General features: G+C 48.1%; 48 protein-coding genes, 4 pseudogenes and 1 riboswitch (1 of these 53 running past the window's edge). Of the genes and pseudogenes, 39 read left to right on the forward strand and 13 right to left on the reverse strand.

Going from position 1 to position 57,671, the window contains the following annotated elements; translation table 11 throughout:
* The first annotated feature begins 361 nt into the window (after positions 1-361).
* The 3 genes from J7E85_RS30140 (at position 362) to J7E85_RS30150 (ending at position 3,632) form a co-directional block, all read left to right on the forward strand.
* Entirely contained in the window at positions 362-934 is a 573-nt protein-coding gene (locus J7E85_RS30140) for an RNA polymerase sigma factor (protein WP_353049583.1), read from the forward strand.
* Positions 935-1,134: 200 nt separating this feature from the next.
* On the forward strand, positions 1,135-2,010 hold the full coding sequence (locus tag J7E85_RS30145; RefSeq protein ID WP_215163697.1) for a radical SAM/SPASM domain-containing protein: 876 nt from the start codon (positions 1,135-1,137) through the stop codon (positions 2,008-2,010).
* A gap of 155 nt (positions 2,011-2,165) precedes the next feature.
* Complete coding sequence (locus tag J7E85_RS30150; protein ID WP_215163699.1) at positions 2,166-3,632, forward strand: DEAD/DEAH box helicase; 1,467 nt, start codon at positions 2,166-2,168, stop codon at positions 3,630-3,632.
* Between the two features lie 140 nt (positions 3,633-3,772).
* Here the strand turns inward: J7E85_RS30150 and J7E85_RS30155 are convergent, their stop codons facing one another.
* Together J7E85_RS30155 and J7E85_RS30160 are read right to left on the reverse strand one after the other, a co-directional pair.
* Positions 3,773-4,504, reverse strand: a complete 732-nt coding sequence (locus tag J7E85_RS30155) for a class I SAM-dependent DNA methyltransferase (protein ID WP_215163701.1) — start codon at positions 4,502-4,504, stop codon at positions 3,773-3,775.
* Positions 4,505-4,663: 159 nt separating this feature from the next.
* Positions 4,664-5,134, reverse strand: coding sequence for a DUF4267 domain-containing protein (locus J7E85_RS30160; RefSeq protein ID WP_215163702.1), 471 nt, complete (start codon positions 5,132-5,134; stop codon positions 4,664-4,666).
* Positions 5,135-5,300: 166 nt separating this feature from the next.
* Between J7E85_RS30160 and J7E85_RS30165 the strand changes: the two genes are divergently transcribed.
* Together J7E85_RS30165 and J7E85_RS30170 are read left to right on the forward strand one after the other, a co-directional pair.
* A complete protein-coding gene (locus J7E85_RS30165) occupies positions 5,301-5,645 on the forward strand; it encodes a winged helix-turn-helix transcriptional regulator (protein WP_215163704.1) in 345 nt (114 codons plus the stop codon).
* Positions 5,646-5,746: 101 nt separating this feature from the next.
* A complete protein-coding gene (locus tag J7E85_RS30170; protein ID WP_098742178.1) occupies positions 5,747-5,992 on the forward strand; it encodes a PepSY domain-containing protein in 246 nt (81 codons plus the stop codon).
* A gap of 84 nt (positions 5,993-6,076) precedes the next feature.
* Here J7E85_RS30170 and J7E85_RS30175 read toward each other — a convergent pair whose 3' ends face one another.
* Positions 6,077-7,318 carry an MFS transporter gene (locus J7E85_RS30175; RefSeq protein ID WP_215163706.1) on the reverse strand — a complete coding sequence of 414 codons (1,242 nt, stop codon included), beginning with the start codon at positions 7,316-7,318 and terminating at the stop codon, positions 6,077-6,079.
* A gap of 128 nt (positions 7,319-7,446) precedes the next feature.
* On the opposite strand from J7E85_RS30175, the gene J7E85_RS30180 reads away from it, so the two are divergent.
* The 8 genes from J7E85_RS30180 (at position 7,447) to J7E85_RS30210 (ending at position 14,352) form a co-directional block, all read left to right on the forward strand.
* A complete protein-coding gene (locus J7E85_RS30180) occupies positions 7,447-7,878 on the forward strand; it encodes an NUDIX hydrolase (RefSeq protein ID WP_215163708.1) in 432 nt (143 codons plus the stop codon).
* 206 nt (positions 7,879-8,084) lie between these two features.
* Complete coding sequence (locus J7E85_RS34380) at positions 8,085-8,273, forward strand: hypothetical protein (protein ID WP_251036156.1); 189 nt, start codon at positions 8,085-8,087, stop codon at positions 8,271-8,273.
* 355 nt (positions 8,274-8,628) lie between these two features.
* Complete coding sequence (locus J7E85_RS30185) at positions 8,629-9,237, forward strand: DUF2087 domain-containing protein (protein WP_215163709.1); 609 nt, start codon at positions 8,629-8,631, stop codon at positions 9,235-9,237.
* A gap of 317 nt (positions 9,238-9,554) precedes the next feature.
* Positions 9,555-9,818 (forward strand): B-box zinc finger protein, encoded by a 264-nt coding sequence (locus J7E85_RS30190; protein WP_215163711.1) that lies wholly within the window; start codon positions 9,555-9,557, stop codon positions 9,816-9,818.
* Positions 9,819-9,886: 68 nt separating this feature from the next.
* Complete coding sequence (locus J7E85_RS30195) at positions 9,887-10,675, forward strand: prolipoprotein diacylglyceryl transferase family protein (RefSeq protein WP_215163712.1); 789 nt, start codon at positions 9,887-9,889, stop codon at positions 10,673-10,675.
* 17 nt (positions 10,676-10,692) lie between these two features.
* Positions 10,693-12,108: a radical SAM protein gene (locus J7E85_RS30200; RefSeq protein WP_215163713.1), complete on the forward strand. Its 1,416-nt coding sequence runs from the start codon at positions 10,693-10,695 to the stop codon at positions 12,106-12,108.
* Positions 12,109-12,237: 129 nt separating this feature from the next.
* Complete coding sequence (locus tag J7E85_RS30205) at positions 12,238-13,380, forward strand: SGNH/GDSL hydrolase family protein (protein ID WP_353049584.1); 1,143 nt, start codon at positions 12,238-12,240, stop codon at positions 13,378-13,380.
* Between the two features lie 393 nt (positions 13,381-13,773).
* Positions 13,774-14,352 carry a YecA family protein gene (locus J7E85_RS30210; RefSeq protein WP_215163715.1) on the forward strand — a complete coding sequence of 193 codons (579 nt, stop codon included), beginning with the start codon at positions 13,774-13,776 and terminating at the stop codon, positions 14,350-14,352.
* Between the two features lie 464 nt (positions 14,353-14,816).
* Here the strand turns inward: J7E85_RS30210 and J7E85_RS30215 are convergent, their stop codons facing one another.
* Positions 14,817-15,248 (reverse strand): hypothetical protein, encoded by a 432-nt coding sequence (locus J7E85_RS30215; protein WP_215163716.1) that lies wholly within the window; start codon positions 15,246-15,248, stop codon positions 14,817-14,819.
* Positions 15,249-15,657: 409 nt separating this feature from the next.
* Between J7E85_RS30215 and J7E85_RS30220 the strand changes: the two genes are divergently transcribed.
* Positions 15,658-15,840, forward strand: coding sequence for a hypothetical protein (locus J7E85_RS30220; protein WP_215163717.1), 183 nt, complete (start codon positions 15,658-15,660; stop codon positions 15,838-15,840).
* A gap of 331 nt (positions 15,841-16,171) precedes the next feature.
* Here the strand turns inward: J7E85_RS30220 and J7E85_RS30225 are convergent, their stop codons facing one another.
* Genes J7E85_RS30225 through J7E85_RS30235 form a run of 3 tightly spaced genes read right to left on the reverse strand, consistent with a single transcriptional unit; the run spans position 16,172 to position 19,088 of the window.
* Positions 16,172-17,041, reverse strand: coding sequence for an ABC transporter ATP-binding protein (locus J7E85_RS30225; protein WP_215163718.1), 870 nt, complete (start codon positions 17,039-17,041; stop codon positions 16,172-16,174).
* Positions 17,042-17,061: 20 nt separating this feature from the next.
* On the reverse strand, positions 17,062-18,108 hold the full coding sequence (locus J7E85_RS30230; RefSeq protein ID WP_215163720.1) for a FecCD family ABC transporter permease: 1,047 nt from the start codon (positions 18,106-18,108) through the stop codon (positions 17,062-17,064).
* Complete coding sequence (locus tag J7E85_RS30235) at positions 18,105-19,088, reverse strand: FecCD family ABC transporter permease (RefSeq protein ID WP_215163721.1); 984 nt, start codon at positions 19,086-19,088, stop codon at positions 18,105-18,107. The genes J7E85_RS30230 and J7E85_RS30235 overlap by 4 nt, the downstream gene beginning before the upstream one ends.
* 197 nt (positions 19,089-19,285) lie before the next feature.
* Between J7E85_RS30235 and J7E85_RS30240 the strand changes: the two genes are divergently transcribed.
* Entirely contained in the window at positions 19,286-20,308 is a 1,023-nt protein-coding gene (locus tag J7E85_RS30240) for an ABC transporter substrate-binding protein (protein WP_215163722.1), read from the forward strand.
* Positions 20,309-21,401: 1,093 nt separating this feature from the next.
* Here the strand turns inward: J7E85_RS30240 and J7E85_RS30245 are convergent.
* Positions 21,402-21,911, reverse strand: a complete 510-nt coding sequence (locus tag J7E85_RS30245) for a VOC family protein (RefSeq protein ID WP_251036157.1) — start codon at positions 21,909-21,911, stop codon at positions 21,402-21,404.
* Between the two features lie 262 nt (positions 21,912-22,173).
* A riboswitch (TPP riboswitch) is annotated at positions 22,174-22,277 on the forward strand.
* Between the two features lie 140 nt (positions 22,278-22,417).
* On the opposite strand from J7E85_RS30245, the gene tenA reads away from it, so the two are divergent.
* From tenA to J7E85_RS30300, 11 genes and pseudogenes are all read left to right on the forward strand, one after another.
* Positions 22,418-23,104: a thiaminase II gene (tenA, locus tag J7E85_RS30250; protein WP_215163726.1), complete on the forward strand. Its 687-nt coding sequence runs from the start codon at positions 22,418-22,420 to the stop codon at positions 23,102-23,104.
* 52 nt (positions 23,105-23,156) lie between these two features.
* Positions 23,157-23,999 carry a hydroxyethylthiazole kinase gene (gene thiM / locus J7E85_RS30255; protein WP_215163728.1) on the forward strand — a complete coding sequence of 281 codons (843 nt, stop codon included), beginning with the start codon at positions 23,157-23,159 and terminating at the stop codon, positions 23,997-23,999.
* Complete coding sequence (gene thiD / locus J7E85_RS30260; RefSeq protein ID WP_215163730.1) at positions 23,996-25,003, forward strand: bifunctional hydroxymethylpyrimidine kinase/phosphomethylpyrimidine kinase; 1,008 nt, start codon at positions 23,996-23,998, stop codon at positions 25,001-25,003. Before thiM ends, thiD begins: the two co-directional genes overlap by 4 nt.
* Positions 25,000-25,674, forward strand: coding sequence for a thiamine phosphate synthase (thiE, locus tag J7E85_RS30265; protein ID WP_215163731.1), 675 nt, complete (start codon positions 25,000-25,002; stop codon positions 25,672-25,674). Before thiD ends, thiE begins: the two co-directional genes overlap by 4 nt.
* Positions 25,675-25,928: 254 nt before the next feature.
* Positions 25,929-27,881: a BglG family transcription antiterminator gene (locus J7E85_RS30270; protein WP_215163733.1), complete on the forward strand. Its 1,953-nt coding sequence runs from the start codon at positions 25,929-25,931 to the stop codon at positions 27,879-27,881.
* 245 nt (positions 27,882-28,126) lie between these two features.
* Positions 28,127-30,136, forward strand: a complete 2,010-nt coding sequence (locus tag J7E85_RS30275) for a fructose-specific PTS transporter subunit EIIC (protein WP_215163734.1) — start codon at positions 28,127-28,129, stop codon at positions 30,134-30,136.
* 417 nt (positions 30,137-30,553) lie between these two features.
* The gene (locus tag J7E85_RS30280) at positions 30,554-31,720 is read left to right on the forward strand and encodes a dicarboxylate/amino acid:cation symporter (protein ID WP_215163882.1); all 1,167 of its coding nucleotides are present in this window, start codon (positions 30,554-30,556) and stop codon (positions 31,718-31,720) included.
* A 284-nt stretch (positions 31,721-32,004) separates the two neighbouring features.
* Positions 32,005-33,159: a WXG100 family type VII secretion target gene (locus tag J7E85_RS30285; RefSeq protein ID WP_215163735.1), complete on the forward strand. Its 1,155-nt coding sequence runs from the start codon at positions 32,005-32,007 to the stop codon at positions 33,157-33,159.
* A 14-nt stretch (positions 33,160-33,173) separates the two neighbouring features.
* The gene (locus tag J7E85_RS30290; protein ID WP_215163736.1) at positions 33,174-33,578 is read left to right on the forward strand and encodes an Imm7 family immunity protein; all 405 of its coding nucleotides are present in this window, start codon (positions 33,174-33,176) and stop codon (positions 33,576-33,578) included.
* A 153-nt stretch (positions 33,579-33,731) separates the two neighbouring features.
* Positions 33,732-33,914, forward strand: a pseudogene (locus tag J7E85_RS34985) (pentapeptide repeat-containing protein); the annotation flags it as partial.
* A 314-nt stretch (positions 33,915-34,228) separates the two neighbouring features.
* Complete coding sequence (locus J7E85_RS30300; protein WP_215163737.1) at positions 34,229-35,485, forward strand: DUF4073 domain-containing protein; 1,257 nt, start codon at positions 34,229-34,231, stop codon at positions 35,483-35,485.
* A 154-nt stretch (positions 35,486-35,639) separates the two neighbouring features.
* Here J7E85_RS30300 and J7E85_RS35205 read toward each other — a convergent pair.
* Together J7E85_RS35205 and J7E85_RS30310 are read right to left on the reverse strand one after the other, a co-directional pair.
* A pseudogene (locus J7E85_RS35205) lies at positions 35,640-37,050 on the reverse strand (MFS transporter).
* Positions 37,051-37,377: 327 nt separating this feature from the next.
* The gene (locus tag J7E85_RS30310) at positions 37,378-37,911 is read right to left on the reverse strand and encodes a YbhB/YbcL family Raf kinase inhibitor-like protein (protein WP_215163738.1); all 534 of its coding nucleotides are present in this window, start codon (positions 37,909-37,911) and stop codon (positions 37,378-37,380) included.
* 175 nt (positions 37,912-38,086) lie between these two features.
* Between J7E85_RS30310 and J7E85_RS30315 the strand changes: the two genes are divergently transcribed.
* Positions 38,087-38,752: a GntR family transcriptional regulator gene (locus J7E85_RS30315; protein ID WP_215163739.1), complete on the forward strand. Its 666-nt coding sequence runs from the start codon at positions 38,087-38,089 to the stop codon at positions 38,750-38,752.
* 310 nt (positions 38,753-39,062) lie between these two features.
* On the opposite strand, the pseudogene J7E85_RS30320 reads toward J7E85_RS30315, so the two are convergent.
* Positions 39,063-40,527, reverse strand: a pseudogene (locus J7E85_RS30320) (Msr family ABC-F type ribosomal protection protein).
* A gap of 571 nt (positions 40,528-41,098) precedes the next feature.
* Positions 41,099-41,506 (reverse strand): winged helix-turn-helix transcriptional regulator, encoded by a 408-nt coding sequence (locus J7E85_RS30325; protein ID WP_076322785.1) that lies wholly within the window; start codon positions 41,504-41,506, stop codon positions 41,099-41,101.
* A gap of 162 nt (positions 41,507-41,668) precedes the next feature.
* Between J7E85_RS30325 and J7E85_RS30330 the strand changes: the two genes are divergently transcribed.
* Positions 41,669-42,574: a DMT family transporter gene (locus J7E85_RS30330; RefSeq protein WP_215163740.1), complete on the forward strand. Its 906-nt coding sequence runs from the start codon at positions 41,669-41,671 to the stop codon at positions 42,572-42,574.
* A 201-nt stretch (positions 42,575-42,775) separates the two neighbouring features.
* Here the strand turns inward: J7E85_RS30330 and J7E85_RS30335 are convergent, their stop codons facing one another.
* Entirely contained in the window at positions 42,776-43,096 is a 321-nt protein-coding gene (locus J7E85_RS30335) for a helix-turn-helix domain-containing protein (RefSeq protein WP_215163741.1), read from the reverse strand.
* Positions 43,097-43,386: 290 nt separating this feature from the next.
* On the opposite strand from J7E85_RS30335, the gene J7E85_RS30340 reads away from it, so the two are divergent.
* From J7E85_RS30340 to J7E85_RS30385, 11 genes and pseudogenes are all read left to right on the forward strand, one after another.
* Positions 43,387-44,703, forward strand: coding sequence for a helix-turn-helix domain-containing protein (locus J7E85_RS30340; RefSeq protein WP_215163742.1), 1,317 nt, complete (start codon positions 43,387-43,389; stop codon positions 44,701-44,703).
* Between the two features lie 282 nt (positions 44,704-44,985).
* Positions 44,986-45,177: pseudogene (locus J7E85_RS30345) on the forward strand (C-terminal helicase domain-containing protein); the annotation flags it as partial.
* A gap of 202 nt (positions 45,178-45,379) precedes the next feature.
* Positions 45,380-46,690 (forward strand): DUF2399 domain-containing protein, encoded by a 1,311-nt coding sequence (locus J7E85_RS30350; protein ID WP_215163743.1) that lies wholly within the window; start codon positions 45,380-45,382, stop codon positions 46,688-46,690.
* A complete protein-coding gene (locus J7E85_RS30355; protein ID WP_215163744.1) occupies positions 46,666-48,135 on the forward strand; it encodes a hypothetical protein in 1,470 nt (489 codons plus the stop codon). Before J7E85_RS30350 ends, J7E85_RS30355 begins: the two co-directional genes overlap by 25 nt.
* Complete coding sequence (locus J7E85_RS30360) at positions 48,113-48,811, forward strand: hypothetical protein (RefSeq protein ID WP_215163745.1); 699 nt, start codon at positions 48,113-48,115, stop codon at positions 48,809-48,811. Before J7E85_RS30355 ends, J7E85_RS30360 begins: the two co-directional genes overlap by 23 nt.
* Complete coding sequence (locus tag J7E85_RS30365) at positions 48,808-52,053, forward strand: AAA family ATPase (RefSeq protein WP_215163746.1); 3,246 nt, start codon at positions 48,808-48,810, stop codon at positions 52,051-52,053. The genes J7E85_RS30360 and J7E85_RS30365 overlap by 4 nt, the downstream gene beginning before the upstream one ends.
* Before the next feature lie 62 nt (positions 52,054-52,115).
* A complete protein-coding gene (locus tag J7E85_RS30370; RefSeq protein ID WP_215163747.1) occupies positions 52,116-53,492 on the forward strand; it encodes an SEC-C domain-containing protein in 1,377 nt (458 codons plus the stop codon).
* Between the two features lie 537 nt (positions 53,493-54,029).
* Positions 54,030-55,244 carry an alpha-L-fucosidase gene (locus J7E85_RS30375; RefSeq protein WP_251036158.1) on the forward strand — a complete coding sequence of 405 codons (1,215 nt, stop codon included), beginning with the start codon at positions 54,030-54,032 and terminating at the stop codon, positions 55,242-55,244.
* A complete protein-coding gene (locus tag J7E85_RS34385) occupies positions 55,195-55,842 on the forward strand; it encodes a hypothetical protein (RefSeq protein ID WP_251036159.1) in 648 nt (215 codons plus the stop codon). Before J7E85_RS30375 ends, J7E85_RS34385 begins: the two co-directional genes overlap by 50 nt.
* Positions 55,843-55,849: 7 nt before the next feature.
* Positions 55,850-56,884 (forward strand): glycoside hydrolase family protein, encoded by a 1,035-nt coding sequence (locus J7E85_RS30380; RefSeq protein WP_215163748.1) that lies wholly within the window; start codon positions 55,850-55,852, stop codon positions 56,882-56,884.
* A 351-nt stretch (positions 56,885-57,235) separates the two neighbouring features.
* Positions 57,236-57,671 carry the start of an ABC transporter permease gene (locus J7E85_RS30385; protein WP_215163749.1) on the forward strand. The gene runs 515 nt beyond the window's last position, so the window shows 436 of its 951 coding nt (coding positions 1-436); its start codon is at positions 57,236-57,238; its stop codon lies off the right edge, out of view.

Below are 57,671 nucleotides of genomic sequence, written 5' to 3' on the forward strand. Positions count from 1 at the left end.
TTAAGTTCAGCCTATATAGATTAGCTATTCAAACAACCATATAAAAGAACTCACCTCCGCTTCCTCTATATGAGCTACCCCTCTTTTCTATGGCAAGTATCTAGTAGGTTCAAAGCTTCTTGTTCGTTACCTTGCTTGAGATAAGTAAGGTAGCTTGAACGATGTATGTATCCAATTGAGCTACTCTACTACTAAAACGATTTATCCTAGCAACATATGACGCTTTTTTAAAAAATAATTTTTCCAGCGATTGAAGGAAAATTGTGTAAATATATGTTAATATTTTACTGTAATGGAAAACTGCTTGATTTAAAATTACGTCAAGCAGCTAATGAATAAAATAAAACGGAGGAGGGTACACGTGGAGCAAGAACAATGGTTATATTTCTTACGCACTAATTTCTATGATTTAGACCACGACACCCAAAAATTAGCCTATGAAGCTTATCGGAATTTGGTCTATCGGGACATTTATTTTCTGACACGAAGTCATGAACTGGCCGAAGATGTTGTACAGGAGACGTTCTATAAAGTGGTGGCTAAAGTCCCTCAACTGCAAGACACTAAGCATTTGAAAGCCTGGATGATTAAAATAGCTAGGAATTATGCCTATGATTTGTTAAAAAAAAATAAAAAATATCATCATCTTAGGGATCCTCAAGTCGTTATTGATATGAAGGCCCCTTTTTTACGCCCTACGGTAGCCGAGCAAGTGGAAGATCAGATTCGGAAAGAGATACTACTTGAAGCTCTAAATGAGCTAAGCCCCGAGTATCGTCAAGCTTTGTTTCTATATTACATCGAAGAAAAACCATATAAGGAAATTGCACAGGAGCTAGAAACAACGGAACAAGCTTTAGCTCAAACGATGGTCAGAGCAAGAAAAAAATTGCACCTCTACTTTTCAAAAAGATGGGTTGATGCAGATGAGTGACGAATTTAAACATAAACGACGAACGTTAATTAGAGCAAAGAAGGTGATCTCTCTCGTTTCGCTTAATACAGAATGGCATCAGATAGCATCTGTAGTTGTAGCTGTAAAGGGCACGCCTATGGTACGATATGAAGGATTGGCAAGCGACTTAGCTAGCAAATCGCCATGCCATCATAGACATCTGGATTGGGGATAACATCTTGAAGACATTTAAGAAAGTTTACATAGAAATTACGAGTATTTGTAATCTGGCCTGCACGTTCTGCCCGCCGACAGAGCGTAAGGCCAACTTCATTAAAGTGGAAGATTTCGCGAGAAGATTGGATGAGATCAAGCCGCATACGAGTTATATTTATCTGCATGTGAAGGGGGAGCCGCTGCTCCATCCGAAGATCGATGAGCTGCTGGATATTAGCCATGAGAAGGGGTTCAAGGTCAACATCACGACCAACGGCACGTTGATCGCGAAGAACCGGCATAAGCTGCTGGGCAAGCCGGCCTTGAGACAAATGAACTTCTCGCTCCACAGCTTCGACGGACATGTTGGTTCAACAAATCGCGAGGGATATTTGCGGGAGATACTCTCCTTTGTTCGTGCCGCGGAGGAGCATAAAGTCATCTTTTCGTTCCGTTTGTGGAATTTGACGCAGGATAACCAAACGAACCTGGAGAAGAGCCGGAACCGCCAGACGCTCGAAATTCTGGAGCAGGAATTTAATCTGGACTACCGAATCGAGGAAAAGGTTGAACCTGGCGGTGGCGTGAAGGTTGCCGACCATGTCTATCTGAACCAGGACTATGAGTTCCAGTGGCCAAGTCTAACAGCGCCGGAGGATGAAGGCAAAGGCTTCTGCCATGCGCTTCGCAGCCAGGCGGCCATTCTCGTAGACGGGACGGTTGTACCGTGCTGTCTGGACGGGGAAGGGGTCATCAATTTGGGCAATATTCATCAGAAGTCCTTCTCGGACATCGTCGATGGGGAGCGAGCGAACAATCTTGTGGATGGATTTTCACGCCGGGAAGCTGTTGAGGAATTATGCAGAAAATGCGGGTATCGGCAGCGGTTTGGGGCTTAAACAAGAGGCGGAGAAAAATTCCGCTTCTTTTTTTATACCGATGTATGGTATCGTTATGTGTTATGACGTAAAGGAACGGCTTGTGGAAACTCGATCAAGAGATGCCCCATGTTACGTGATGAGACAATATAGGTATTCACCTTAAAGGAGACCCCATGACATTTCAAGATTTAAATATATCCCCCGTGATTCTCAAAGCTTTAGCGAAGGAGAATTACAAGACGCCAACGCCTATTCAGGCTCAGGCGATCCCGGCTGTGTTGGCCGGCAGAGATTTGCTGGGCTGCGCGCAGACCGGAACAGGGAAGACCGCCGCTTTTTCGGTACCAATGATCCAGTTGTTGAACGAACAACCCCTTAAACCGGGCATGTCGCGCCGTATTCGCGCGTTGGTGTTGTCGCCGACCCGGGAACTTGCCCTGCAAATTTCAGATAACGTGAAAGCCTACAGTCAGTTCACGAAGTTGCGGTCGACGGCCATTGTTGGCGGCGTTTCGCAAAAAACGCAGGAGCGGGCGCTACAGCAAGGAGCGGACATCCTCATTGCTACCCCAGGCAGACTCCTGGATCTTATGAATCAGAAGCGTGTCGATCTGCAGCATGTGGAGATCCTGGTGCTGGATGAGGCTGACCGGATGCTCGATATGGGCTTTATCCATGACGTAAAACGAATTATCGCCAAAATGCCGAGCAAAAGACAAACACTGTTCTTCTCGGCTACCATGCCTGCGGAGATCACCCAACTTGTCAAAACATTATTGCAAAACCCTGTAAAAGTGGAAATCACGCCGGTTTCTTCTACGGCCGAACGGATCAAGCAATCGGTGTATCTGCTGGAAACCGGAAATAAACAGAAGCAATTGAATGAGCTGATGAAGGACCCATCCATCGTGTCGGCTTTGGTCTTTACCCGTACAAAGCGCGGGGCTGATCGGGTTGTGCGCGATCTGACGAAGGTGAACATCTCGGCTCAAGCCATTCACGGGAATAAATCGCAGGTCAGCCGTCAGACGGCACTCAAAAATTTCAAAAGCGGGGAGACCCGGGTACTGGTGGCTACGGATATTGCCGCCCGAGGCATCGATATCGACGAGCTGTCGCATGTTATTAACTTTAATCTTCCGAACATTCCGGAAACGTACGTTCACCGGATTGGCCGGACGGGTCGTGCGGGACTGAGCGGAACGGCGATATCGTTCTGCGAAGTGGACGAGGTGCCTTTTCTCCGAGATATTGAGAAGTTAATCGGAAAGTCCATACCCGAAGTGAAGGACCATGCTTTCCCGATGTCGGGATCATTAAGAGCAGCCAAGGTAGACCGATCGCCGAAATCGGGCTCGGGCAAGTCCAGCAAATCAGCAGCAGTTAGACCTGCTAAACCGAAGGCCGATACCACCCGCAAGCCAAAGACCGACACGGCTCGTAAACCGAAGTCAGACGCAGCTCGCTCTTCGAGCACGAATTCGGCACGTAAGCCGAAGGCGGAGGCCGTCAGTAATCCGTATTCAGAGATGGCACGTAAGTTCAAATCGGAAGCTGCTCAGAAACCCAAGGATGGCCAAGCACGTAAGCGCAAATCCGAGGGATTCAATAAGGGAAGCAAGACCGGTAGATCCTCGTAAGCAGAAATAACGATGGTGGGATGATTTCACATGCAGGCGTTCCCGCCCGGCATTTATGACAATCATCCCAAACGTAGAAAGCACCCTCTCCCACTTGTGAAGTGGAAGAAAGGGTGCTTTTTTTCGAAATGGAATGAGAGTTACGTGCTCTTTCTCCCCGCTAGAAACAGGAACAGTGGAATTCTGCGCCTGCGCTCATAGGTTTCCTCGTTCAAGAAATGTTCTCGCACGGGTCTGGATTCCCTAAGCTGCTCCACGATAAAGCCCGCTTCCTTCATCGCCCTGAAGTAATCCTCGACGGTTCGATGGTACTTCTGAACGGTGCCTCCGAGCCATTGCTGTTCCCGGTAGCCTTCGCTGAAGTAATTGTCCACGATCCAGTTCGTTCTTGTGCCGGACGGCTGAAGTGTAGAGGTAATGACGGGATGCTCGACGGAGAAGACAAACCTGCCGTTCGGCTTCAAGCTCTGATGAATGCATTGAAAGACGCGCTCAATATCCTGCAGATAATGAATGGCGAGCCTGGAGAGCACTAAATCATAAGAATCGCGGGGATATGTAAATTCCTCGATCCTCGTGTGCACAACGGTTCCGTTGTTGTAATCGGCCAGATTGCTTGAGGCGGCTTCCACCATATTACGAGAGCCTTCAATCCCCACATACGCAGCACAACCTTTGTTGAGCAATTCCACGCCAAAGCCAGCATCGCCGCACCCTAGGTCCAATACATGCCGATCCGAGATATTCCCCAGCAACTGCCAGATGACGGGTTTCTCCAATGTATCGTTGGCGTTCTCCTGCCCTTGCCGCCGCTCCATGTACTTCTCGAAGTTCGTGTCGTTGTCATAAAAATCGGATCCGTGATAGCTCATAAGCACCTCCTTCTAGGAATCATCCTACACTCGATATTTCAGGAGATCAGCTAGCCGTGCTAATCCACCTAAAACAACCGTCTGCAAAATCCGGGGCGGTCCCGCGAGGTGCCCATGATGAACAAGGGTCTTTCCTGTCACATAACTCACCTCGATCCGTTATTTTGGAAAAGACTGGGGATGTTTTGTCTTATGATCCATTATAACGGATCGTTCCTCCCGGAATAATACCCAGGCCACGATTAAGATATAAATAACCGTGCCGATATGAATCCACGCGCTGGCAGGAGTTGCTCCGTCACTACGGAGTACTAACACGGCATCCACGATGGGCATTTCAATGCTGAGAATGAGTAGGATAAGGGATGCTTTACGCAGGCGGAAGAGCAATAAAGCGGCGATCACCAGCCCGATGTATAAATCGCGATTGGCCTTGATGTAGATGATGGCTGCATCCGAAGAATGAAAAAGAGTTAAACCAAAGCCTTGAATGGCGGCCTCCGGCTGAATAAACGTGTTCACACCGAGGTACAGCAGAAACAGCGAGAGTGAGGCGACTAGCCAGTAAGAATAAGCACGCGGCCCCCAATCCTTGGATTGCCATGATGTGCTGGAACCATATGGATTCATACAATAATCCTCCTTAAATATTTCGAAAGCATCTAGGCTGCTGAATAACGTTCCCAGTCATGCTCCGGTTGAATTGACTCTAGACTAACATGCAACATAGAATCGTGATAAGAACCCACTTTCGAGTAAGGAGCTTACTTTAAAGTAAGCTATAGAGGAGGGCTATATGAGAACATCTGCTAAAGCTGTCATTAGTCAATGCCCCATTGAAACGGTCATGCATGTCATAGGGGGGAAGTGGAAGCCCTTGATCTTATGGAATCTAATGGAATCCACCAAGCGCTTCAGTGATTTGGAGAAGGACATACCCGAGGTTACGCAGAAGATGCTGACCCAGCATCTGCGGGAATTGGAAAGTGACGGGCTTGTTGTTCGGACCATCCATCCTTCGGTTCCGCCAAAGGTGGAATATGCTCTGAGCGAATATGGTATCACGCTGCTGCCTGTGCTCGATGCGATGTGTAATTGGGGAACGATTCATAATCGAATAGCGGTAGAACGTCCTTTATGATACGAAAAATGTGAATGTTAAACGGCGTCAATAGGCACCAAGGAGTAGCCCCTCTCATAAGGTACATGAGCGGACATTTTTATTGAGGGGGTTACTTCCGAATGTACGGAAATTACTATCATGTACCTGGGCCGATGACCAGGCAGAGAATCTCTATGCAGCAAGCTCAAGAAATTGCACTTGCCCGTGTTCCGGGCCAAATTGTTCATGTCGATATGGATCTGGAGCATGGCGTGTTGGTCTATGAAATATTTATTCTGACGTCCGACAATAGATTGTTTGAAGTCGAAATTCTTGCAAAATCGGGAAGAATCTTAAAGGTTGAGGAAGAAGACGACGCGGATTAAGGTGTATTAGGCTGGAAAAAGCAAATAACCGAGTGAGACGTGGAGAAGCCTTCGTTTCGCTCGGTTTTTTATCTGTGGGGGATGTTAAGTTTCGGTTGCTTCACCACCTCCTGACATCATGTGATTCCCATGACGAAGAAGTGGAAGAATCATCAAGAATCCGGCGAGAAAACATGCGCCAGCTAAAGCATAAACGTAAGTTAGTGACATGGCCTGCTTCAATAAGCCGGAGCATCCCATTGTGATCAGCATGGCTCCGGTCATGAGCGGCGTACGTACTCCGGTGACCCGACCGATGTAGGCTTGTTCAGTTTGCTGCATGACCAAGGTATGGTTCCCGATAAAAATAGCCGGTTGCAGCAGCGCAATCAGGAATTGCGAGAGCATGGTCAGCCAGAGGAGCGTCGACAGACCCAGCATGAGAATGCCTGCGCCGTTCACGATTAATCCCATCATCAGTAACCGTCCGGGAGCGATTCGGGATGCGAGCATAAACGTTATGATTCCACCCAGGATTTCGCCTACACCGTAAGGGATGGTAATCCACTGCAAGTCCTGAGCGGACAAGCCTAAGCGTTCGGTCACCAGAAATACGCTGAGCGGGGAGATCAATCCCACCCCAAGACCCACAACCATGAAGCAGAGGCTTAGCCGCAGCAGGTCTCTTTTGAATACAACATAACGAATACCGTCGGCCATATCGTGAAGAATGGAGGGAGCTGCTGTTGCGGTGTTCATAGATGTCTCTTGGTCTTTAGGCACAAACAGCATGGCTAGGGCAGATAACATGAATAATCCGCTCGTTAACACGAGGGCAGCCGATATGCCCCATTGCTGAAATACCCATGTGCCCAGAACCGGTCCGATAATCATGAAGAGAGAGAACAGCGTTTGCAGCAGTGACATTCCAATGGAAGCATCCTCGTCCCGCACATAGATTTTGAACAGCTTCATGCCGGAGGGCTGAGCGAACTGCGACAGGGTGGAAGAGCATAAGGTCGCGAAGAATACAGCGCCCCACGAGCCGGATTCCAGCATCAGAAACACGATGAAGACGAAGCAGGCACTGAGTATCTCGCACCAGACGATGGTTGCTTTGGGACGCCAACGGTCGGCGAATACACCCCCAATGAACGAAAACAGAAAGATCGGTCCATATTCCGCGACGGAAATCATGGAGATGGCAAAAGCATTCCCGCCTGTCATGTCCATGACATACAGCAGAACCGCAAAATTTCGGATCCATATTCCGAGTTGAGAGCATACATTGGAAATCAGGATCGCTCGGACGAAGCCGTTGTGGAGCAAACGGATAGAGCTTGGCATGGTGATATTCCTCCTTACTGAATCAATGCTGGAACCTATTTTGCGGTCTCCTGTAAGGTGAGAGTCAATGGTCAACCGACACCAGGATCGTGTAAAGTAAGAAAATAGGCTGTTAGAGGAGGGATTTCATGTTTATCGTCAACGTAGAAGGGGCCGTCTGCAAGGACGGGCAGTGGCTGATGATTACGCGCAGCATGAAGGAAGAGCATGCGGGCGGAACACTCTCGTTAGCGGGAGGCAAAGTAGACAGGGAGGGGCACACGCTGGATATTCTGGAGCGCACGGTGAAGCGGGAGCTTTACGAAGAAGTTGGCGTCGAGGTGAAGGAGAACGTCACGTACGTCTACAGCTCTTCTTTTGTAACGGACGATGACCGTCCTGTCATCAACATGGTGTTTTTGTGCGAGTATGATAAGGGGACACCTTACAGCAAGAGCCCGGACGAGGTCGAGTCGGTACAGTGGATGACGCTGTCCGAGATCATGAATCACCCGAAGGCACCGCCGTGGACGAAGGAGAGTGTGCAAAGAGCGGAGGAGGTACTGCGTAAGCTAACCTAAATGTGACGTACCGTATGTAAAAAAGAGTTCATAAGCGTTTATTCCCTATATTTGACGGCAGGCCGTCCCCTATAATGGAGTTGCACAGATATTCAGGCTGTATTTCCTACGATTCGTATAACAAAGAGAAATCGAATCTTGTACAAGCTGTGTGCAGGGGTTCGCAACAACATTAAAGAGATTATGAAATAAAGGGGATATGAAACATGGCCAAAACAAAACGGGGCCGCGCACTATGGAGTATGCCATCACGTGGCCGCGGCACATGCCCGGTATGCAGCACTTCTCGCATCAAGCTTCTCTACGTCGCTAACAAGTCGGACGGCACGGCGCTAAAGGTATGCAAGAGATGCCAGAATGCCGATCCGTCCAGAGTTGACGCAGCTGTCGTGTAAGATGAGGTTCGTAGGTTAACTGGATGTGAATACGAAACTTGAGAAACGATAGTCATGCAGCAGCCCGCTCTTTTACAACAATGGAGCGGGCTATTTCATGTCCTGTGCATGAAGTTCAGGCGTTACTTGCCGCCTTTTATGGACATGGCTGTCATATTCGTCGTAATCCACGCTGACATCCCTATAATGGATTCGGAAAATGGTATGGGGACTTTCCTCCGACTTGGCCTCCGCCACCTACTCGCTGAATTTAAAGTACTAATGAGGTTTACTTTAAATTTCGGATGGGATAATATCTGATTTAATAAATCGTAAATTAGATGTTCGCCAAATTGTGTAGGGAGTGAACATATCCATGCAATTGGATAAGGTGGTTAGTTATCATAAGGCGCTTGCGGATCCGACGCGAATCAAAATGCTGATCCTGCTAGCCGAAGGTGAATTGAACGGACAGGTTCTGGCCGAGAAGATCGGCGTCACGCCGGCAACGATCACGCACCATGCAGCGAAGCTGCGGGAAGCGAGCCTGATTAAAGAGCGCAGGGATAAGAACACGATCTATTTCTCGTTAAACCATTATTTCATCAAAAATAGTGCAACTGCTACGGAAAATCTAATCTACCAAAGAGTAAGGTCCGAGGGCGTCCCCGAGCGCTTGGAGGAAGAAGATCAGCGGACGAGGGACGCTGTTCTGAACAATTTTTTCACATCCAACGGGAAGCTGAAGAGCATCCCTGCCCAGTTGAAGAAGAAACTCATCGTGCTTACGCATATGGTATCCCGGCTTGAGAAGGGACGTAAGTACACAGAGAAGGAAATCAACGAGTTTATTCAGGGTTACCATGAGGACTTTGCAACTCTTCGCCGGGAGTTCATCATGCATCATTTCATGTTTAGGGACAACGGGGTGTATGAGCTCAATCCGCAAGAGATGTGGGAGCGGTGGGAGGACCTATCCTCATGAAAGAAGATTTGCCGCTATCCCATAGTACTCACGTTCGAAGTAACAGACGTTGAGGAGTTAGGGCAGTAAGCTGCATCAAGAGGGGATTGAAACGAACCGATCAAAAGTGATAGGCAAGTGCTGACTTTCATTAGGCAGAGGGCTTGCCTTTTTTTATTGTTAACGCGCCTGACGCATCTTCGCAGCTGGGTGTGCACTGCCTAATGTTACTCATAATCACTGGACAAGCGTTGTAATGTTAATGTAGGTGGTAGTCTAATTCTGCGGCAACGTTTACAATGGGAATATAGGGATTTAATGCTAAGTGAGGTGATTGGATGGAAGTCTACCGCTGCATGAATCATCCTGAAAGGTCGGCCGTCGCTCAGTGTACGCGCTGCGGGAAGCCGGTGTGTGAGGAATGCCATAATCCGGAAACAGGTCGCTGCCGCTACCGCTGTGGTGAAATGAATACCGGTCCCGGCGCGCCGAGACAGCCTAGGAACGTATGGGTGACCGTGATCGTCTCTATACTGGCAATCTTGGGCGGTCTTGCGCTGCTGCTGCTGACGATTTGCGGGGCAATCTTGTTTTCTTATTAAAATAACGCGTTCCTATTTCCGGCTAAATCGCATTTCCAATTCAAGTTTTGATATCAAGGAGTGGACAGATGGAGTTTCCTGTTTATGTGTACCTGGGGTCCTGGCGGATTCATCCGCACGTGCTGTTTGAATCGCTGGCCTACTTTATCGGCTTCCGCGTGTATTTATGGACCCGCAGGCCGAGCGGCATGACAAAGCTGATGAGCCTGCAGATTCTGGCTGGCATCATCGCCGGCGCGGCCATTGGTTCCAAGCTGCTATTCTGGCTGGAGGATCCGGCTGTTACCTGGGAACAGCTGCGCCAATTCCATCTGCTATGGGGAGGCAAAACGATTGTCGGCGGTCTTCTGGGCGGATTGATCGGCGTGGAGCTGACAAAGCGCTGGGTGGGATGGAAGCATTCAACGGGCGATGATTTTGTTTACCCGCTGATGCTGGGCCTGGGACTCGGACGAATTGGCTGCTTTCTGACCGGTCTTGATGACCATACCTATGGTACGCCGACGACCTGGTTCACGGGCGTGGATTTCGGCGACGGAATTTATCGCCATCCGACTCAGCTGTATGAAATCCTGTTCCTGATCGTGCTGGCCTTGCTGCTGATTCCGCTGTACCGCCAAAGCCGCGGCAGATCCACTCGCGCGGGCTACGTGTCCGGGCGGATGTTTCAATGGTTCATGGCCGGGTATCTGCTCTTCCGCCTGGTGATCGACTGGATCAAACCGACGCCGCATCCTTACCTGGGATTGAACAATATCCAATTAGCCTGCATCGCAGGCCTCATCTATTATGCGTGGCTGATCGGCGGCAGAAACCGGCTTCGCCGATCGATGCCGGGTTCCCATTTTCCAAGCTGACCAAAGGAGTCTTGATTATGCCAAAAAACCGCCCTTATCTGTATCATGAACTGACGAATAGCATATGCACGACCTGTTACCGCAAAGTGGAAGCCAAGATCATCGAGGAGAACGGCATGATATATATGCTCAAAAGATGCCTCGTTCACGGTCCGGAAAAAGTGCTGATCGCAACCGAGGCCGATTATTACCATCAGACGCGGAAGTTTATCAAGCCTTCCGAAATGCCGCTTGTCTGGAATACGCCGATCCGTTACGGCTGTCCTTATGACTGCGGGCTCTGTCCGGACCATGAGCAGCACAGCTGCCTCACGCTGCTGGAGATCACGGACCACTGCAATCTGCAGTGCCCGATCTGCTTCGCGGAATCGTCGCCGCATCGTACTTCCTACAGGTCGCTTGCGCAGATCGAATTCATGCTCGACCGGATCGTCGAGAACGAGGGGGAGCCTGACATCGTTCAGATCAGCGGCGGCGAGCCGACGACGCATCCGGATTTTTTTGACATCCTGGACATGTGCAAGAGCCGTCCCATCAAGCATATTATGGTGAACACGAACGGCATCCGCATTGCCCAGGACCGCGATTTTGCGCGGAGGCTGGCCGAATACATGCCTGGATTCGAAATTTACCTGCAATTCGACAGCTTTGAGGCGCATGTGCTGAAGGAGCTGAGAGGGGCCGATCTGCGGCGCATCCGCCAGCAAGCCATCGACCATCTGAATGAATTCAACATATCCACGACGCTGGTCGTCACGCTGAAGAAAGGCCTCAATGACGGCGAGATCGGAGATATCATTCAGTATGGACTTCAGCAAAAAGCGGTGCGCGGCGTCACCATTCAGCCGATTCAGGCTGCGGGCCGGCTGGAGGGGTATGATCCGGCAACCGACCGGCTGACCGTGAGCGAAGTGCGGCGGATGATCATCGACCAGTCCGAGGTATTTACGGATGCGGACATTCTGCCGGTGCCGTGCCACCCGGATTGCCTGGCCATGGGCTACGCTTTGAAGCTGGGCGGGGAAGTGATGCCGTTGACGCGGATGATCGACCCGGAAATCCTGCTGGAGGGCGACAGCAACACAATTGTGTTTGAGCAGGATCCGGTGATCCGCGGCAAAATGTTCGAGCTGTTGTCGACGGGCCATTCGCCGCAATCCTCGGCGCTTTCCCTGAAGAGCCTGCTCTGCTGTCTGCCGCTAGCCGCCGTACCGGAGCAGATAACCTATGACAACGTCTTCCGGGTCATTATCATGCAGTTCCTGGACGCCCATAACTTCGACGTCCGCTCCGTCAAGAAATCCTGCGTCCACATCATGCATCCCGATGGACGGATGATCCCGTTCGACACTTATAACATGTTCTACCGGGATGACAAGGAAGAGCTGCTGAAGGAGCTGAAGGAAGAGGTTGTCACGGCTTGGGACCGGTAAGAAGGCTCTGAAGTTATGGCTCGATGGCTTTGAAACCGGACGGATGAGGCTATATCTATATAGCACTTGAGATGGAGATAAGCGATTTCGATTCCTATTCATTCCTAACTACATAGGGAGGCGAGAATTGTGCAGAACAATCCCCCTGAAACGGAGAAGGTATCCCCTTATCAGTTGGACCAGAACATGAAGATCGAGAACGATGGAGCGGGTGAACGATTATGGTATTCCCCCCAAGAAGAGCCTTTCCAAGTATCGGGCTTCGCTTGGCTCAACGTTGAACATAAATATCGCAGGCTGCCTGCGGTACCTGATGTTCCCATCCGACCGGAGGTGGATGCGTTAGCGAACTGTACATCGGGCGGTCAAATCCGCTTCCGCACGAATTCGCGGAGCGTGTCTGTCCGCGTGCGTTTGACCGCAGGATCCGGCATGTACCACATGCCGCCAACGGGGGAGTGCGGCGTCGATGCGTATATCGGCGGCCCTGGTCAGTGGCTGCATGCGGGAACGGCTCGTTTTCAGGCCGGCCAGGTGGAGTATGAGAGCAGCATCTTTGATTCCGGGACAAGCGAGGCACGATCATTTCTTCTGAATATGCCCTTATACCAGGGCGTCGAGGAGATATGGATTGGACTTGAACCAGGAGCGGAGGTTTGGGCACCGGAAGCCTATGATTCTTCCAAAAAAGTGATTGTATACGGAACTTCCATTACGCAAGGCGGATGTGCGTCACGGCCCGGCATGTCGTATACGAACATCTTAAGCCGCAGGCTCCATCTGGAGTTTATCAATTTAGGATTCTCGGGCAACGGAAAGGGGGAGTCGGAGCTTGCTGTACTGGCAGCCCAAATTTCGGAACCCGCATGTCTCGTCATTGATTACGAGGGGAATTCCGGGGGCACCGAGTCTTATCGGCAGACCTTGCCGCGGTATATCGAGACCTACCGCAAGGTTCATCCGGAGGTTCCTATCATTTTGATATCCCGCATCCGCCATGGGGCCGAGTCGTTTAAGCCGGAGATTCTCGAAGGGCGGCTCGCGCGGAAGAAGTTCCAGATGGATCTCATCCGGGAGCTGACCGAGGCCGGAGATCAGAACCTAACGTTTGTGGATGGATCGGATTGGTTAGGTGATGATCCTGGGGAAGCCACCGTAGATGGGGTTCATCCGACGGACCTCGGCTTCAAGCTGATGGCGGATGGGCTTGAGCCTGTGCTAAGGCAAGTGATTGACGATAGAGCCGCTGCAGCAGGGCGATCCAAAAGTTAACAGGTTCCAATGTTGGCGTATGGGTGTAGTACGGTTACGGAATGAAGTCGCTATCTGTGACGTTTGGGCCAGGCCAATGAGCCTTATGGCGCGGATCTATGGAATCTTTACCAAAAATGGTACAAGTCTATTATAGGTTCTAACAAATTTGTTACATCCTACTTGCGTTATGACGATAATATAGAATAATATGAAGGGGCGCGGCTTTCATAGAGGGGACCCGCGCTTTTTTGCTATCTAACTTGCCTGGACACCTTCTTATCGGAAGCCCCCCCTGTAAGAGAGTGTTATGACGCGGAAGGCCGGCATGCCTTAAGGGTTTACAGGCTTGAGATGCGCATTTTCATATTTTCCATGTATAATAGAAGAAATCATTCAAATAGGAGCTAGGAAATGAAAAAGCTAGGAAGAAACGATCTATGTCACTGCGGAAGCGGGAAAAAGTACAAAAGATGTTGTCTTGAAAAAGATGAACGCACGGTATACGGTAAAGTCATCCAGTTCCCTGGTGCGAGAGCAGAAGAGCCTAAGCTACAGGTCGATCAATTGCGTCAGATGATTAACGACAAGCTGGGATGGATGGACTGGAATGCTGATGAGCATCGCGAGCTTGCCGAGTCTGTGTTTCCTCAGATCTGCCGGGATTATGAGCTGCAGGATGATCAGCAGCTGTTTCAAGTGTTCAGCCTCCTGATGGTCTGGAACAGCTTCTCCAGAGAAGCCAATCCGAAGTACCGTAAACAGGGCGGATATGCAAGTGCGTTGGAATATATAGTAACTTCATCGCTGAACATTTCAACAACGAAGTCCGACATCGCGAAGAAGCATGAGGTTTCCGTTGCTACGTTGACCCGCAACAGCGGTCAGATTCAAGACTTCATGGATGGCGTAGCGGCATCCGGTGACGACGCGAACGTCGAGGAAGAGGAAACCGATAGCGAAGTGGACAAGGACTTGTCCCTGGGACGCTAGCATTGCCAAAGTGAAGGATCCATAGAATGAGTGCGGCATTTGCGCATTCGGTTTCATAGCGTGACCGCTCCTACTCATGTGGGGCGGTCATTTTGCGTTGAATACCCAATCGAATTCCAAAGATGTTTATACAAGTTCAATCCTTTATGGTGGATTAATCAGTTTGTGATATGATTTAAAAGAGAAACAGTATTCAACCGCCATTAGACTTATGAAGGAAGCAAAAGCAAATGGCTTCCAGGTTACCATGCTTTATGTAGGCCTTGGTGATCCAAATCTAAATGTCGAACGAGTAGCCGGCAGAGTTCGCAATGGGGGTCATCACATCCCTGCAAAAGATATGCATCGTCACCATTCTTCTATGTAAAATCTTCTCCAATACCTGGGCCTGGTTGATCATCTACTTGTCATAGATAATAGCGCACTGAGTGGCGAATTTGTGCTGGAAGCAGAATTCGGGATAATTAAGCACCTGTCAGCAGCCAGCCTAATGCAATGCCGTATAGCAGATGACCTGCCAGCCAGAATAGAAGGGCAGCGAAGTCGGACAGCTCCGGTGTGTGAACGGACAAGACCGTAGTCGGGTACAGGACAAGTCCTACGGCCAAACAGACCAGGGAGACCCAGGACAAGCTTCGTCCGCGGGACCAATTCTTCTGCTTCAGAAAGACGGCCAGAGCGATGCTCAGCAGGACGGAGATGACGAGATGCAGCGCAAACTCGATAGGTTCGGAGAGCTTCATCTCCTTCAGGACGGGTACGTAATCAACGTTCAGCAGCAGTGTATAGACCTCTAACGAGGTGATGTGCTCGATCACTTTAAGGAACAGCCCGAGGAGAATGCCCGAGGCGATGCCTGCCCAGACCGGCCCGTTCAGCTTCCATTTACTCCACATGAGCGATATCCTCCTTTGTTGTTCATTGTATGATACTTGTCAATCAGTGGGAAACGAAATTCTCGCTTTTACAACCATGGAACGAATCGACTACGATGGGGGCAGGGAATAAATGTACATATAATAAATATGCGTGGCGATGCCGCGTCCCCGGGACCCCTGAAATACGCTATAAGACGGATAATGGGCAAGTGGATTCCCATCTCCGGTTTTCCGTAAGCGGCCTCCGAGGAGAGGAACCGCAGGCTCTTTTTCTTCGGCGAAGACGGCGAGCCGTGGAGATTGCCGGCAGCTCAGCCATGCAGGATGCAGGAGCCGTCGGCTTAGCGTGTTACCGAGTCTTGTTTAGAAATTGTATAGTTCGGTCCTATACTCTAGTTCTATAGACTTATACATCTGGAGTGATAGGATGACAGACGAGTATTTTGACGAAATGCGCAAGTTCGGCCATGAGGATGAGATGAGGTACCGGATGTTGATGCGAGGGGTAAAGAACCTGCTGGAACAACGGAAACGTGAAAAGTCCAAGCTGTTCAAAGTACTCCCGCATCGCCAAAGAAAAAAAGACCTGCGTGTAGGTAAATGGTCATGATGAATCGATAGTGGAGCAGTCGTGAGCGATAGCAGTAGAAGCATGCGATTGTTAGGTTTGAATACAGGGACCGCCTTCCACCATGGGGGCGTTTTTTTTGCATGTTTTTATGTCTCTGTCTATTCGGGTTGGCATTTGTTTTCAACAATGATGGACGAGTTAAAGCCGATATGCTTATTCGATGTCTCTGCCATCTCGGCTGCTCTCATATCTTGCTTTGTCCAAAACCCGTTTTAGATAATAACTCCATATTGTTGAGAAAAGCCTAAATAAAAAAGGCCGGCTCCTACAGCTTGAATGCGAAAGGGAGTCGGCTTGATTGCAATTTATGCTACACCGATGCCAGCTCAGGAGCTGGAGTCGGCGTTGTTGGTTGTTTGGGTTCCGCTGGTTCCGGCGTGACGGCTGAAGGTCGGCGCATGCCCTTCCCTCGCGGGACGCACATCGGGGTCCCGTACAGCGGGTCCGGAATAATCTCGCACGGCAGCTGGAACACGGTCTGCATTAACTCGGAATCGATGATATCTCCCGGTTTGCCCTTTGCCTTGATGCTTCCGTCGCGAATAGCAACGATATGATCGGCATAACGGCAGGCCAGATTGATATCATGCAGCACCATGACGATGGTTCGTTGTTCTTGAACATTTAATTCATACAGCAGATCCAGTACTTCGATTTGGTGCGTCAAATCCAGATAGGTGGTCGGTTCATCGAGCAGAATGATCGGCGTTTCTTGTGCCAGCGTCATCGCGATCCAGGCCCGCTGGCGCTGGCCGCCGGATAACGAGTCAACCGTACGGTCAGCCAGTTCGGTCAAACCTGTGGAGGCCAGCGCCGCCGTGACTGCTTCCTCATCCTCGCGTGACCATTGACGAAGCCAGCTCTGGTACGGATAGCGTCCTTGCTTTACCAGCTGCATCACCGTTAATCCTTCCGGGGCGGTAGGCCCTTGAGGCAAAATGGCGAGCTTACGTGCCACGTCCTTGGTGGACAAGCCTGCGATGTCGGCCCCGTTCAGTACAACCGAGCCGCGCTGCGGTTTCAGCAGCCTGGCCATGGAGCGCAGCAAAGTGGACTTGCCGCAGCCGTTGCTGCCGATAAACACGGTGATTTTACCTATAGGCACGGTTAAATCCAGATTTTCGAATATAAAGTCTCCCCCATAGGACAGACCCAATCCCTTTGCTTCCAGCGTATTCATGACGCCAGCTCCTTTCGGTTCTAGAATCGATTGCGGTTACGATACAGCAAGTAGAGGAAGAACGGCGCGCCGATCGCAGCGGTGAATACGCCTGCTGGAACGTCGCGCGGCAGAAATGCCGTCCGAGCTACCAAGTCCGCGACAAGGAGCAGAATCGCACCGATCAGTGCGCTGACCGGCAGGACGCTCCCGAAGGAGGGGCCCACCAGCCTGCGGGCCATATGCGGTGCCATCAGACCGATGAAGGCGATGGCGCCGCCGATCGAGATGGCCGCCCCGGCCAGCGCCACGCTGAGTCCGATTAGGATCAGGCGCTGTTTCTGAACCTGGGCGCCCGTGCTGCTGGCAACGTCGTCCCCCAAGGCTTGGATGTTCACATTGCGAGCCTGCAGCCAGGTAAGTGGTAGAAGTACGGCTATCCAAGGCAGCAGGGTCAATACGTCCTTATCCCAGGACATGCCGTAAATGCTGCCAGCCATGAAGGTAAGGGAACGGTCGGCCAACTGCAGCGGTCCGGATATGATCAGCATATAGGAGATCGATTTGATTGCAGCCGATACCCCGATTCCGATCAAGACGAGCCGCAGCGGCGATACGCCATTTTTCCAAGCAAGCACGTACAGAAGCCCGGTAATGAAAAAAGCACCAAGGATGGCGAATAACGGCATCCAATGGATCGATACGGTGCCTGTGAATATGAAGATGAAGAGAACCGCTCCAAGTGATGCTCCCTCCGTTATACCGATGACGTCGGGGGAGGCCAGGGGGTTGCGGATGACGCCCTGCAGAATAGCCCCCGCCACGGCGAGAGCGGCGCCGATCAGCACGGCGATTATAATTCGGGGCAGCCTTAGCTGCATGACGATAACCTGCTCCATGGGCGGAGCATCGCCGAACAATGCCTTCATGACATGAAGCGGCGAAACAAACTGGCTTCCTGTTCCTGTGCTAATAATCATGGCGGCGATGCAAAGCACGAATAGGATCAGGCATACCCATAGTGTTCTTCTCTCCAGCATAAACGATACTTTAGCGTTCCTGGAGCGGAATATGCGGTGTTTACTCATTGTGCTCGTCTTCCTTTCCTGGCTATGTACACGAAGAACGGCACGCCGATGATTGCGGTCATCACGCCGACCGGGACTTCCTTCGGCATGGCAATATATCGGGAGCCGAGATCGGCCGTCACCAGCAGAAGTGCGCCGAGCACCGCGCTGTAAGGCAGAATCCAGCGATAATCATTTCCTATTAAATGCCGAACGATATGCGGGATGATAATCCCAACGAATGCGATGGGTCCCGCAGCGGCAACGGAACCTCCGGCCAGCAAAATAACGGCCGCTGCCGCTAACAGCTTAATGAGTGCTGTTTTTTGCCCAAGGCTCTGGGCGATGTCATCACCCATGGAGAGGGCGTTCAGATGACGGCCCAGTAGGAGTGCAGCCAGCATGCCGACGGTCATGTATGGCCACACGGCCGCAAGTTGGTTCAAATCGCGTCCGGCTACCGAGCCGACCAGCCATACCAGCACTTGATCGAACATTTTGCCGTCGGAGAGCATTAATCCCTGCGTCAAGGAATGAAAGAAGGCGGCTATGGAGGCACCCGCGAGGGTGATTTTTACCGGCGTCATGCCGTCCCTGCCGATGCTGCCCAGGAAAAACACGATACCGCCGCTTACCGCAGCTCCGATTAGCGCGACCCAGGTAAGGGATTGAAGTCCGCTTATGCCCAGCCAACCCGCCGACATAATAATGAAGAAGGCCGCACCGGAGTTCACGCCCAGCGTGCTGGGCGATGCAATCGGATTGCGCGTGATGACCTGCATGAGCGCACCCGCAACAGCCAGGCTTGCTCCTACGGCAAGTGCAATGAGCGCTCGGGGCAGTCTTGCTGTGAGAATGATCAGATGCTCGTTGCTCCCGTTGAAGTGAGTGAACGATTCCCATACCTGATGAAGAGGTATGTTTGTTACTCCGAATGCGATGCTGCACATTACGGCAGCAGCCAGCGCCAATAGCGATATGAATAGTCCGAATACGCGCATATATGCTCACTTTCTTAAGTCCATGAATAATTAAGTTCATATGAATTTTAGGTGAAGGGACCCCATCTGTCAATGATCTTGATAATCATTCTCACAAATATCTTGATATTTTTCATGAAACCCTTTATAGTTTTGAATCAGTGATTGATAATGGTTTTCAAGTAGAGGGATATGACACAAGGGGGATTTAGATAGGAATGGGAAAAGGAATGGCAAATAAACCAACGAGGGGCCTCAAGTTTAGCTTGCTGGCTCTCATTATGATCGTGATTCTTGCCGGGTGCGGAGCAAGCCCAGCGAAAGAAAATGCAAACAATACCGGCGGCGACACGACGAATAATGCAAGTGGTAACAATGGTAGCGCAGCAAGCGAATCCTATGAAGTTACACATGCGATGGGTACGGAAACAATCAAGGGAACCCCTCAAAAAGTGGTGGTTCTCACGAACGAAGGAACCGAGGCGCTTCTGGCATTGGGCGTGAAGCCGGTAGGTGCCGTTAGATCCTGGACAGGCGATCCATGGTATCCGCATATTAAAGATCAGATGGAAGGCGTTACCGTTGTCGGGGAAGAGAGCCAGCCGAACATGGAGCTGATCGCCGGCCTGCAGCCAGACTTGATTATCGGCAACAAGATGCGTCAGGAGAAAGTATACGAGCAATTGAAGGCGATCGCGCCGACCGTTTTTGCCGAGGATCTTCGCGGCGAGTGGCAGAACAATTTTGAACTGTATGCCAAGGCGCTGAACAAGGTATCCGAAGGCGAGGAGCTTTTGGCAGCATACGACAAGCGGATTCAGGATTTCAAAGAGAAGGCTGGAAGCAAGCTGGACGAGACTGTCTCCGTGGTCCGTTTCATGGCAGGCAAGACGCGTGTGTATCATACCAATACGTTCTCGGGCGTCATTTTCGATAAAATTGGCATCGCTCGCAACGACATGACCAAGAACGCCAAGGACGATTTCGTTGACGAGATTACGAAGGAACGTTTGCCTGAGGCAGATGCCGACAGACTCTTCTACTTCACTTATGAAACCGGGGATGGCGGTGCCAACCAAACCGAGCAAGAATGGATCAACGATCCGCTGTGGAAAAACCTGAACGTCGTCAAGAACGGCCAAGCCCACAAAGTGGATGATGCCATCTGGAACACGGCAGGCGGCATCCTGGCAGCGAATCTGATGATTGACCAGCTGCAGGAATTTTACGGCATTCAGTAATGAATGAAGACGAATGTTGCAGGGGAGTATTGTCGTATAGCAGATGATGCATAGGAAAGAGCTAAAAAAGGAGGCATCCCAAAAGATCTGAGATCTTGAGGGATGCCTCCTTTTTTAGTATCACGCGTTGTCAGTATCACGCGTTGTCAGTATCGCGCGTCGAAAGTACCGCCGCTACGCAGCTGCATGCCATACCGCTCAACTAGCACAGCTTAACCAACTCCGCTGCTTCGTCCGTAGCCCCTGACCTGCTATCGGACTCCAGATCCCTTATTTTCCTGATTCGCCCCCGATTCTTAAATCCACCGGACTCAGGATCCCTTATTGCCACAATTACCGGCCTATTTGCCATCATATTCTATGAATAACGTACCTGGTGTCCGTTAGCCATCAAAAATCACACCTATTCAGCCAAATAACGTATCCTCAGTCCGTTACGTTCGAGGGTAGCACCAAGGCCCAGTAGATCATCAGTAGCCAAGACCAGTAGTAGCCAAGACCAATAGTAGCACCAAGACCGGCAGTAGCACCAAAATCAGCATTAGCGAAGCAGGTAGCACCAAGATCAGTAGTAGCTAAGGCCAGCAGTAGCTAAAAAACCAGTAGTAGCCAAGCCCAGCAGTAGCACCAAAACCAGCAGAGCAACAAGCCCAGCAGTAGCACCAACACCACCTGTTAACGGACTCCAGATCCCTTATTACCGCAATAAACTGCCTATTTGCCATCATATTCTATGAATAACGTACCTGGTGTCCGATAACTATCAAAAATCACACCTATTCAGCCAAATAACGTATCCTCAGTCCGCTAGCCACAAGCAGTAGCCAAAACCAGTATAGCACCAAGACCAGCAGTAGTAACAAGATCAGCAGTAGTAGCCAGATCCAGCAGTAGTAACAAGATCAGCAGTAGCACCAAGACCAGCAGCAGCCTCAGCTATACACGCTGTGTTACCCCGGTTTCTACCTCTAAACCATAGCTACTCCGAGTTACCCAGCCCCTACAATTATAATCCCATCCATCCATGCATACCCCTAGACACCGAGTCCATCCGTGCTCTCCTGTTATACTGCTATTGCTTCACTTCATATTTTCACGATATCTTCACCACAATCTCCGCTCCGGCAACATAGGTCATCGCTTTGATGTATTCCGGGTCTTGGGCACGCTGTTCCACTTCTTCCGGAGTGAGGTCCTCCATTCGTGTCTGTACCCACCATAAGTTGCCGAACGGGTCCCGTACCCGTCCCACCCGGTCGCCGAAGAATAAGCTCGTTGGCTCCGTCACCGAGACGGCTCCTGCGGCCAGCGCTTGTTGGTAGACGGCATCGCAATCCTCAACATATAAACGGAGGTATGCTGGTGAATCCGGCCATTCCGGCTTCGCGTCAAACATCATCACGACGGCATCCCCAATTCGGACCTCGGCATGGCCGATGATACCTTCACCGACATAGACGCGGGCTAACTCTTCGGCTTGAAAAGCCTGCTTGAGGAATTCGATCAGCGCTGCGGAGTTTCTTGAGATGATCCACGGTGTCACGGACGTGTAGCCTTGCGGAATGGGTTTAACGTCTTTCGGTTGGTTTGGTTGGTTCGTCATAAATACGCTCGCTCCTTTAAACTTCATTTATTTGCATAACGATTATGTGCTCATTATGTTGGGGCATACATGACAACCGAGCGTCAGTGTTTCCGAAACAAGTGTTGGGCAGCCCCCGTTTTTATTTCGCGAAAGACCTCGGCCACCGTACAACATCCTAATCCCCCACTCATGGGAAAGCTTCGAGCGTGGGCTCCGTTCACGAACAGTTAATGTTTGACAGCATCTACAAACCTATGTACAGTATTAGACAAAAGAATAGGAAGTCCACTAGGGGAGCCGTTGGCGGCTGAGACAAGAGTGTATCTTGGACCCTTTGAACCTGATCTAGTTCGTACTAGCGTAGGAAAGTGGAGCCTTCGTATACGAGGTCTCGGTGCGTTTTTTGGCGCACTTGGGCTTGTTGACGAAGCCGCTCCAGTTTTCGGGGGCGGCTTTTTAGCGTTGCTTGGAAAGTCGTGTCTTATGGACTTCCTGCTCTTCAATATGTTGGAGGTGGGACAAAAATGAGTTTCACGCAAGAGCTCCGTCAGCAGGCGGGAGGCATTTTTCAAGCAATCTTCGATCATCCCTTTGTAAAAGGCATTGCCGAGGGGAAGCTGGCACGGGAACAGCTGATTCACTATGTGAAGCAAGATTTTGAGTATTTGAATGCCTACATGCGGATCTACGGAATCGCCATATCCAAATCGACCAGCAGGGAAGAGATCGCGACCTTTAACGAACAGATTTCATTCATCTTGCACAGCGAGGTGCATCCGCATCAGAATTTGTGCGCAGCCGCCGGGGTGACCTACGAAGAGCTTCAGGGTTATCCGCTTGCTCCGTCCGCGCATCATTATATCCGTCATATGCTGACAGTGGCGCACGAGGGCAGTCTAGGCGAGATTATGGCCGTACTGCTTCCTTGCCCGTGGACGTACCTGGAGATTGGCCGCAAGCTGCTGGATGACGTGAAGCCGGATGAATCCCATCCGTTCTATGACTGGATTTATTTCTATGGCAACCGTGGGGAAGACGCGACAGCCAAGTTCTGCAACCGTGTCGATGAATGGGCAGAGGGCGCGACGGCAGCCGAGCGGGAACGGATGAAGGAGTATTTTATGCTGAGCTGCCAGTTGGAGTATATGTTTTGGGATATGGCTTATAAGCAGGAGGAATGGCCGGTGCTGCTGCAGGCTGCGGTGCTATAAGGAGTCATAACAAGGACATAAATTCCAATTTAGATAAGAGAGGCTGATTCCAATGCGTTCATGGGAAAAAGAAGTTTCGGCGCTTTTAACGAAGGTACAGCAGACGAGCCCCCTCGTTCACAATATGACAAACGTGGTGGTTACGAATTTTACGGCTAACGGCTTGTACGCGCTGGGCGCGTCGCCGGTCATGGCTTACGCGCCAGAGGAAGTGGCGGATATGTCTGCCATTGCAGGCGCGCTCGTATTGAACATCGGCACGCTGAACCGCGAGCTGGTGGATGCGATGATCATCGCCGGACAATCGGCGAATGCACATGGCGTCCCGGTCTTGCTGGACCCGGTCGGTGCGGGAGCGACCCGTTTTCGGACGGAGTCGGCATTGCGGATCCTAAGCGAGGTGAAGGTTTCGCTCGTGCGCGGGAATGCGGCTGAAGTCGCTCACCTTGTCGGGGAGGCGCGCGAGATCAAAGGCGTAGATGTTGGCAACAGCACGGGCAGTGATCATGCTGAGCTGGCCGTGCGGGCTGCACGCGAATTAGGCACGATCGTGGCCATTACCGGTGAAGAGGACGTAATTACCGATGGAACAGAGGTACGCATCATTACCGGAGGGGATGCACTGCTCACGAAGGTCACCGGCGCAGGGTGCCTGCTGACCTCGGTGCTGGGTGCCTTTGCCGCAGTGGAAGCAAACCTGCTGCTTGCGGGTACGGCGGGTCTGGCCTTCTACGGGGCCGCGGCGGCGAGAGCTGCGGAATGCACGGCGGACCAAGGACCGGGAAGCTTCCAGATCGCTTTCCTGGATGAGCTGGCAAAACTTCATCCAGGCTCGTTGGCGGGATATGCCGCTGTCCGGGAAGCGGAAGCGGCCGCTGCCGGTGGCACACGATGAGCAAGACACGCGTGCCCCGGGCACTGACGATTGCCGGGTCTGACAGCGGCGGCGGTGCCGGCATTCAGGCCGATCTGAAAACCTTCCAGGAGCTCGGCGTATACGGCATGTCGGCGATTACCGCGATTACGGTGCAGAATACCTTGGGGGTTCATGGCGTATATCCGCTGCCCCCCGAGGCAGCCGCAGAGCAGATGGAAGCGGTAGGATCGGACCTCGGAGTAGATGCATTGAAGACAGGCATGCTGTTCAACGCCGAGATCATTCGCCTGGTTGCTGACCGGATTCGGGCTTTTGGCTGGGGGAAGGTCGTTGTCGATCCCGTGATGATCGCCAAAGGCGGAGCGGAGCTGCTGCAAAGCGAAGCAGTGCAGGCTGTACGAGAACACTTGCTGCCGCTGGCGTTAATCGTCACCCCCAATATACCGGAGGCCGAAGTATTGGCGGGGATGTATATCCGCACAATGGAAGATCGGAAGGAAGCGGCGAGACGTATTCATGCTCTGGGGCCCAAGATCATTGTGATCAAAGGCGGCCATGACGAGGGAATGCTGGGCACCGGTGAAGGCGATGATTACGAAAGAGGCAGGGGACCAGATATAGCGGCGGATACGCAGCAGGAAGCGTTGCCTCAGTCCGAAAGTACGTATGGTCAAACGAGAATTGCCATTCCCGCCGGGGAGTTGCGTGGGCCCCGTCCTTCCATTTTCATGGATGACGTTAATCCCGACAGTCCTCCGGTCATGGACCTCGTATACGATGGTACGGCCTTCACCGAATTATACGGCAAAAGAATTCATACCGTTCATACGCATGGTACCGGCTGTACTTTCTCTGCCGCCATCACTGCAGGCCTGGCCAAAGGCTTGAGTGCATTCGATGCGATTCAGAGCGGGCGCTTATTCATCCAGGCAGCCATTGAGGACGGCTTAAACCTGGGGCAGGGACACGGCCCCACGAATCACTGGGCGTATCGTCGCCGCCGTCAGGAGGTGCTGCGATGACGGGGAGAGTGACATCCGAGATGATGAGACGGCATCTACGAATGTACCTCGTACTCGGCAGCGTGAACTGTCTCGAAGAGCCAAGCCGGATTGTGCAGGAAGCACTGGCTGGCGGCGCGACAATGGTCCAGTTTCGTGAGAAGGGACATGGCTCGCTTGTTGGCGAGCCGATGATCCAGTTGGCTCGCCGGATCCAGAATCAGTGCCGCCAAGCAGGCGTACCCTTCATCGTCAATGACGATGTGGAGCTGGCGCTGAAGCTGAACGCCGATGGCGTGCACATCGGCCAGGACGACGAATGCGCGGCTTCCGTACGGGAGCGGATCGGCAACCGGATTCTGGGTGTCTCCGCCCATACTGTGGAGGAAGCAAGGCGCGCGATTCTCCACGGCGCCGATTATCTTGGCATCGGGCCGATCTATCCGACCCGCTCGAAGGATGATGCCAAGGCGGTGCAAGGCCCAGCGATCCTCCGTGAACTGCGCGAAGCTGGAATCGATCTGCCGATCGTTGGGATTGGCGGGATTACTGTGGAGCGCGTGGAGGAAGTCATGGGAGCGGGTGCGGATGGCGTCGCGGTGATATCCGCTGTGACGGGAGCGGAGTCGGCGCGGGAGGCTGTGGAGGCTTTTATAGGAAAGATATGCCGTGCAACTGAACGAATTTCTTGAGATGTAAGAGGATTATAATGCGGATCATGAACAAGGGTGTCGAAGCTTCTGCGGCACTCTTGTTTGTTTGCGTCAGATTTTAAATTACTATATATGCTCAGCTTTTGCGTCAACATTCTTTTGATCCATTCGAATCTATAAATTTCGTGTAACATTCCAGATCATTGCCATTGAGACCCGGATATGATATACGTAGGACAATGTACCTGGTCACGATTAGTGAGCTCTCCAAATAAGTTGAATAGGAGATCGGAATGAATAATAGGCAAAAAGAGATTTTTCGCAATTTGTTAATGGAACCGAACCGGCTGTGGCTCGTTCAGGATCTGGCGGATCATACCGAGTGCTCGGAGAAGACGATCCGAAACGATCTGAAAGTGATTGAAGAATATATAGTTAAGCACTCCAGTGGTAATCTGGTGAAAAGGCCGGGACTCGGCGTTTATCTGGAGATCGGAGAAGCAGATCAGACTGATTTATTCCACCGTTTGTATTCAAACGAGAGTTCCACCGAGCATGAATCGGATGAGGAAAGAGTGCTGCACCTGGCTTACCGGCTCTTGATGAACGCGAAGCCCGTAACCATACAGAACCTGGCTTCACAATTTTATGTGAACAAGACGATTATCCGTCGAGATATGGAGAAGATTGAGGGCTGGCTGCACAGCTTTGATCTGAGCTTAATGACTAAGCAGCGCGTGGGATTAATGATTGAAGGCTCTGAGAAGAACAAACGGATGGCACTGGCGCGGTTGAACCAGTTGATCAACCGTCCGGAGTTAACGGGACAGATGATGCGTAAGCAGTATGAACCGCATGAGATTGCAACCGTATACAATGAGTTGAAGGCATTACAAAAGCAGCATCAGCTCCGCTTCACCGATGAAACCCTTGAAAGCCTGATGCTGCATATTTTACTCATGGTCAAACGGACCAAGCTGGGACAGCCGATTTCGCTCTCCGAGCAGGACATTGCCTTTTTGGAGAACAAAGCGGAATTTGCATGGGCGATGGACTTTTTGAAGCAGCTGCAAAAGCTGTTTGCTGTACCTTTTTCCAAGGAAGAAACTGCTTATCTAACCCTGCACCTGCTTGGCGGGAAGTTACGATACACGCAGGAGGATGGGGGCATTGGGCGGAGCGATCTAGCAGACAGCCACCCCCTCTTGCCCCAATTGGTTGAGCAACTGATTCGGCGGATGTCGGAGCTGAATATGATCCCTTTCTCCAAGGACCAGGTATTATTGAACGGGTTGAAAGTGCATTTGTACACGACCATGAACCGTCTTCATTATGGTCTGGCTGTGTCCAATCCGATGCTGGCTGAGATCAAAAAGATGTATCCCTATATGTTCGATCGGGTCATTATAGCATTGGAAGAGGTAGGGGGAGCGCTCCATCTGTACTTCCCCGAAGAGGAAGCAGCATATTTGACGCTGCATTTTCAGGCGTCTGTTGAACGGCTTCACCAGAACGCGAGCCACCCCCAAAAGGTCATTATTGTGTGTCACATGGGCATTGGGATGTCCCAATTGCTTCTCACGAAGGTGGAACGGAGATTCCCGTCCGTGCATGTGGAGACAACGATGTCCAGAGCGGAAGTGCAGGATTATCTGGCTGCTCATGAGGTGGATCTTGTCATTACGACCGTTGATCTGCCCGAGCTAAAATCACCTCATATCCTCGTTTCCCCTCTGCTCGAGGCCAGTGACGAGCGTAAGCTGGAGCAAGCGATCCGGCAGCTTGATGAGCCGGACAACAGGGCGGCTGAGGAATCGGTCTTTTTGAAATATACGACACCTTTTCTCGTCTTTCCACAGCAGGAGATAGAGCGTCCAGAACAGTTAATCGCCAAGTTTGCGCAAATGCTGGAGGACAAAGGGTATGTCGAGGCAGGGTACACGGAAAGTGTGCTGGATCGTGAGAATATGTCTGCTACGACGATTGGGGGTGGCATTGCCATCCCTCATGGCAGCTCGGAGTGGGTTAAACAGTCCTGCATCGTTGTTGTTACATTGAAGCAGCCGATTACCTGGGGAACTGAGAAGGTAGAGCTTGTGTTCTTGCTTGCTATCAAGCATGATGAGCGGAAAGAGATGCGGCAGCTGTTCAGGGAATTGTCACGGATCAGTGAGCAGCCGGCATTGGTCAGTGCGTTGTCTAAGGAGACGGACGTGTTGCGATTGCTGAGTACGTTAAAAGGGTAATATTAGTATTAGGAACTGTGACGATCAAGCAGGACGTATACGTCCTGCTTTTTACATTTTTTTGGGGTCCCCGCAAAGTATTTGGAATAAGCATCGTAGCACAGGCTCCACTTTGTGGGGATATTTTATTGCGAAATAAACTGTTTTTCCGGAAGTTCCGGTAAAAAGTTCATCCAATAACAGCGTTTTCAGCGTGTACACTATAAATGTAAGCGGGAACATGAGAGCAAAGGAGAATGACGATCATGAAAATATTAGCGATTACTTCATGTCCTAATGGAATTGCACATACGTATATGGCTGCTGAGAATCTGCAGAAGGCAGGCGCGAAGCTGGGCGTTGAGTTGAAGATCGAGACCCAAGGCTCCATTGGCGTGGAAAATCAATTCACGGAGCAGGATATCCGTGAAGCCGATGGTATTATTATCGCTGCGGATAAAACGGTGGTGAAGGACCGGTTTGTCGGTAAAAAACTGCTTGTCGTTGGGGTGCAGGATGGTATCCGACATCCAGAAGAGCTGATCCAACGGATGATGAAAGGGGATGTGCCCGTCTATCAGGCACAGTCCAAGTCAGTCGAAGATACAGAAGAGAACAGACCTAAACAAAATCCGATCTACCGTCACTTGATGAACGGTGTATCCTATATGGTGCCGTTTATCGTGATCGGTGGGCTGCTCATCGCAATCGCACTGACGATGGGCGGCGTGAAAACGCCGGGTGGTCTGGTTATACCGGAAGGTTCGATCTGGAAAACGATTGAGAGTATCGGCGCGGCTGCGTTTACCTTCATGGTTCCGATCCTTGCCGGATTTATCGCAATGAGTATTGCGGACAGGCCGGGTCTTGCACCAGGTATGGTCGGCGGGTTCATTGCTGCGAACGGCAGCTTTTATGGAAGTGAAGCGGGAGCTGGATTCATCGGGGGGATTATTGCTGGTTTCCTGGCGGGTTATGTTGCACTTGCTATTAAAAAGATCAAGGTTCCTCGGTCGTTGCAGCCGATTATGCCCATTATCGTTATCCCGGTACTGGCTTCACTAGTTGTAGGGTTAATCTTCGTCTTTGTGATTGGTGCTCCAGTTGCGGATCTGTTTGAAGCGTTAACCGTCTGGCTCGCGGGAATGCAGGGCACAAGTTCGATTCTGTTGGCGCTTATTCTGGGCGCGATGATATCTTTTGACATGGGTGGTCCCGTGAATAAGGTTGCGTTCCTGTTCGGCTCGGCCATGATCGGTGAAGGGAATTATGTGATAATGGGCCAAATTGCCGTTGCCATCTGTGTTCCTCCGATTGCAATGGGACTGGCAGCAATGATTAACAAAAGGAAGTTTACACCTGCGGAACGTGAAGCTGGAAAAGCAACATTTACGATGGGACTGTTCGGGATTACCGAAGGAGCGATTCCATTTGCGGCGCAAGATCCTCTACGCGTCATTCCAAGTATCATGGTCGGTTCGATGGCTGGTTCGGTAGTTGCGATGTTTGGCAGTGTCGGTGACAGTGTAGCCCATGGCGGGCCGATTGTAGCCGTACTCGGTGCCGTTGATAATGTGTTGATGTTCTTCCTCGCTGTCATTGTCGGCGCAGCCGTATCGGTTATCATGGTGAGCTTGCTCAAGAAAGATGTTGCGGCTGAGACTCCTGCAGTTGTTGGAGCAGGAGCGATAGAGGGTCCTGCCGGAGCAGGTGAGGCGTCGGCAGTAGACGCAGCTGCACCCATGGCTGCGGACTTAACCGAAGTGGCTTCAACCGTGATCAATAACGGTACAGCAACGGAAACACCTGCTATCCGCGTTGAGAAATTGACGGATATTGTAACACCGGATCTCATTAACCTGAATCTGGTCGGAACGACACAGGATGCGGTTATCGACGAAATGATCGGTGTATTGGAGCGGAATGGGGCGGTAAGAGCTGACGGAGATTTTAAACAGGCCATATTAGCCCGGGAACAAGAAAGCTCCACCGGCATCGGCATGAATATTGCGATCCCTCACGGTAAATCGGATGCTGTTCTGAAACCAAGCGTGGTCTTTGGTATCAAGCAGGATGGTGTCGACTGGAAGAGTTTGGACGGCAGCGAAGCCAAACTGATCTTTATGATTGCCGTGCCGCGTAATAGTAAACAGAATGCGCATTTGAAAGTGCTGCAAATGTTGTCCCGTAAGCTGATGGACGATGATTTTAGAGAAGCGCTCTTGGCGGTGACAACGAAGGAAGAGGCCTATCAATTGCTCGATCAGGTGCATTAATTCAAGCCGCTGAGTGACTTCACCTAGCCATTGGTTGGGTGGGCAACAGTAGCCAAGGAGCTTGACTTATAGCAGAAGGATAATGGCTGATCTGTTGGAGTTAATCCTGCCGTTATCTCATCATATTAGGGTTCTATGGAACCATTCCAATGAAGTCAGCCCCGCACAGAAATGAGCGGGGCTGGCTTCAATTTTGCGCATGCTTGAACCGGAGTAGGCATTTCGCCTTTCCATTATTTATTTGGTGTCCATATCTATCATCTGATCTGTTACTGGTATGTTTCGTTGTCATATTTTGCATAATGACAATGATATCCAGAATATGATAAAGTTTGTTCATTCCATGTCCAATGGATTGTGTCCGTTTGGAGTGGACAATAAACGAAAATAACATCTGTGGGTGATATCAGCATGAACATGAAAAAACTCGGCTTACTGCCGAAAATCCTTATAGCCATTTTGCTCGGCGTTGCGATCGGATCGTTCTCACCGGAATGGCTGGTTGCCGGATTAGCTACCTTTAGCGGGTTGTTTGGAAACTTCCTTGGTTTTGCCATACCTTTAATTATCATCGGATTTATTGCTCCAGGGATCGGGGAGCTGGGAAGAGGGGCCGGCCGCCTGCTGGGCGTGACCACGGGCCTTGCCTATCTCTCCACCGTTATCGCGGGGCTGTTGGCGTTCTTGGCAGCGACGCTATTGTATCCGTATATGTTGGAGGTTGGTGGTCTGGTTAATTCCTACACCAATCCGGAAGAGGCGCTGCTGGAACCTTTTTTCAAAGTTGATATGCCGCCTGTATTCGGGGTAATGACTGCTCTGCTGCTTGCCTTTACGCTGGGGCTCGGAGCGGCCGTAATCAAAGGACAAGCGTTGCAGAAGGTCATGGTTGATTTCCGGGAGATTGTGGAGAAGCTGATCGCCTCGATCATCATTCCGCTGCTGCCGTATCATATCCTCTGCGTGTTTGCCAACTTAACCTATGGCGGGCAAGTGACCACGATCCTGTCGGTCTTTGCCAAAGTATTCATTATGATCATTGTCCTGCATGTGCTGTTCCTGATCATACAATACCTGGTTGCGGGGCAAGTCGCGCACAAGAATCCGTTTGCCATGCTGAAGAACATGCTGCCAGCTTATTTTACGGCGATAGGTACGCAGTCTTCTGCCGCTGCCATTCCGGTTACGCTGCGCCAAACCAAGATGAACGGAGTCAGTGGGAAGGTCGCTGATTTTGTCATCCCTCTGTGCGCAACCATACATCTATCCGGCAGCACGATTACGCTGGTGAGCTGCTCGATGGCCGTCATGCTGCTGACAGGGATGCCGACTTCCCTCGGCATGATGTTCCCATTCATTCTGATGCTGGGCATTACGATGGTTGCCGCTCCCGGAGTTCCCGGAGGCGCTGTCATGGCAGCATTGGGACTGCTGGAGTCCATGCTGGGCTTCGATACGACACTGACGTCGCTCATGATCGCCCTCTATATTGCGCAAGACAGCTTCGGAACGGCTTGTAATGTAACCGGAGATGGAGCTATCGCAGTGATCACGGATCGCGTGAGCAAATCTGAGCCTGCGTAAAATACGTATGCATAGAACCAGTTCATTACCACACTTGTGGGTTGAGCTGGTTTTTTTAATGGAAGCTTGGCAGTGTGGATTTGAGTGGAAACATGAAGATATCCATTCATAAATAGCTGAACCCTTTATCGTACAAGCAGAAAGAGACTGAACCTAGTCATAATTGACTATACCCCGATAATAGAAAGCGGCTGTCAGAGGCATATGAAGGACCTTGGAACCTTTTCCAGTTATTTGAAATGAAGTAGAATGACTATCTAACAAAATGACGAAGAGGTTGACGTATGTCCAAAATACTTGTACCTCCTGAGGTGCTGCTGGCAGTGTCGGATCAATTCGACAGGGCCTCTGATCAGCTGGAAGCGAACAAAAACACGCTGAATCAACAGATTCAGATGCTGGCGTCGTGTTGGGATGGTACGACGTGTTCGAGATTTTATTATGATTTTCAGCAGGCCTATCGCGACATGAAATTGACGATCGAGCATATGCAGGTCACCAGTCTGGAATTGAAGAGAATCGCCTATAAATTCATGCAGGTGGACAATGAGCAGGGCCAGTTAGATCCCAGGTGTACGGCTCCTCAGATCTTAAATCCTGCAGGGACGAGCAATGTCCACTATGGTAAGGCCATTGAGGTAAAGTCGTTTGGTGACCAACTCAAAGATTTGGGTGATGAAGCCAAAGACTTCGCTAAAGGTGCGAAATCGGGGGCCGCCGAGATGTGGGGAGCGGTTGAAGATAAGACAAACGCCTTGGTCGAAGATCCGATCGGAACCGGTAAACAGATGGCTTACGATGTTACAATAGGGACTGCTGAGGAGGTCGTGAATTCGACCATATGGGGCGCCAAAATGGTATTTGACGTTGGCGACACCCGCGAGAAATTCGGTGAAAGGATACAGGCCGAGCAAGAGCGAATGAATGAGATGGGGAAGTCGGCCTATCTGGGGCAGCAGGGAGCCATGGCTTTAGGCGCTTTTGCTCTTAACCGGATTGGGATAAAGAACATTCCCAATCTCATGCATGATTCGGGGGGAGATGGGGGTAAGGGGCAGGGAGTAGAGAAGACGCCAAAAGCTAATGGGAACTATTCAGGAAATTTAGTAAAGGTTCCTAAGGAAGATAAAGCTGCCGATATGTTGGCTAAAAAACTAGGCGGTGAGTCTAGAGTGAAATTTAGCAATGATCCTAATGGACGTGAGTTTGATGCAATAAGCGATCAGTATATAGCACAAACCAAGCCGCCATTGAACAGTTTAGATAAGCAATTCAGAAAGCAGGCAAAAGCTACGATAGAAGCTGCTATTGAGACAGGTAGAAAAGCTTATTTTCATTTTGAAGGAAAACCCGATGATAGAGTAATTCGACAACTCCAAGAGTACGCTGAAAGATACGAAGTGGAAATTATCATTGATACTAAGACTTTAAAACCATGAGAGGATGAAATGAAATGTATGAGTATCACGGATGGGCAACCATTAGAGAGAGTTCCTCATTTGAAGATGATGAGGAAAAGTACTCGTTCATTGTTCAAGATATTCGAAAGTATTTCGATGAGATAGAGTGGCCCTCCGGAGTATTGGATTTAAGAGCAGTAAATGGTGATTATCAAGTTTGGATAGCAGGTCTTAATAATCACAAACCTGTGACAAAGAATAATCCAATTGAGGTTTTAAGGAAGATTGGGGAGCTGGCTCCAGGATCTTATGGTGTTCTGTATATAAGAGATAGTGACGATGCAGAACTTTTCAATGAATTCAAGGTCTACACTTTAATTCGCGGAGAAATCATGGAGCATAATGATCCTTTCCTATCCCCATTTATACCTAAAATAGAGGATGCTTACGAGGATTAACACAATTAAGGAATAGCTTCCAGATGACACGCTTTATGTATGATTTGAGGGAAAGTGATGTTGAAGTACATCATTTGATGAAACAAATTTCTACGGAATGTATGTTGAGTAAAACACTATTTGATTACGCATCCCTAAAAATCCTCTTTTGATGATGCAGATCTTAGCTTTGCTAACATATCTGGATCAGGCTTGAGGCGAGCATCATTTCGAAAAGCAAATCTAAGCTACGTAAAGTTTTCTAATGTTGATTTAACAAACGCCCTGCTTGATGGAGCACTTCTCTATGGAACTAGCTTTGAAGAAGTTAGCGGGATTGATGAAGTCTCTGCCTAACATATTTTTGTTGGATCTGAAGAGAATCCAAAAAGGTTGGAAGGCGATGATATCAAACAATGGTTACTGGATCAGGGGAGAAGGTAATATCTTCATCAGCGGAACAACATTTTGTTAGTACGATGCGCAAACACATTCAAATTCGAATGTGTTTTTATTTTATAAATATTGTTGCAACTTTGCTTTATTTACATTTTTTTGTGATTATTTACTCTAGGAGAATATTACCTTAATATTTCCTGTTTACAATAAGATAGAAACTTATCGTTTTGCGGATGATATTCTGAAAATGATGATAACTAGGAGGAATAATTGTGAAGAAGCTACTAACAAGTATTATGGCAACATCTATGATTTTCAATATAGGTGCTTTTTCAGGATCAGCTCAAGCAAAACTGGATGAACATCTATTTTCAAAAAATCCAGGTCTTGCTTTCGATGTCATTAGCGACATTCAAGGGGATTACAATGACTTTAAGCATGTACTTAACGATATGAAACAGGTAAACCCAGCTTCAAAAGCATTAATCGTTAATGGTGATATTACGGACCGAGGGTGGGATTTTGAATATCAAGCCGTACAACAGGTGTTAGATCATAATCCCCATCCAGAAAATGTATGGTATAGCATAGGAAATCATGAGTTTTATAAACCGAAATGGGCAACACCGAATACATTATCGCAAAACACGTGGCCAAATCATACGCCAGAATCCGAAATGTTCCAAAATTTTTATAACTTTACTGGCGAAGAGAAAGTCTATCATAAAAAAGAGTTAGACGGATATCCGCTGCTTTTCATAGGAACCGAAAAATATATGCACTACCATGATAAATCCTTGTGGGATGAGGTTTATCTTAGTGATGAGCAGCTTGATTGGTTAAAGCAGAATCTTGAAGAATATTCAAAGAATGATCCCAATAAACCCATCTTTCTCTTTAGTCATCATGTCCTGAAGGATAGTATTTCAGGCTCCAATCAATCCCCCTATACAGGTGATTACTTAGACCAAGAAAAATTAGAAGCCATCTTAAAGGATTATCCGCAAGTCATTCTTTTTACAAGCCACAGTCACTGGGATCTGAATCTTCCGGATTGGGCAGGTAAAAAGGTAGTTGAAGGTGGAGATAAGCGTGGTTTTACTGTTGTGAACACAGCTGGTATTCAAATGGGCTGGGCATCGGCAGGTCCTAATGGTGGCGAAGTGCAAACCGGCATTGATTTTAAACAGGGACTTCAGGTTGAAGTGAACGGAAATGATGTAACAATAAAAGCGTATGATTATAAAACAGATAAAGTTATTAAAGAGCTGGGTGTGCATAATGGTACGGTTGCTCAATTACCACCTAATGTTGAAGCTGATGATGAGAAAAATGAGCTCATTGGTGCTACCCAGTACATGGAGTACTCTGTGAATGGAAATGGAAAAGGGAATGGGAATAGTCGCTGGGTTGACTATGATCCGAAGAACCCTCCAAAATTTGAAGGAACCCAAAATGTATTCGTCCGCCATAAAGGTGAAATGAACCTGGAAGATGGATTATCTAAAAAGGTGACTTTCAAAAAATAATGTCTTAATAAACAGAGCGTTGATTTTATCAGCGCTCTGTTTTTTTGCGGTACATCAATGTGTATCGGGGGACATCAACATAGTCCCATTGAAGTCGCAAGACATGTTCCGATTTGATGGTGATCTAACCCGATCTGACTTGGGCATTTCAATATCAACCTTTCGAAGTAACGGGTTCGCTATTCATCTTTTCGTCCGCATCCATTTTAACTGCACGCCCAAACTGTACATAATAAAACGCAGCTACCACAACGATAAGAATGGCAAGCACCATAAAAATATTGCTATAGATGATAGTCGTGCTATTTTGTGGTATCGGATTTAAGCGAATGGTCGATGTGCCCAAATCCAGTATCTTGCCGATAACAGCTGTTGATGTTGCCGTAGAAATAAAAGTGATCATGGAGAATAATCCCATACCTACTCCTATATGCTCTTTTGATAGCGTTCGTGAAACGGTGTTCGACATCGCAATTTGCATGAACGATTGACCAACAGCACCAAAAATAAGAAAGATCCCAATAAAAACTGGCGACATGCCAACGACGGAAGACAAAGAGATAAAGCCAATCAGAAGAAGTGCCGCTGCTGTATAAACAAGGAACGGATTTCCCTTTTCATCTGCTAATTTGCCGCCGCGCCGACCCAAAAACGCGGCCATTAAAGATGACGGCAACATAACCATTCCGATGAAAACAGGTGACGAATGGTTTACAGAAGAAAGCAACTGAGGTGTAATGAATGGAATGGCAAAGCTAATCCCGATCATTACGAAAGTAATAATTAGACCGAATGTAAAAGGTTTGTTTCGAAATATAGCCGGGTTAATGAATGGCGCCGAAGTGTATGTATACGTAATAAGAAAAAAATGAGAGTAATAGTACCCACCAAGGCAAACCAGATACTTCCGTTTGTTAAAGCCAGTAACAGAATGGCCACTGTGCCCGCCAAAAGCAATCCGCCAATAAAGTCGATTTTTCTGGCAACTCCCTTTTCTTCATCTAAATATTTCCGATACATCGGTAACGTAAGCAACGATAAAAGCGAAATTACAAATAAAACCCGCCAGTTCCACGTACTACTTACCACTCCAGCAATGATCGGACCCATTGCCAAACCGAGTGAAAATCCGATTGCAACGGTACCCAACGCACGACCGCGGCTTTCAGGAGAGAAGTAACGAACCGGGACGATCATTGCAATCGCTGGAATGACCGATGCACCAGCTGCCTGCACAATTCGACCCACAATTACCATCCAATATTGAATAGCCGCTAAGCCTACAATAGATCCAATTGCAAAAGTAGCAGGCCAAACGTCAACAAATTCTTCAGGCTGTATCTGTCTGTCAATTTTCCGTAGGTTACCGAGCCGATTGCGTATACAATCATATAGCCTGTGATGATCCAGCTCGCTTGCGATGGAGAAAGTTGAAACTGTTCGCTGATATTAGGAAGTACAATATTAAACATGGTTGCATTCATGACGGAAATAATGAGCGTAAAGACAAGTAAACCAAGTAATAACTCTCTGTTATTTTTTTGAACGCTTTGATTGGATTGCATTGGAATGCCTCATTTCTATAGGATAAAACAGCATTGCAGGGGAATGCTTTAAATACTTTGCTTGGTAGATGCTCATCGCCAAAATACTGAAAAGTCCTCAAAATTGAGGACTTTTCTGTTACTTTGGACAATTTGAATTTGAATTTGTTTTTGATCTTGCTCCCACAGCCGCAAATGATCGTATGCTTCAAAACTAGAATGGGCTGCTGGCACTTGGGGCATATATTTTGATGCTGCGTCGCTTGGAGCATTAGACTTTTCAGCTCTTGTTGTATACGAACACCAAAATTTTTCATACCATCGTCTCCCATGCCTCAACAGCTTGGATTACTTGATTTCCCCTGTTGCCATGAGAACGGCTCTTCCCAGCGTATGGCTCAGCATGGTGAATCCAAGGAGAGCCGGTGTGGAGTTAGGGGCGACGCCAATATTCTCGACATCCAGCGCATGAACGACAAAATAATACCGATGAGGGCCGTGTCCCGCTGGAGGCGCCGCACCGATAAACCGTTCAAGTCGCAAATCGTTCGGCAGTTGCAAGGAGCCTTGCGGCAAACCACTGCTATGCTCGTCACCTGCACCGGTCGGCAGTTCGGTGACGCTGGCAGGAATGTTGATGACGGCCCAGTGCCACAAGCCTGATCCGGTCGGGGCGTCCGGATCATACGCGGTTACGACAAAACTCTTTGTCCCTTCGGGTGCACCCGACCATTTCAAATGGGGCGAAAAATCTTTGCTGCCTTCCAATCCTGACATCTCCGAGTATTGCTGGGGCTGTAGAGGAAGGCCCTCCGCAATGTCGTTACTCGTCAATTGAAAGACTGCGACTTCTGGCAACTTGGAAAATGGATTGTTGTTCACTGTATATTACCTCCTTTTATTTTTCAATGTCGATAATACACAACATAATCGATTCTGTAAAGTATAATCGTTTTTATTGTACATTATTGAATTTAGTCTTTGTTTTTTTATAAATTTCGGTGTAAACTATCGAAATACGTATAATTATAATGTGCATGAAGGAAGGTGCTGCTTCATGGCCAAAAGGAACGGTTCGTCCACCTTAAGCGAGAATGTCACGAAGAAACTACAGTCCGATATTCTGACTGGACAATATGAACCCGGCTTTCCATTGAAAGTTTCGGAATTAGCCAGAGATTTTGAGGTCTCGGTTGCCGTTGTTCGAGAAGCGCTGACCCGATTGGCGACCCAAGGTCTTGTACAGCAAAACCCTAACCACGGATTTTCAGTAAAGACGGCGTCGGAAGAAGAGCTGAATAACATCATACAAGCACGGTTAATCAATGAATCCGAAGCTTTACGCCTATCCATCGCTTATGGCGATCTCACATGGGAGTCCAATGTAATCGCCGTTCATCACAAATTATCGCAGACGGCTGAGCACAAGGAAGTAAATGAAAAGCTTATCGTTCGCGAAGAGTGGTCCGAGATCCACCGTCAATTTCATTACGAACTTATAGCTGCATGTCCCAATCCGGTTCTCCTGGATATCTGCAGCAACCTTTGGGATTTGAGCGAATTTTATCGACATTGTTCGCCCCCTAAACAGCAAGTTCGCGATGGCCTCGCTGAACATAAGGCATTAACAGATGCCGTTCTTAGCCGCGACAGTGATCGTGCTGTACAGATCTTTAGAGCGCACATCCAGCTCACCGCGGATGTCCTGTTTGACAATCATTAAGTGGTTATGCTACAAATACCAACTTTCAAACCCGTTGTAGACAAGTAGAAACATAGTCGGAGAGGTGGCTGCCCATCATTTGAGCAAAGCTGCTCTGCCGCACCACCGTTGTATTCAATCGGTTCATAAGTTTGCGCGTTGTTTTCGAAGGACTTGGATAGGACGGGCTGTTTGAGATTCGCCAGTGGCCATTGGGGCAACTGAAATAGGGCACCCCTATGGGTGCCCTATTTGATCATATTACGAAGTGCTGTCTTCAAATTTTTTTGTGTTTGAACCCCGCTTACCCACTCGAAGACCCGAACAGTCGTTAATGCCTCTGAACGATTTTTTTGTCCTTGATTTCATATACGGTATCGGCTACATTCTCTATCAAACGGACATCGTGCGAAATGAAAATGATCGTTCCTGCGTAGTTCCTCATCAATTGTTCCAGCGCTTCCACCGCTGGAAGATCCAGAAAATTGTTGGGTTCATCCATCAGCAGGATGTTATATCGCCCCAACAGCATTTTGGCAAGCTGCAATTTAATGATTTCTCCGCCGCTCAACACGGATATATCCTTGCGTACGTCCTGCTGAGAAAATCCCATCGATGCCAGAACGGCTCGAATTTCCGATACCTCATAATCACTGTCTTCCAACATGAACTCCATAACCCCCTGATCACGGTCAAACTTGTAACCCGTTTGGGCAAAATAGCCGATCTCCGCTTTAGGGGATACGGAAATACCATGTTCACGATGGAGTATCATCTTGAAAAGCGTCGTTTTGCCCGATCCATTCGCACCGGTGACTGCGATCCTGGCACCCAATGGAAACTGGAAGGAGGCCTCCTCGAAAATCTCCTTGCCCTCAAACTGTTTGCAAATGTCTTTCCCGGTAATCGGAAACGGATGATGAAGCTCCAAGGCTTTGCTTTGCCGAAAACGGATAGATCGTATGGCTTCAGGGGGGGGGTACCTCACCCAGCGCTTCGATTCGATGCTCCATATGTTTAGCGGCATTGTGGAGCTTTTTCTGTTTGCTGCCCGTCGATTTTTGATGAGCCAGACGGCCGCCGCTTTCGGAGCTGTTTTTTCGTGAAGCGCCCTTGGCCTTTTGATCCACTTTTCGAGCCTGGTTAAGCTTTTCGGTAATGGCTTTCTCTAGCCGCTCCCGTTCCGCAGTAAACTGCTTATATCTTGCAGCCTGGCTATACCGTTCCTCTTCCTTCTGACGCAAGTAATCGGAATATCCGCCCCAGTATTCCGTGATTTTCCCCTCATTCAACTCCCAGATCTTATCGACGACTTGGTCAAGGAAATAACGGTCGTGACTGATGATGAGCAAGGCGCCGGAGTAATATTTTAGCTGGTGGATCAAAAAGTCTATGCCACCCTGATCCAGGTGACACGTCGGTTCATCGGCAAAAATTCCGTGCACCTCTCCGGAGAGGGCCTGGGCTATTTTTAGCCGTGTTTCTTCACCGCCGCTCATATTCTCCGCTTCACAGCTCTCAATTCCCAGCTTTCCTATTAAAGCGTAATCTTGAATTTCTTGTACAATGACATCATCCAACTGGGGAATATAACTGAAGTTGCCTTCCCGAATAACTTTACCATGGGACAAAGGAATTTCCCCCAGCAGGACTTTTAGTAGTGTGCTTTTTCCTGCTCCGTTCGCACCAACCAGACCGATTCGGTCATAGTCGTAAAGCTCCAGTTCATCAATGTCCAGAACATCGCGCCCCGAATATTCCACAACCATATCTTTTGCTTTTATCAATAATTCCATATTGTTTCCCCCTTCAAAAATCGCAGTTACTGTTCGCAGGATCTCCTGCGATTGAAGAAGAGAGGTCTAAATAAAGAAGTACCAATGCATGGATCTCATAAGATTTGCCCCTTTTCATATTTATTTTTCTGTATCTTTTATTGTCCGGCTGTTTTTTGGCAATAAAAAATACAGATCCGAGTCCACAATGGGGCTTAAATCTGCATGGATAACAAGATAAGATCGCGATACAAAGGCATAGCAAAAAAGCTAACCGTGTCGCAATCTATGTCTACATACGCAGGAAATAAGCAGCTCAAAAAAAGCCCACACTTGTGGTTTGGAAAATCCGCTTTTTTTATTGCCGGCTTATCTTATACGCATGGAATGTAACATAGATAACGAGCCTCCTCATAAATGATACGTTGAATCATAACATTGGCTGCTATAACTGTCAATAAAATAGAGTGCAGTCCACGATAACCAGTAGATAGAGCAGACCCTTAGATCGCTAGAAGAACTTGACCTGTTGTTGAAAAAGGCGCTTAGCTTTGAATTGTATTTTCTGGTGTCTGGATTTTTAATAGGTCGCTTAGCCATCGCTCTGGCTATTTTGGCCATCCTCTTCAGGATCCTGCGATTGTAAACGAATATCAACAATTCTATTTTTATAAGTTGCTCCCCAACTCTTCATGGATAAAATGATCGGTTCCAATGTTTTTCCGAATTCAGTAAGCGAATATTCCACTTTAGGTGGTACCTGTTTATATACTTCGCGATGAATAATGCCATCCCGCTCAAGCTCCCGAAGCTGCAGCGTGAGCATGAACTGAGTAATGGCCGGGTAGAGGCGGCGAAATTCACTAAATCTTTTCGGACCTTCAATGAGGTGATAGAGAATAATACCTTTCCATTTTCCCCCGATAACTTCCAGAGTTGTTTCAACAGGACACCCTTCTGTACTTGGAATCACATGGTTCTTATGTTTACGATCGCTCAAACTCCTTATCCCTCCCAATAGTTCAATAATTAATACTATATAATAAAATTATGCGTACTTCTCAAATCTTTATATATATTCTATTATAAATCCGTGTTAAGTTCAACTCATTTGGGCAAGGTTCGAACGGCACAAAATGAACAGAGAGAAGGATGTTGAGTCATGAATTTGAAAGGGTTGTTCATTGGGTTACTTTTTACGGTTTTATATTCTTCGGGGGCCATTATCATGAAAATTGGTCTGCTCTCAGCGTCTCCATTAACATTAGCGACATTACGTTTTCTGATCGCCGGGGTGCTGCTACTGGTCTTTATTTATGGATTTAGAAAGGGGAAATACCCTTTACCTAACAAAAGAGAGTGGGGCGTTTTACTGCTTCTGGGTTTGCTGAATACCTCGTTGTTTGTTGGTCTAGGCAACTTAGCGCTTCGAACCATTTCCGCCGGGATATTCAATCTCTTTCTACCCATAAATCCTTTTGTCTTTGCGCTTTTTTCCCTAATCTTCATGGGGAAAAACATTCGTGCAAAAGAATGGATGGGTATGGGTGTTTCTGCCATAGGTCTATTCATCGCAACCTACCCATCATTGGCAAACAGTCATGCCTCCTTAAGCGGCATTTTATTACTTGTTTTGGCAATGGTTTCGATGGCTGTTGGAAGTCTCGTCTTTAAAAAGGCCAATCTTCAGTTGCCTAATCTTGTGATCAACGCTTGGCAGGTATTCATTGGCGGAATGATTATTATGATTCCGGCTCTCTTTCTAGAGTCTGGAAATCCGGTCAATGTGGACGCGCATCTAGTCGAATACTTGATCTGGTCCGTCTTCGGTCTCTCCATTTTTAGCATGGGTCTCTGGTTTTATTTATTGAAACAAGATGCCGTTAAAGCAAATAACTGGCTACTTTTAAATCCTGTCGCGGGCTATATTCTGGCAGCCATCATACTGGGTGAACCGCTTACGTGGTACTCGGTCGTAGCCACCATCGTTGTGCTTTTCGGATTGTACTTGTCAGGAAATTTTCGCATCAAACAAACGAAGGGAAAAATGATAGAACAAACGGAATAGTTTTAGAGAATCTGATTCAATGAATATTAGAGCTTGTTTTGATCAATCCTTTTCAAAACAAGCTCTTTCTTTTTGTTCATTTATTTAATTCGGTAAACAAATAAAAAAACTCCCGTATAATCAGGAGTTAGTTATCGTATTGAAATGCTGCCTTAAAAGAATCGAATAAGGAAGAGAGATATCTTTTGCGATGTTCATTCTTTATTTCCGATACAACTCTTTAAGGATGTTTAATCCTTTTAATTGGTTTTCTTCATCCTGCTGTAATAGCAGCGAGTTAATTTCTAATATGATCTCATTATCTTTTTTACCTAATGATATAAAGTCAAAGAAGTCGAGATTAAGCGCTGTTGTAATTTTTTCGAGGGTTTGCACGGTGAAATTGCCTTCCCCTCTTTCCAGCCTGCCTATATAGCTAAACGAGGACCCGATTTTTTCGGCAAGCTCCTCTTGAGTTAAGTTCTGGCTTTTTCTTATTTCTCGTATAGCAATTCCCAATCTCTCTGCAACCGATTTTTCCATATATGTATCGACTCCTCTTATATAAGAAGTGTAGACAAAAGATAGTTAATATTGGAGTCACTAAAAGTTTCATTATATATTAATTATTGTCCTTAAAAGTTTCATGTGTTAAATTGTAAATGTATTCAAGTATGGTGTGTGATTGCAAAAGGTATTCTTTTAGCAAAGTGAGTTATGTGTTACTTTAAGCATTAATTGACAGGTGTTAGACTCATTTATACTATTACTATAGAGTCATACTAAATTATGGATGTTCGGTATGCGGATATTCTTATTGGAGGTTGTTTGAATTGATACATACAACCACGATACGATCAGAATTGGATTTTCACCTGAAAAAGACGGGATTAACTATAAATCAATTTGCAGAACTATCAAAAATTAACTCAGGGACGTTAAGCACTATTATTAAGGGTGTACGCCCCATTGCTATGCAGCAATTAGATCGAATGGTATCGGCGATGGGACTTCCCGAAGGCAGCTTTTATGAGCTGTATGCGGATGAATGTTTTGCTTATCCGCTGAATTGGCGAAGACTAAAGCCGTTTTTGTACCGCTGTGCCGAACTGGATAAGCTGGAGCTAATTCAGAAGGTTGTTCGATACATGACGGATAACCTAGCTTATGTGCCGATGCTTTTTGACACAGCAGAGGATTTGTTTAATCAGGGTAAAAATTCAGCTGCCTCAATTATTTACGAATCAGTAGCCGAGAGTGAGAAATATCAACATTCTGAACGGTTAGCTCTGTGCCATTATCGACTGTTTACAATCTCATTAGGTCATGATCAGGAAAAAAATCTTCGGGCAGCCACCAAATTTGAGGAATTCGTCGAACGTTTAGATGAAGTGGATCAGCTTGATGCGCTAAAAGATTTGGCCAATGTATACTGCTCTCTGCGCCATTGGAGTAAGGTTGATATGTTGGCTAAAGAGATGGGACGAAAGGCAAAGATTCAATATGCTTTTAAATATGAGAAGGATGGCATTCGCTATCATCATGATAAAGAGCCCCAAAAGCCGTTGTTTTTATATATCATTTATTCATATTTGATGTGTTCAGCTGTCTGTGATGAGCGTGGTGATTATGAGCAGGCATTACGATATGTGGCATTATATTCCGACTTGAGCTGGGTTAAAGAGGACTCGGAAGAAGCACTTGCGATTAAAGATAATTTTAAAATGTGGGCTATAGCGAATACATATTTATATAAGGTAATGATGGGTGATTTTGAAATTATTGCTGAATATGTGGGATTTATTGAAACAAAAGAAGATGAAATCCTGCCTGCGTTAACCAAGATTTTTCAAGCTGCTAATCGTTTTCAGTTCGATATAGATCATGTTTTACTAAAGTTTGAAGATCATATTTTATCATTAAATCAAAAGGACGACGGTACATATAATTATTTAGTAAGGGCAGAGCGATATGTGCGGTTTCAGGCCGAACTGTCACGTTATTATTTTACAAAAGGAAGATATGATGAGGGAGCTAGAAGTGCTTTAGATGGGCTTGCGTCTGCTATTAAAATTCGCAATGAAAATGCGACACTGCAATGTGTAAAATTATTTGAACAATTCAGACATGGAGTATCTGATGAAGATTAGCAACGTTATGACAATTTATGGGAACGGTTGGAGTATCGTGGTCTTAACGGTTAAGGCGATATGCTTTTGTAAGACAAAGCTCGAAAAAAGTTCTGAAAGTCGTTTACATCGTAGTATTGACAAACAATAGAGGAAGGTGTTTCAAGCACGCAACCTGCGCATATTTCATAGAGATATAAATCATGACCTGTTAGGCGATCCTGAAATATTTGGGACGTCTTTTTTGTTTATATGGTATTAGTTATAAGGTTAGAGTTGAAGTAAGATGGGGAGTCAAGTTTTTGTCGACGGTTTACTGAAGGGGAAAAAGAAATATCTCTCATTTCGCTGAAAGCCGGAGGCACTGGACTGAATCTGCTAGGGGCAGATACCGTCATTCTGTATGATCTTTGGTGGAATCCCTCGGTTGAGGAGCAGGCGATCGGGCGCGCCCACCGAATGGGTCAAAAGCAGGTGGTACAAGTTATCCGGTTAGGGCCATGATTCAATCAATGGCCTTTTAACATACCCGCAGGAATGCCCTTCAATTTCGCCACTATTATCACCCTCCAGAGATTGTCCTCAGCCAATATGTCCCCAATCACCTGCTAATATCATTTACTCCCCCTTTTCCTATAAAGGTACAGGTACGCTATACTGGGGAGAAGTACACATATTCATAATCGCGAGGGGTTATATGACTACCATTGATGACATTCGTTCATACTTGTCCCAGCATATTCTAAAAAGCGGGGAGCAATTAGACCCACCTAACGATAGAGAAGTTGCACCATTCCTGATCGACATGGATATGATCAGAAAAACAGCGCGTACCTTCCGTAAAGTTGGAGTTGTGACGGTTTCGGTTGAGGATTGGAGTAACGATCAGAGCGAGCCCGATCGTTCTCTATTGAAATGGACGATTGGTAAGAGGGCTGTTCTACCGGAGAGTCAGCAGACTTTTCAATGGCTGCGTGAAGGATGGATTATGAAAGAGCTGCGGTTTCAAAGAGATGGGAGAACGGTTGACCAAATTTACTATCGGATGGGATTTCGACTATTCTCTTATCTGTATCAGAAGGCAGATCAGAAGCACAGTGAACACGTGCAGCAGCTTTCCCGTTACCAGGATGAAGCACAGTTACTGCTGGATTCGCTAATCTTTCATGATCCGAATCGTTCAGCCCTGTTATCTACACTTAAGCATAGAATATCCGAGAGCCTGGGCTGGGGTCTTGAAGAGCTTGTAGCCACACGTTGGTTTCCTCTCAATTGGAACATACCAAAAAGGATCAAATTTTTAACCTTCTGTCTTGCATTCCTCAAGATAACGAGTAGCAAGAATGTGTTTGACTGGAAGGAAATCGGAAGTTATTACTATGAAGTAATTGGAGGCTCTAAAGCCTTCGACCTATACCAGCATGATTTTATTATGAATCTCGAGAACTGGTCAGAGTGTTCCGCAGACAGCATGGGTTATATCAGCTCGGGGAAGATTACACCGTTATATTTTGCAGGACATTTAAGTGGGACTTGGTCCGTCTTCTTGCCAGGCCCTGTTCATGCGTTAACTGATTTATCGATCTCCCAGGGTCAGTATCATACGAATGCAAGCATCTTATGGCTGGTCGAAAATCGGGGAATATTAACCAGAATGGCTGCGGAAGCAGATTTTGTAGCCGATACAGGCTCCCTTATTGTCTGTGTAGATGGGCATCTCCGCACATCCCATCGAATTTTTCTGATGAAGCTGCTTGCACAGAGCAATCTGAAGCAGGTCATTCTCTGGAGTGATTATGATGAGCATGGGCTCATGATTTCTCGAGAAATGGCGGATGTAGTCTCATCCTTTTCTCTTAGAACGAAGTGGATCTGTCATAACCATGCAGTTGTTACCCGGTGGTCCGACTATGAGCAATATATGGGAATTCTTCTGCAAGCATCAAGGATGGAGCAGGAGCAAATTGTAGGGGAGGCAGAAGAGTGGAAAAGGTGGATCCAGTATTAATATCCATTTTTCATAGTAATGAATCAGCCCCGGAGCTACTTCAGTCGATGAGGGATCTATCTTATCTGGCTGGGGTGCTGAGTGATCTCGGGACATTGAATGATTTTCAAACGCCGGTTGAGATTCTGCGATTTTTGCGAATCATCCAGTTGATTAACGAAGAGGCGCTCGGGCTGGATGAGCCTATTGAGAACTCGGACACCCTCTATTATCGATATCGGAACCGTTATCGAGATCCCCAGCCTCCGGACAAGAAGAAAGTACAGCAAATCGTCAATATCCTCGTAAAATACAACTGGATATCCAAGCAGTCCAGACAGCTCAAGATGCGAGACGTTGGCAAAAGAATGATGGACGCGCTCATACGGCTGGCCAATGACTCGCTTGCCTATTACATGCATGATGATATCGGGCGATCCCTGTTTCAGGCCAGACGGGATGCTGAACTAAGTGAAGCCTATGATGACCATGGCATATCTGGCGGCAACAAAATCGCAAGTATGATTCGCAATGTCGAGAATGCCATTCAATTGATGAAGGATCGGGAGCTTGAGCTGTTGGCAGACCGGAATGCTTTGCCACAGCTGGAGATCATCCACCAGTTGATGAAAGAGTTACACATTAAGCTGACTCAAAGATTTCACCAGTTCCAGACCCTTGAGGAGAGTCTGATTCTGAGTAATCTGATGCATCAGGGAACGGCTGTCTTGGTGGATGGAACCAATCTTAGTATTGGCATGATTAATAAATATCTAAAATTCACAACGATGCAACAAACCGTTCTATCCTCCACCATTGCCCCGGAGAAGGTTAGACAATTTATTATTCGGATGTATGATCCGCCCGTGGAATCGGACATCCCCAATGCGTATCAGATTCTGAGCTTTATGGAGCAGGATCAATATGAAGGCGAAGCCTTGGACGGATTATGGGTGCCTGTAAAATTCGCTGCCCCATTATCTTCGGAAGCCATAAGGGAGGCTGTTGATTATCTGGAGTTTTATGAGCCTGTTGTGGGGTCCGTGTTTGAAGAAGAGGCTGAGCCGAAATATCTCGTCAATGAAATTTCTATGGATCAGCTGGATGAGGTTATGGGAGAGTCGAAGTGGCTGCTGACGAAATCCATGATTCAGACAGAAGCGATTGAAAAATATATGGGACAACGAGATGAAGTCCCGGTCGAGCAAGTCATTTTGGAAGCAACCTCTGATAAATGGGCTGATGCAATCAATGCCTTAACGGCGGTTGCGGCTCTTGTTGGCAATAAGAAGCTGGAGGTTGTTCCGGATAAGGTTAGCGAAAGCAAGCAACATGTTCAATCGCGTAAATGGGAATGGTTGAATGAAGCAGACAGAAATCATATCATCAAAAAGCGGCTATACAGTAAAGAGCAAAGTCAGGAAGAAAGTGGTGAAGATAAGGATGGGGGAGAACAAGATCACTGAGGGCGATATAGAAGAGTTAAATATGAATCCTCTTAATGCTTTACAAGCTTTAAGAGGTGTTCTTTCAGAGGCAGAGGAACTCGCATTTATGAATATCTTATTTTCCTCCTCAGCTACACTTCGAGCAGGCAATTTTGGTTTGTCTAGAAAAGAGATAGAAAGGCTGCTGCGTATCTCTGATCATGATGATGAATTCCAATCATTTCTGTTAAGAGTAAATCAGGCGGTGAACCGATATTTTCAGGTCATTTATGATGAACGTCGGGATCAGGTTATTGCCATGATGAGGGTCCCTGCCAGAGCAGCCAGAAGCACGTTGTCTAAGGAAAGTCTGGCTATTTTGTTGTATATGTTTTATCAGCAAGAAGTGCTTCAGCATGAATTCACGCTGTTTGATCAGCTATTGGATGCATTCGGACATGAAACGACAAAAGCAAATCAACGCTTGCTGCTAAATATTGACTCTCTTCGAAAGATTGGAGCTCTGGAGGAGTATGATGCAAGTTCTCTGGAAAAGGCTTATCAGCTTACAGCCATTGGCGTGAATATGTTTTCAGATTCCTTTTTGCGTCGTACGGTCGAGTTTAGTCAGTCTAACCAGTTGAATAAAGAAGAAGTGCTTAAATTTTTCAAACGCTACAACTTATATCGTGATGAGGATGGTGATTCTCGATGATACCCTGGCGATTGCGCTTTCATGGCATTCGAGATTATGGACCTACAGAACTTGATCTAACCGGTCAGCAGGAGCATGTTATTATTACCGGACCGAACGGAGCGGGAAAATCAACTATCACGTATTGTATGGGTGCTGTTCTGTATTCCGCCAAAGTTGAAGTGGATGGACTCAGATCCCGTAACCTGGCTCATGATGAAACCTGGAAAGCTCATATACGCTTCCTGTTTAAGAACTCTGGGTCTATGCGAATCGATGCTCCGGATTTTATCGAGTTTTCCCTTCACATTCAGCAGGAGCCCGGACAACCCTTTAAGAAGGAATATGTGATTTCCTTCGGGGATCGGATTGACGAATGGGAAGATGTCATACGGTACACCTCAGGCGATCGGCAATATAATTTTACAGCTTACAAGAAAGATCTGCAGTATAAGTATCGAATTGATCCGGATCTGTTTTATTTAATCTGGTATCAGCAGGAAGTGAATCAGTTCGCGGTGAAAAATCCGATGGAGCGGTTCCGGGAATTTGCAGAAATGTACGGGATTGATCAGATCCAGCGTAACTGGGAAGAAAGTATGGCCAGGCAGAAGGAAACACAAGAAACCCTTAGATTGGCCGAGAACAATGTATTGTATCAGAAGCAAACGTTACAGCGACTCAAGACAGATCTCGAACGGTATGAAAGTAATCAGAAGCGTCTGATCGACGGCGGAAAAAGATACAGCAAGGCCATGCTTCAGCTTGAGGATGCTTATAAGAAGGAGATCCGGCAGCTGTGTGAACAGATTGATCAGCTTCTTATAGATCGAGATGAGCAACAAGAACGTATCCATGAGGCCAAAGCCGAAGAAGTTGAAGCCAAAGAGGATGGGGTCAAGATTACGGCAAACATCAATCAGCTTCAGGATCGACTGAAACTAGAGGAGGAGCAGCTATCTGAGCTTGAGGATCAGTTGAAGCAAGTCAAAACCATGATTGACGAGCTGGGGCAGGAGCTGCATTCGATTAGCAAAGAGAAAGAGCAGATCACCAGGACGGAGACGGAAGTTAAGCACCAACTAGAGCAGGTATCCCGTCGTTTAAATGAGGTTAAGCTGCAAGAGGCGAGGTTGCAGCAGAGCATCTCGGAAAATGATAATCAAAGTGTGGAAGCTACAACCCAGATCGCTAACTTAAGGGCACTGATCGATAAAGATCGCGCGGAAGAGCAGGTTTATCAGGAACTGCTGGATACCTATATAAGCAGTCATGCGGTCCAGCAAGAAATGGATCGACTTGAAAGTTCCATAAATACGACAAAGGATAAGTTATATGATGGCAAGCATCAGGTTCGGGAGTTGCAGGAAGAGCTGGAACGACTTGAGAACAATCAGGACTGGTCACATCGGCAACTGGAATCGCTGAAATATTTTCAGGCCAAAGGAATTCGTGCTTACCCACTACGTGATCTTGTAGAGTTAAACAACTCCGCGCAGCTAAAGGCTGAGGAGTTATTCAACTCAATGAAATATACCGTGTTTTTTGATGGTAATGAATCGTATGTACCGAATGATCTATACCATGTTCCGCTACGAAAAGTAGTACCCGATCGTTCGGTTACAGAACTGCCCGAATTGCAGCTTCAGGTGAAGGGGGAGCTGTCACAGGAAACCTTTCCCTATGCAGTTAAGGCCCTTTGGTGGATTGAACAGTTCTTTACGGGAGACGAACTTCAGATTCGGCAGGGAATGCTGATTGATCAACGTGGAATCCGGGGTCAGCAAGAGAAGAACCGGTATATTCTAAGTGCACGAGCGATGATAGCCCGAAAAGCACAGGTGCAAACAGAACTGGATCAAGGGCTGCGAGCCGTTGAGGCTTACCAGGAGTCTCTTCAGAAGGATAATAAGCAGCTTCAGCTTCTGAACGGAATGATTCAGCAAGTGCGTCAGGCAGAGTCTTTTCAGACGAAGGAGCATGAACGAGTTAACCGAATGATGAAATCTGAACAGGAACTTCGCAGACGAGAGGAACTGGCGATAGAGAAAAAGAAGATCCAAGAAAATATAGACGTTCTAAAAAACGAGTGTGCGGAACGAAGTTACTTTATCGGGATTTTACAACAAGAAGCTGATTTCTACCTAAGATTAGGCGAGCTTAAGGAAAAATATGAACAGCTGCACCAGTATCAACGAAATAAGGAAATGTTATTGAATCAGGTTGAAGGACTAAAACAACAGATGGAGACTGGAGAGGATCAATTAGATAAGTTGGAACGAGAGAGCCGTAAACAGGAGCGCCGTCTTCAAGAGATTCAGTATGCGAAGGATCGTGAAGTGCGCAAGCTTTCGCAGATTGAGAACCAAATGACTTCTCGACGTGAACAACTGGATACGAGGAACGGTGAGCAGATTCATCTTTCCCGGGAACTGGAAGATTTTAAAATACTGGCACCTTCCATTTACAATGAGGTTTTAATAGAAAGACAATCACAGCAGGAGGGCACACAGTCCGAGCGGCGTATCAGTAGTTCTGCTATTCACTCAGAACTGGAAAGTGGCCGAGTTACATTCGATCATGCTCGCAGGGAAACAGGGATTGATCCGGCGGCTCCCGAAAATTACAAGACGGCTGAAAAAGAATTCCATCGTACCCAAGATGAGTTTAGTCGGACGAGCTTATTATTTGAGGAGGACCGAGAACGAACGGAAGAGCTTGCCGATCAGTTAGAAACTACGATTAACATGAGAGTTCTCGAAATTCGTCAGCGATTTAAAACCTACATGAGCCTCTTTCAATTTGAAGGGGAAATTGAGTGGGAGAAGCTTGAAAGCCATCGTGATAAGAGACCGAATTTTCATCTGTATATTAAAGCTCGGAAGGAAGGTCATCGTGGAGCACTGGAGGATGTAAGCATTAAGGGCAGAGGTGGGAGAGTAGGTAAAGGCGTGTCAGGAGGAGAGGAGTCTTTAAGCTCGCTGCTGTTTGCTCTGGCACTACTTCAAAATCTTCAAACCGCTCCTGGATTCATTGTGTTGGATGAATTTGATAGCGCCCTGGATGAGCAGCGAAAGCTGAAGGTGTTTGACCTGTACCAACAAGAGCTTAAGAGAAAGCTGATCATTCTGACGCCGAAGTCTCATGAACAAACCTATTTAGACCGCTTTGCATTATCCTATATTGTTCAGCATGACCCTACGGTGCCGAAGAGCCGTGTAATTGGAATTAAGAAGCGGATTGAAGTGGCGTCCGTAAATTAACGTACAAAGTTCGAATTTCTTAGGGATATGCCGATATGTTGAACGAAAAGGAGGAGTTGAACATGAAAACCCTGGGAAGAAATGAACGCTGTCACTGCGGAAGTGGTAAAAAATACAAAAATTGCTGTCTGAGTCTGGACGAGCAAACCCATCACAGCCAGAACGGAAACCAGAAGGTTATTCCTTTTCCCAGTACGATGAAAGAACCAGAGCAAAACCGGCTGGACCATAGAAAACTTCGAAATATGATCAATAACGAGTTGAAGTGGAAATCCGATGCTCACCGCGAGTTGGCTGACAATTTATTTCCGCAGCTTTACCGGGAGTACCAATTGAAGGGTTCAGAATCTGCAAATCTATTGATCAGCCTCATCATGTTATGGAAAGATTATGCGGATGAAGTTAATCCAAAATTCCGCAAACCTGGTGGATATGCCGGTGCATTGGAATACTTGCTTATTGGTATATTGGGTATTCGACTCACTCAGTCCGAGCTGGCGGACAAGCACCAGATCTCTGTTGGGACGTTGGGAAGCGCTTATGCTAAAATATTCGATTATCTGTTTGAGCACACTGCCGATCCGGAGGAGCAGATGTTGGCGATGACCGAATGGATGCAGCAGCAAAATTTTCAGTCAGAGGAAGAAATGGAGCGTTTTTTGAATACTTCTATGCAAGGCGGCATTAAATCGCCGAATTTGCCGAAAAGTGATGGCGCACAGGCACAGGAATTGCTTCGGCATGCGGAGCGGGAGCGAGATTCCTTTAAGCGGACTCAACTTGCATGGAAAGCATATGAATTGGACCCGGGCAATGCCGATGCATACCTTGTCATTGGTCAGGAAGCTGATACTTTGGATGAAGCGCTGGCAGCGAGTCAGATGGGACTCAAGGCTGTAAAAGAACATTTCGGCCCTGCCTATTTTGCTGAAAATAAGGGGTATTTTTGGGGATTGATAGAAACACGTCCGTATATGAGACTCAAACACTTTTATATGTATCTGTTAAGGGAGAGTGGCGATGATACTGCTGCCATTCGTGAGGCTGAGGAAATGCTCGAGTTATGCCCGAACGATAATATAGGAGTCCGTTACGAACTCCTGATGTTATACTTGCTGCATCGAGATTTTAAAGCGGCTGAGGGTTTGTTTCGAACGTACTCGGACAACACTGCCTTCATGACTTACGATAGATTGGTCATGGAGTATTTACAGCATGGGATTAGCTCCGAGCTGTTCGGTTTCAGGGAAGCTGCTATTCTGTCCAATGCTTTTGTCCCCGCCTATTTATACGGTCAGAAGAAGCTTCCCGATGTAAGGCCGGAGTATATAGGATTTGGTGACGAGAATGAAGCAATAGAATATGTCGCCACCCATACGGAACTTTGGTTCAGACCCGAAATGGCTGCACTGGTGAAGTGGATGAGGAGTGATAAATAGCGTTAGAGGATCATCTAGTACTCAGAAAAGATCAAAAAAGTACTTGAAGGTCAAAAGCGAGTAAACGTTATAACAGAGTTTGGACAATTGATTATATCGAAATCCAAACGAATACCCTGATGAACAAGCCGTGATTTTAGGCGATGATGATGTGGGCGACGTAACCCTGAAACCAAGTAAATTAATTCAATGGACATGTTTACGAAAAAAATGAAATGACAAATGAACATGTGGAATTGCTGGCTTTATGAAATAATAGTTAGCTTTCCTCAAGAAGAGCTGTATCCCATTCGGGAGTACAGCTCTTTTTTTGTACGTTATGCTGCTTGCTCAAAACGGATGCAATATAAGAAAAATTAATCTCATTTAGAGTTTGTACTTCTGTTCTAATGGAATTACTGTGACATCCAAACAGAAGCCCCCCACCTCAACAAAACACAACCCCAACTCAAAAAAACAAAGAGGCTGCACCAGCGTTATTTCTATAATGAAAGCAAAGAACTTGCAGCCGATGGCAAGCGAGTGAGGAGGGCGTGTATGAAGCGGGATGAATATATGGACGGGGCAGGACTGGAGCAGGAAAGGTCGAATGCTCTTACAAGCGATAAGCTGGTAAGTGATAATGATCGTAACCATTGGATAGCCTGGTGGAGAGAAGCAAGGTTTGGGCTTTTTGTCCATTGGGCGCCATATTCGATGCTGGGCGGGATGTGGAACGGCGAACGAGTGGATGCGAATTATGCGGAGCATATCCAGTTAAGGGGAAAGATTCCGGTGGCCGAGTATGCGGAGGCGGCAGCCGGGATGAACCCGGAAACGTTTGATGCGCACGAGTGGGTATCGCTGGCCAAGCGGTCCGGGGCAAAATATCTTATCGTGACAGCCAAGCATCATGATGGGTTTGCGATGTACGATTCCAAGGTCAGCGATTATTCGATTACTCGTCACGCTCATTTTCCAAGGGATCCGATCAAGGAGCTGGCAGAGGTCTGCGAAGCGGAGGGGATTCGCCTTGGAATCTACTATTCCCATGCCATGGACTGGCATCACCCGGATTCGCAGGGGAACACGCTGGATTACCCGGGGAATATCGGCGCATGGGATCAACTGGAGGAATGGATCGAAGATGACGATAAGCGGGAACGCTTCGAACGTTACCTTCACGAGAAAGCTCTTCCTCAAGTAGAGGAGCTGTTGATCGATTACGGTCCGATTGGTTTGATGTGGTTTGATTGCGGTCATAAGATCAGCGACGAGCATGCCGTGTGGTTCTATGATCTGGTACGCCGGCTGCAGCCGGATTGCTTGATTAACAAGCGGCTGCGGGATGACTGGTTTGCGGATTACGGCAATCCGCATGATAACCAGCTCCGGTTCCATCCGGTGCAGCCGGACTGGGAATCGATTCATACGCTGAATGATTCCTGGGGGTTCCGATATGACGGTGACCATTGGAAGAGTCCGGATGAATTGATCGAACAGCTGCTGCGCGTGGCCGCCACGAACGGTAATCTGGTACTGAATGTCGGGCCGCTCGGAAACGGGGTGATTGACGATACATCGAGAAGTCTGCTGGAGACGGTGGGCAGCTTTTTAGAGCGGAACGGCGAGGCGATATACGGCACGAGCGGCAGTCCGATCGGTACGCCGCAGTGGGGTTATTGCACATGGAAACCGGATGAGAATCTCTTGTACCTGCTGGGTGAGGGATTGGCCGCAGGACGGTTTCTTGGTCCTGCCTGGTCTCGCTAGCGGAGTTCAATATGCGAGGCCTATCGGAACGAGAGCGAACGAGGACAACCTGCCGATTCAACAGCTTGGGCCATGCGATTGGCAGATTGATGTGCGTTCGGTACATCAGGACGTCTATGCGACGGTGATCAAGCTAAAGCTGGATGGAGCGCTGGAGACGAATCTCACTCCCAGGTTTATATGCCAGATGGCGAATACGTTCCGGGCCTATGATGGTGTTATCGAGGGCGATGGCCTGCGATACGATAACGGAAAACGCGGTCATGATGGCGTTACCGGCTGGGCCGCTCCAAATGCGGCTGTTCAATGGACGTTCCGTTCAGAGGAAGAAGTGCCCGTCCAGTGCCGAGTGATCGTCACCTTGGCCGCCGGAGCGGATCAGGCAGGAGGACGTTATGAGTTGTCTCTGGATGGACAAAAGCTGACTTGTACCGCTTACGATACGGGTGGGGACGGATGCTGGGGAGAATTTGAAATGGGTCAACTGACCATTCTCTCGGCAGGCGTACATCGTCTTGAAGTACGGGGGCTATTGCTGGTTTCTGATTCATTAATGAATTTGCGCAAGGTTACGCTATTGCCAATGGAGAGGGAGTGAGGAATCAATGAAAATCGTATTTGATCCTGCACCGGTTGGAGGAGGCTTTCGAATGCCGGGATATTGGATATGGTGCGGCAGCGTTATCCAGGGTGAGGATGGCCGGTACCATATGTTTGCTTCGCGCTGGCCGAAATCTTTGCCTATGCATCCCGGCTGGCTTGCGGCCTCGGAGATCGTCCGTGCGGTCTCCGACCATCCGGCCGGACCGTACGTATACGAGGAGACGGTACTTGAGGCCAGATCCCCGGCCTATTGGGACGGATGCAGCGTGCACAACCCGCATATCGTGAAGGTTGAGGGCTCATACGTCCTCTATTACATGGGCACGACGTTTCCGTTTCCCCTCCCTGAAGAAGGGGAGCCGCTGCTTCCGAATGATCCGCTCGTCGTGGCTGCCAGGGCGAACAAACGGATCGGGGTTGCGACCGCTCCTTCCATAACCGGCCCTTGGACACGGAGGGACCATCCGGTTCTGTTGCCGCGTCCAAATCATTTTGACAGCTTCTTGGTGTCTAATCCTGCCCCCTGTGTTCATGAGGACGGTTCGGTGAAGCTCATCTATAAATCTCGTCCCTATGAAGGGCATTCCTATGGCAACATGCAGTTGGGCTTGGCCTGCGCCGAATCGGTGTACGGTCCTTACACCCGTCAGCCTGAACCACTGTTTCCTCCGTCGATTCATATAGAAGATCCCTTCATTTGGCGTACGGCACGCGGGTACGAGATGATTGCCAAGGACATGGACGGCTCCATCTGCGGGGAGCGCTATAGCGGAGTCCATGCGTGGTCAGCGAACGGGGAACAGTGGAAGATGACAACCAAACCAGGGGAACCCGTGTACTCTCGCAGAGTACGGTGGGACGATGGCACGGAACGGTTGATGGGTAACCTCGAACGCCCGTTTTTGCTCATGGAGGACGGTCGTCCGGCCTGGATGTTTGCTGCGACTTCAGACGGGAGCAGCGGGTTTTACGATTGTACGGAGACCTGGAACATGGCGATTCCGATTCGGGAGATTACGGAGAACGACGACGAATAAGAGCGATCCATATCCGATTCGAAGCATGATAAACAGCACCTGAAACGGATGGTCGCCCTCCGTCATGCGATGTTGCACCGTGGATGGGAGCGTGTATGGTGAGAAATGCCCGACTATTCTCAGCGACTCATGCCCATGCAAGGCTGCGTTTTCTTCCCCTTGCAAGCCCTTCCGCTTACCATGGCCGGATAGACCATGATAGCAGAAGGGCTTTTTTCTCTATTCCGCCTCACATCCCCCATTTTAAACACAATCGTAAAAAAACACATCGACAAACAAATGCCGCCATTGTTGGCAAGGCCCTCCGCTTATACGATGAATACGAAGGAAAACTTACAACGGGAGGTCCTTATGGCGAACATCAACCCAAGCACGCGGCTAACACCGTCAGCGCGGAGCCGGGAATGGTTATCCAGCTTTCGCAAGTACAAGGCGATATACCTCATCTCGATTCCGGGCATCCTCTATTTTCTGGTATTTAAATATGTCCCTTTATTCGGCAGCGCCATGGCTTTTCAGGAGTACAACTTATTCAAAGGCATATGGGAAAGCCCATGGGTGGGGCTGGATCAGTTCTATCGCATGTTTCAGTACGAAGAGTTTCTGCGGATCTTCTGGAACACCCTGTTGATCGGGATGTACAGCATCGTATTTGCTTTTCCAATCCCGATCATTCTGGCCCTGCTGTTGAACGAGATTCGTCTTGTCCTGTACAAGCGGGTGCTGCAAACCGTTATCTACATGCCTCACTTTCTGTCCTGGGTCATTATCGGGGGGATTGCGGTAG

Origin of the sequence: Paenibacillus sp. ISL-20 (assembly GCF_018613005.1) — a bacterium.
GTDB lineage: Bacteria > Bacillota > Bacilli > Paenibacillales > Paenibacillaceae > Paenibacillus_AQ.

Coding starts and splice junctions, on each gene's coding strand:
- J7E85_RS30215 (WP_215163716.1), bottom strand. CDS start 15,248: ATGTGGAGTAAATGGAAGCTGAACGGGCCGGTCTGGGCAGGCATCGCC.
- J7E85_RS30180 (WP_215163708.1), top strand. CDS start 7,447: ATGTTTATCGTCAACGTAGAAGGGGCCGTCTGCAAGGACGGGCAGTGG.
- J7E85_RS30185 (WP_215163709.1), top strand. CDS start 8,629: ATGCAATTGGATAAGGTGGTTAGTTATCATAAGGCGCTTGCGGATCCG.
- J7E85_RS30290 (WP_215163736.1), top strand. CDS start 33,174: ATGTATGAGTATCACGGATGGGCAACCATTAGAGAGAGTTCCTCATTT.
- J7E85_RS30280 (WP_215163882.1), top strand. CDS start 30,554: ATGAAAAAACTCGGCTTACTGCCGAAAATCCTTATAGCCATTTTGCTC.
- thiD (WP_215163730.1), top strand. CDS start 23,996: ATGAGCAAGACACGCGTGCCCCGGGCACTGACGATTGCCGGGTCTGAC.
- J7E85_RS30225 (WP_215163718.1), bottom strand. CDS start 17,041: ATGAATACGCTGGAAGCAAAGGGATTGGGTCTGTCCTATGGGGGAGAC.
- J7E85_RS30175 (WP_215163706.1), bottom strand. CDS start 7,318: ATGCCAAGCTCTATCCGTTTGCTCCACAACGGCTTCGTCCGAGCGATC.
- J7E85_RS30220 (WP_215163717.1), top strand. CDS start 15,658: ATGACAGACGAGTATTTTGACGAAATGCGCAAGTTCGGCCATGAGGAT.
- J7E85_RS30315 (WP_215163739.1), top strand. CDS start 38,087: ATGGCCAAAAGGAACGGTTCGTCCACCTTAAGCGAGAATGTCACGAAG.
- J7E85_RS30275 (WP_215163734.1), top strand. CDS start 28,127: ATGAAAATATTAGCGATTACTTCATGTCCTAATGGAATTGCACATACG.
- J7E85_RS30160 (WP_215163702.1), bottom strand. CDS start 5,134: ATGAATCCATATGGTTCCAGCACATCATGGCAATCCAAGGATTGGGGG.
- J7E85_RS30330 (WP_215163740.1), top strand. CDS start 41,669: ATGAATTTGAAAGGGTTGTTCATTGGGTTACTTTTTACGGTTTTATAT.
- tenA (WP_215163726.1), top strand. CDS start 22,418: ATGAGTTTCACGCAAGAGCTCCGTCAGCAGGCGGGAGGCATTTTTCAA.
- thiE (WP_215163731.1), top strand. CDS start 25,000: ATGACGGGGAGAGTGACATCCGAGATGATGAGACGGCATCTACGAATG.
- J7E85_RS30150 (WP_215163699.1), top strand. CDS start 2,166: ATGACATTTCAAGATTTAAATATATCCCCCGTGATTCTCAAAGCTTTA.
- J7E85_RS30210 (WP_215163715.1), top strand. CDS start 13,774: ATGAAAAAGCTAGGAAGAAACGATCTATGTCACTGCGGAAGCGGGAAA.
- J7E85_RS30245 (WP_251036157.1), bottom strand. CDS start 21,911: ATGACGAACCAACCAAACCAACCGAAAGACGTTAAACCCATTCCGCAA.
- thiM (WP_215163728.1), top strand. CDS start 23,157: ATGCGTTCATGGGAAAAAGAAGTTTCGGCGCTTTTAACGAAGGTACAG.
- J7E85_RS30170 (WP_098742178.1), top strand. CDS start 5,747: ATGTACGGAAATTACTATCATGTACCTGGGCCGATGACCAGGCAGAGA.
- J7E85_RS30365 (WP_215163746.1), top strand. CDS start 48,808: ATGATACCCTGGCGATTGCGCTTTCATGGCATTCGAGATTATGGACCT.
- J7E85_RS34380 (WP_251036156.1), top strand. CDS start 8,085: ATGGCCAAAACAAAACGGGGCCGCGCACTATGGAGTATGCCATCACGT.
- J7E85_RS30285 (WP_215163735.1), top strand. CDS start 32,005: ATGTCCAAAATACTTGTACCTCCTGAGGTGCTGCTGGCAGTGTCGGAT.
- J7E85_RS30155 (WP_215163701.1), bottom strand. CDS start 4,504: ATGAGCTATCACGGATCCGATTTTTATGACAACGACACGAACTTCGAG.
- J7E85_RS30190 (WP_215163711.1), top strand. CDS start 9,555: ATGGAAGTCTACCGCTGCATGAATCATCCTGAAAGGTCGGCCGTCGCT.
- J7E85_RS30195 (WP_215163712.1), top strand. CDS start 9,887: ATGGAGTTTCCTGTTTATGTGTACCTGGGGTCCTGGCGGATTCATCCG.
- J7E85_RS30240 (WP_215163722.1), top strand. CDS start 19,286: ATGGGAAAAGGAATGGCAAATAAACCAACGAGGGGCCTCAAGTTTAGC.
- J7E85_RS30335 (WP_215163741.1), bottom strand. CDS start 43,096: ATGGAAAAATCGGTTGCAGAGAGATTGGGAATTGCTATACGAGAAATA.
- J7E85_RS30370 (WP_215163747.1), top strand. CDS start 52,116: ATGAAAACCCTGGGAAGAAATGAACGCTGTCACTGCGGAAGTGGTAAA.
- J7E85_RS30360 (WP_215163745.1), top strand. CDS start 48,113: ATGGGGGAGAACAAGATCACTGAGGGCGATATAGAAGAGTTAAATATG.
- J7E85_RS30375 (WP_251036158.1), top strand. CDS start 54,030: ATGAAGCGGGATGAATATATGGACGGGGCAGGACTGGAGCAGGAAAGG.
- J7E85_RS30200 (WP_215163713.1), top strand. CDS start 10,693: ATGCCAAAAAACCGCCCTTATCTGTATCATGAACTGACGAATAGCATA.
- J7E85_RS30235 (WP_215163721.1), bottom strand. CDS start 19,088: ATGCGCGTATTCGGACTATTCATATCGCTATTGGCGCTGGCTGCTGCC.
- J7E85_RS30165 (WP_215163704.1), top strand. CDS start 5,301: ATGAGAACATCTGCTAAAGCTGTCATTAGTCAATGCCCCATTGAAACG.
- J7E85_RS30230 (WP_215163720.1), bottom strand. CDS start 18,108: ATGAGTAAACACCGCATATTCCGCTCCAGGAACGCTAAAGTATCGTTT.
- J7E85_RS30380 (WP_215163748.1), top strand. CDS start 55,850: ATGAAAATCGTATTTGATCCTGCACCGGTTGGAGGAGGCTTTCGAATG.
- J7E85_RS30270 (WP_215163733.1), top strand. CDS start 25,929: ATGAATAATAGGCAAAAAGAGATTTTTCGCAATTTGTTAATGGAACCG.
- J7E85_RS30350 (WP_215163743.1), top strand. CDS start 45,380: ATGACTACCATTGATGACATTCGTTCATACTTGTCCCAGCATATTCTA.